This window comes from Streptomyces sp. DH24, from assembly GCF_029813775.1.
In the GTDB taxonomy this organism is placed as follows: domain Bacteria; phylum Actinomycetota; class Actinomycetes; order Streptomycetales; family Streptomycetaceae; genus Streptomyces.
This window is the reverse complement of record NZ_JARVKW010000035.1, coordinates 1-57,671: the sequence shown is the minus strand read 5'-3', so window position 1 is coordinate 57,671 and position 57,671 is coordinate 1. Positions and strand designations below refer to the sequence as shown.

Here is a 57,671-nt window from a genome sequence, read left to right as displayed (position 1 = left end):
CCCAATTGACCGGGAGCGGCTGTGTGCCGGGGCGTTCGGGCAGGCCGGTCAGGCGCTGAAGAACCCGGGCGGGCACGTGGGAGTCGGGTCGGCCGGTGATGGCCTGCTCGATCTTCTCGCTGAGGGTCATCACGACGCCTCCGGCGGTACCGGCGACCAGTCCCTGCCACAGTGCACGCTTGATCATGTCCTGGCGGGTACCCGGTACCACCGGCTTCACCCACCCTGTCACGCCGTCCGCCCGGTCGCCGCACTGGGGGCAGCAGACAGAGCCCCGCACGGCAGGCCCGCCGGGCAGAGCGGCGGCCCGGGCGTCCTGCCCAAGGTTCCGCAGAGGGCTCACTCGCCGGTGGTCTTGCCCAGCAGCGCGCCGTACGCCAGTTGCAGCGCGTCTGCCCCGGCGAGGGCGGCGAGCGCGCCCATGGCGGTGCGCGTCGCGCGCGGCCGGAGCAACTGGCCGGCGGTGAGAGTCGAGGCCACCCACACGCTCGTGCAGAACGGGCAGATCACCAGCTCGCCCACGGTCTCCTTGCCGTCTCGGGCTGCGCCTCCTCGTGTAGTTCGGCCGGCCCTTGCGGACCGACATACCTCGTGAAGGGGGCCCGCAGCGGACTGGTCACCGACGCCTTGCTCAGCAGCCTGCTCAGCCGGAAGGTGGCCACGGAGGTCAACACCACGTCCCACGGTTCGGGCCGCTCGGGCAGCGGGCGCCCGCGCAGCCGTGGCCAGGGCGCCGTGTACGCCCCGAATCCCGCCATGGCCGCCAGATAACCGCCCAACGGCCGCTCGTGCCCTGCCGAATAGCCTCGTTCGGTGCGCCTGAGTAGGCCGTGCACGCGTCGTGCGAGGCGGCCATCAGCTGCTGTGTCCAGGGGCCGTACCCGTTTCCGTCGCGCCAGGTTGTCCGCCCGCTCCCCGACCGTTCCCCGGGTGGTCGCCTCGGTCCTGCCGGCGCAAACGCACCTCAACGTGCCCGTCGACGATCCGGGTGTCGAAGGCAGGCTGGGGCGCGGTGGCGGGACCGCGGACGTTCCAACCGTCCGAGAGCCGAAAGACGCTGCCGTGCCAGGGGCACCTGACACATCCGTCGGCGACGGTGCCCTCGGACAGCGGTCCCGCGAGGTGGCTGCACCGCTCGGCCAGGGCATGGATCGTCCCGCCGAGTTCGCGCACCACCAGGACCGGCACGTCGTCCACGCTGCGCCGCACCGGCTGACCGGCCGGGAACTCGCCCACCGTCCCGATCCGGTGCCATCCCTCCGTAACCACGTGCGGAACCTCTTCGGCGTGGTTGGCGCCGGACGCCTGGCGGTAGGCCAGGTGGCCGCCCAGCATGCCGCCGAGCCCGACCGCCGTCAGGCCCAGAAAGCCGAACGCCCGGCCCGCTGCCTCGCGTCCCTTGACGCGGCAAGCGAGCGAGGCGGCGTACAGACCCACGGCTGCCGTGTTGGTTAGAGCGTGCACCAGTCCGACGCGCTGCTGCTGGCGGTGCAGCTCCGCCCAGTCGACAGCGCCCGCCAGCGCCGCGGGAGCGGCGGCGGCCAGACCGACGCCGACCAGCAGCCCCGCCTCGCGGGAGCGGCCGGGCCGCAGATCCAGTACCGCCGCGGACAGCCAGCTCCCGATCGGAACCTGCACCATCAGCGGATGCACCGGGTGCCCCAGCCACCTGCCGTGCAGCACATCCCGGCCGCGCCCCAACGGCAGGGATCGCACCCCCGCGCGGAGCGCGTCGATCACCGGATCGACCCGGGGCTCCCGCTCCAGGCTGTCCAGCAGCCACAGGACCCGGCTCTGCCGCATCCGGCGGCGGTGAGGCGTTGTGCTCATGGTCGGCCGGGTCCCCACCTGCCCGGACGGCAAACGGAGTGGCGAACGTCCGCGCACCACGGTTCAGCCGCCCGGTCGGATGACCGCGCGGACGCAGCCGTCCGTCTTCTCCTTGAACATGTCGTACGCCCGCGGCGTTTTGGTCATCGGCCCGATTTCCCGGTCGCAGCGCGGCGAGCCCTGGAACATCCCTCTGCGGATGCCTTGCTGTCGCGGGCGGGGCGGCCCCCGGGTCTGGGGTCAGTTCCAGCCGAACCGGCGGTCGACCACCGCGGTGAACTCCTCGAGGGTGAGGGCAGCGTCGCCGTTCTGGTCGGCGGCGTCGAACAGCGCGGAGGACGCGTCGGTGTCCTGCACTCCCCAGGACGGGATGACGCCCGCGGCGGCCAGCGAGGGTCCTTTTGTTCGCAGGGCGACGATCACCTCTTCACGGGTCAGCATCCCGTCGCCGTCCAGGTCAAGAGCCTCGAAGAGTCTGCGGGCCTTCTCACTCATCACGTGCCCCCGGTGGTGTGCGGCCGGCGGGCAAGCCATCCCGCTCAGGGGGAAGGACGCACACCGAACGGCCCGGGTTCCCCACCCCCCGGCGAAATCCGGAAGTCGCCGTCAGGTGATCGCCAGGACACCGCCGTCGGAGGTGCGGGTCACCGTGTGTCCGGGCTGGACCAGCAGTCCTGACACTGTTGCCTGCACGATCGTCTTCAGACCACCCAGGGCTGGCGGTATGTGGTGTCCGCGGTGCCGTTCTGCGATTCAGCCGGACTGAGCGTGCTCCTGCGGACCTGGCGGCAGGCGGACCAGGCCGGGCCCGTACCGGCACTGGCCAGTGTGCCGACACAGCTGCAACGCATGCTGGCCATCACCGGGGTGGACACCGTGCTGCGCGCGTTGGACACCGTCGCCGAGGCCGAGAGCGGGATGGCAGTCGGTGACGGGGCCTGACACCGGCACCGGACAAGGAAGGGTCATGCCGGAGCCGGCCTGACCCCTCGTTCTGAACTGGCAGTAGCGACTGCGGCGCCGGGGGCGGGGCGCCTCTTCACGCCACCCACGGCGGTTCGTCCAGGACCGCCCCGGCCGCAGTACGGCGGGCGGTGGGCTGCGGCTTCAGTGCCGGCTGTCGTGAGAGATGAACAGTGTTAGCAGTTTCCCGACGGGTACGTGTGCCTCTGCTGGATGGCGGAGGGCGCCGTCCCGGCAGAGGATGTAGCGCGTGCGCCGTCCGTCCCGTTCGCGGCGCAGACAGCCTGCCTGTTCGAGGTCGCTGACGATGCTCTGGGCGGTGCGTTCGGTGATGTCGCAGGTTGCGGCGATGTCGCGAAGGCGGGCGGCAGGGTTGCGCGCGATGGCAAGCAGTACCCGGGCGTGGTTGGTGAGGTAGGAATCCCCATTTCCTGGCCTGCTCGTTCACGGTCTGCCCGCTCCTTCAGTTCTGGCCCGGTAGCAATACCCGCAGCGGATTTCCGGAAGCGCGTCCCGCCGGTGTGCGGGTGCTACGCAGTTTTACGGGTAAGCGGGACGGACGGTTCCGGCGCTTCGGAAGTGAGGCGGGTCCATGGATGCTGCTGCCCATAACGAGGGCCAGGGGGCTCTTGTCGACCGTCCTATCGCGGTCACTGCCGCCTTCGACGACCGCGCGGAGATCGCAGATGCCCGGGCCATGGCCCGTGGCTTCCTCGCCTCGGTGCAGGCAGAGCACGGGCTGCCGGTGCCGGCCGAGGCGATGGGCATGGTGCAACTGGTGGTGAGCGAACTGGTGACCAACGCCCGTAAATATGCGCCGGGCCCGTGCCTGCTGGACCTGGAGATCACCGAGGTTGCTGTGCAGGTGAGCGTGTGGGACAGCAGCGCCACGTTGCCGTCGGTCCAGGCGGCCGACCCGGAACGGCTGGGCCGGCACGGCCTGGAAATCGTCATGGCAGTGTCCCAGAGCTTCTGCGTCCACCGGGAACCGGTGGGCAAGCGGATCACCGCATCCGTCGTACTCGCAGACGACCCCGGCGGAGACGCGAGGCGACCTCCAGGTAGCGGCCGACGACCAGGTCCGTGGGCCGGGAAACAGCGGCGGTGCGGGTGGAAACCGCGTGGCCGAGAGCAAGCGGAGCGGGCAGGACCGGCGACCAGTGCCACACCCGCGGCCAGGAGGCGAGCGGCTCATCCCGGCCATCGGCCCTCGTCTACGCCAGCGGCGGGCACGATCTGGTCGATCTCATCAGCGGCAGAGGCCGGGCCTGAGTGCCGCGCATGCCCGCTGGTCCAGGCCAGCCGCCGCACAGCGGCCTTGCCCGCCCGGTTTTCCCGGACCACCGAGAACTGCGGACGCAGCCCCGCAATACGTCATTGCTGCGCGCTGACGGCTTGGGCGTGGAGGCGTTCCAGGGCATCCCGGACGGCGGTGTGCCAGTGCCAGGACAGCCAGCGCCCCACGTTGGTTCCCGTCTGCTGCAGCGCGTGGAGCTGGGCGCTGGTGAACCCGGTCAGGGGACGTTCGTGGTGGGAGGAGACCATGCCCAGCACGCCGCCCTGGCCGTTCGTCAGAGGGACACTGTGGGCAGCCCGGCTGCCTGTCTGCATGATGGCGTAACGGGACACCTCGTCGAACACGGCTGCGGTCGCCACGTCCCGCACCGTGACCTGACGGCGTTCGGCGGCAGCCTGTGAGCAGGAGGTCGTGGGGGCGTCGACGAAGGTGAAGAAGTCGGTGAAGTACGTGTTGAGGCCGGTGTGCCGGGCCAGATGAAGTCGGCCGCTCTGCGCCAGCTGTACGTTGCCCATCGGCGTCTGCGTGATAGACAGCACCCGGTGCAGCGTCGCCTTGAGGACGGCACCCTGGCTGTCTCGCGAGCCCCGGTCCAGACTCAGGCCTGGCAGCCGGGGCGGACTGACACGCGCCCGGCCAGGAAACCACAGCGACGCGCCCTGGTCCGGTGCGGGCGTACGGACAACGGCGTCGGCGAGCGTGTGGAGCTTGATGTTCGACTGCTGCGACACCGTTCTCAGCAGTTGGAACGCCTGATCGGCCGAGCCGAGGCGGTACCGCCTGGCCAGGACGTCCTGAGCACGGGCGACACCTGCATGGCCCAGTCGCCGGTTGCGCAGATCAAGCTCCTCCTGCGCCCAGCGTGCATTCCACCGGGCAGGACGGGAGCCAGACGGTATCGACTGGGTGGTTCCTTCATCCGGGTGCCAGGGAAACTGACCCATAGAAAGGCTCCAATGCGGGACGGCAGACAGCAGCAACACCGCAACCGGCTCTTCTTCGGGCCGGCCGCGGGCAGCACCTGCTTCCCAAGCACTCCAACCGCAGCCTAACCGAGCGCCACTTGCCCAGCGCAACCCAGCCTGCGCCCCCATATGAAACACGTGGCGGCCATCCCTGCGAACCTGCGCGCGCTCACAACAACGAGGCGCTACGGCGCGGCTTGCACCGCGGGCAGACGCGGGGACCGGATCCCGACCAGAACGGCTCGCCGGCCTTACGGGCGCACTGGTGAAGAAGCGGTGGTGCTGTCTGGCTTCGCTCGGAGAGAGCGGGACCTCGGAAGTGATGTCGGCACCGCGGCTGGGCGGCGGGGTGTCACCGAAGTAGCGCTCGTTGATCTCTTCGAGGAGGTAATAGACCTCATCGGCGCTGTCCGGCCGACGGGCGGGGTCCTTGGCCAGGAGCCGGGCGACCAACCGCTCCAGTTCCGCAGGAGCGTCCGGGCGAGGAACTACTGGAGAGCGACCACGACGGGCCGAGCCGACTGCCCTCGCACGTTCAACGCCCACCTGGTGGAATCGCTTCTTCGGCATCTTCTGATGGGCATCCAGGCTTTCGGCCTGCGCATCCCGCTACCGCGGCCTTGGGAAGACCCGGTTGCAACACCACCTCACCGGCGCAGCCGTCACCCTCGCCCGCTTCGATGCCTGGTTCACCGGCAGACCGCTCGCCCGCACCCGCGTTTCGCTCTTCGCGGCACTCCGCCCCGCTGGATGAGATGTAGCGGGGAGGAATCAACCAACAGCATCCGGATCGGCGAGGGCTACTACCTCCAGCCGAAGGAACACGGTACGGACCAGCACCCTGTCGGTCCTCACGGCTTGCGGGACACCCAGGACCTGGATGGGCATCGAGATCCTTACAACTGTCGGCGCAGCATCAGGAGGGCGCTGAGGTCGGCTTCACCAACGAAGCGTTTCAGCAAGACGCATATGCGAGCATCGTCCCCTTCCCTGACGGCCGTCACGATCCCCTCGGTCACCTGCCGTAACGCGGTTGGCGGTTCTGGCACAACAACCATGTGGTGCGGCTGCCCGGCCGCCATGGCCCCAAGCATCGCTCGATCGGTGGAACGCTTACGGAGGAAGCCGGACCGCTCAGCTTGTTCTTCATCTTCCGTCCGCGTCGCAGTGCGGGGACGGAAGGTTCCAGACGGTGTCTGACCAGCTGACGATCTTTCGAAGTTCGCGGGCGCTTCGTGGTGATACAGCCTGCATCACGATGTCGAGGAGAGCTCGGGCTTCGGGAGGGTCGCAGCAAACCAGTACACGTTGCCCCAGTCGTAGTCGTGCCACAGAGCACGCTCGGGCTGGTGAACGTAGCCCTTCTACAGAGTGGCGGGAGTTTCCGCCCAGTGCTCGTGTCCCCCCGTTTCGCCGAGCGGGCAGGCGGGTGATCTTGTATGCGAGGAACTGAACGCGCCTGCTGTCCTGCAAGGGCGCACGGGGGAACCGGTGAGAAGTTGGGTGCGGGCGGTGCCCGCAGTCAAGGGCGGGACATGCGCATGGAACGCTTGGGAGGCAACGATGCCGGCTGCCCCATTCGGGCTGACTGGGCTGCTCGCCGCGGCGGAGGACGCGGCGCCGGGGGAGTCTCTGGCTGTGGTGGCGCGCAACCTGCGCGCGCGGTTCGGCGCGCGGGCGGTGTCGTTCCTGTTCGCCGATGTCGTCGGCCGGCAGATGGTACGGCTCGACGAGGGGACCGCCCCGCTGTTCGGCCGCCACGCCAGTCGGATCCAGCTGACCGGGAGCGTCTACGACCGAGTGCTGCATGCCCAGGAGCTGGTGCAGGCGCCTGACACCGGACACGGGCAGCGGGTGCTCGCCCCGGTGACCCACCGCGGCGACACCATCGGTGTCCTGGAGCTGTCCCTGCCGCAGGTCAGTCAGGAAATCCTGGAAGAGGTCCGCGAGGCCGCGCACGCGCTGGCGTACATCATCGTCACCGACCGCCGCTTCACCGACCTCTTCCGCTTGGGCCAGCGCGCCACCCCGCTCAGCCTGGCCGCCGAGATCCAGCGACAGCTCCTGCCCGACGCGCCATCCTGTGAAGCCGCACAGTTCGCGCTCGCCGCGTCCCTCATGCCTGCCGAATCAGCCGCCGGGGACACCTACGACTACACCCTCGACAACGACACCCTGCACCTGTCCGTCACCGACGCCATGGGCCACGACGTCAACGCCGCCCTCATGGCCACCCTGCTGGTCAACGCCTCCCGCGGCGCCCGCCGAGACGGCGCCGACCTGGCCGATCAGGCCCGCCGAATCCACCAGGCCCTCCTCGACCACGGCCACCACACCCTCGCCACCGGCCAGCTCCTGCGCATCGCCCTGAACGGAACCGGCGCACAGCTCGTCAATGCCGGACACCCCTGGCCGCTGCTCCTGCGCGACGGCGTCGTCAACGAGGTGCACCTGGAAGTCGACCTGCTCTTCGGCGTACCCCGAGGCGCCCCCTACCACGTACAGGACCTCGACCTGCGCCCCGGCGACCGCCTCCTGCTCTACACCGACGGCATGCAGGAGCGACAGGCCGCATCCGTTGATCTGCCGGGCCTGATCCGTGACACCGCCTCCGAACACCCCCGCGAGGTCGTGCGCGTCCTGGCAACGGCAGTCACTGACGCCTTCGACGGCCGCCTGGCCGACGACGCCACAGTCTTGTGCCTCGACTGGCACGGCCCCCGCTACGACGGCCACCACGCCGACGCGTGAACGCTGAGCGTCGGGTGTTTCCTGAAGAGCCTGTTCCAGGATCCGGTCTGAATGCGCAGGCCTTCGAATCCTCGGGTCCGGGACGCTGCGGAGGCTCGGGCAGCGGTCGGTACCGTCCGGCGGATGTCCGCGCCGGGGAGCCGCAACGCACGGTCGTGGCCGGTGTTTCAGGAGCCTGCGGTTCGGATCGGTAGCGGTTGCCGTGGCCGGTCAACGGTGGCTGCGGAAGCCGGTCGTTGCCGATGCTGGCACCGGCAGACCAGACCCCTTAGGGGGTAGCCAGACAGGGCGCTGTGCGCTCGCACCGACGCCGGGCCGCCTCGATGTCCACCAGGGCAACAGAACCGTGGCGCACCCACCAAGCCCACGGGACGGCGGCGGGATCGGGGAACGGGGGTGCTCACACGAGCCTAATCGTCGCGGAAACAGTGACGGGAAGTCCGGCTGCCGAACGGTGGGCGCGGCAGCCTGGACATGAACAAGCCCAGAAGTTGTCACCAGCGAAGCCCGCTGAGCTGGCGAACAGGAACGGTCAAAGCAGCCTGGTTGTCACCGCTGAGGCATTCGACTTGTCACAAGTACTCGTTCGGCAGCCTTTCTGTCATGAGTTGCCCAAATCGGGAATCCGGGGATCACCTGTCGGACCAGCACGGTCCAGGCGTCGGCTGAGCGTGACGTAGGCGGGGCCGTGACAGGCACGGGACCATGCGGGCCGGCCAAAGCCAGGGTGGGAGACTGGTGGGGACCGTCGTCATGTCTGCCCCCGCCGAGGGGCCAGGGTGGGCTGGTCGCGCCGGTGGTCGCTCCTTCGGGCCGGGTCCTGTGCTTTCCGGTGGCATGCGTTCGTCGGTTCGCGGGCCCTTGTGGTCTTGCGCTTGTGGGGGGATAGGTCATGGCGGATGAGTGTGATGTCGGTGAGCCGGGTCCTGGGCTGCGGAGGCGGGTATGACGGCGCAGAACTTGACGCGTGCGTTGGCCGGGCTTCTGGAGGCCAGTCACACGGCGCCCTTCGAGCAGTTGCCCTTTCTGCTCGACACCGCGGCGAAGGAGGCCGGTGCAGGCGGAGCGCGGCTGTTCGTGGCGGATGTTCAGGAGGTTGTGCTGCGAGAGGTCACCGGCATGGGCTTGAGCGCCGGCGAAGGGGGCGAGGAGTGTCGGATCGAGGGCACTGTGCCGGGCCGCGCCTACCAGCTCACAGAGATCGTGGTGTCGCCGCGCGGTGGGGCGTGCTGGGTGCCGGTGCGGGACGGCACCCAGCGGTTGGGGGTCTTGCAGGTCGAGTCCGGTCACCGCAACGGGGAGAAGCCCGATGAGGAGGTGGTGCGGGCGCTGGCGTCGATGGCCGGATTGCTGTTGGTCTCCAAGCGGGCCCACAGCGACTCGCACGCCCGGCTGATCCGGACCCGGCCGATGGGAGTGCCGGCGGAGCTGCAGTGGGCGCTGATGCCGCCGCGGACCTTCTCCGACCATCGGGTGACGATCAGCGCCTTCATGGAACCGGCCTACCAGGTGGCCGGGGATGCCTTCGAGTACGCGGTGGCCGGTGACATCCTGCATCTGGCGGTCTTCGACGCGATGGGTCACGACACTTCCGCGGGCCTGACCGCGGCCCTGTCGATGGCCACCTGCCGCAGCCACCGCCGCGCCGGCGCAACCATCCCCGAAGCCAGTGCAGCCATCGAGAACACCCTGGTCGAGCAGTTCGGGCACAGCCGCTACGCCACCGGCATCCTCGCCGACCTTGAGCTGAACACCGGCAAGTTCAGCTGGGTCAACCGAGGCCACATGCTGCCGGTACTGATCCGCGGCGGCCGCTGGGCCAGCACGCTGCGCTGCCCGCCAGCCGGGCCGATGGGCAGCGGGTTCAACCTGCCGATCAAACAGCGCACAGAGCAGTTGGAGCCAGGCGACCGGCTGCTGCTGTTCACCGACGGCATCACCGAAGCCCGCGACACAGACGGCCGTGAATTCGGCGTGGAGCGCTTCACCGACTTCATCATCCGCCACCACGCCGACGAGTTGCCTGTCGACGAGACGCTGCGCCGTCTTATGCACACCGTCATGGACTACCACCAGGGACGGCTGGAGGACGACGCCACCGTTCTGTTCTGCGAATGGCACGGTCCGGGCGCCCCGGTGGGATGAACGAGGGCGGGGCTGCCCAAGCCGTCGCCGGCCGGGCTCGCGCCAGCCGGCCCGGCGTGTGGCTTTGTTCACGCCCTCCGACAGCGCTCGTACACGACTCCGGGAGGCGGCTGGTGGCCAGCGGAGCCGATGTTCGAGAACGGGAGGCACCCGCCGGCGGTCGACAACGGCGCGGTCGTGGCTGCCGCCTATGCCCGTAGCCAGCACTTGCGCCCCGGTCTCCCGAGGAGCCGCAGACGGCGTCCCGCCGATCATTACTGAGCTGCTGCCCGTTCTCGTGGACATCCGGCGCGGGAGGTGTCTCCCGGACTGCTGTCGAAACGCTGCTCTGCGACGTGAACAGAGCCAGGCATGTGAAAGCTGGCAGGCCCGTTTACGTCCGGAGGGCGGCTTCACCGCCCCGGCCACTACCGGCATGTGATCACTCGCCGTGCGCCCGGTCGGCAGCGATCACGCCCACGCATGCCAGCAGCACGCTCAGGCTGTCCGGCACGGACACGACGGGGGGTGGCCGTATCGGAGGCGCAGGACAGCGCTGGAGTCTGTGTTCACCGCGCGGCGGCTGTCTTCCACGAGGTGCAGGCCGTGCACGGAATTCCGGTGTCGGACCGGGCGTTGGGCATGGTGCAGCTGGTGGTCAGCGAGCTGGTGACCAACGCGCACAAGTACACGCCCGGCCCTTGTCTGCTGGATCTGGAGATCAGCGACGGCGCGGTGGAGATCAGCGTGAGACGCCGATCCGACGCTGCCGGTGGCCCAAGCCGCTGATCCGGGCCGGGTCGGGCAACAGGATCTGGAGATCGTGATCGGCGTGTGCCGCAGCTCCGAGATGCGGCGGGAGCCGGTGGGCAAGCGCATCAAGGCCGCCGCCGTGCTGGCCGACGACCCCGCCGGGCACCCGGCGGGCCGCTTGATGTGACCGCCTGCTCAGTACCTGCTTTCGGTCTCTCCCTTTGGAACGCCTGTCGGCCCGTGCCATGAGGCAAATGACAAGGTCACAGTCCGTTTTGGCTGCCCGATGGACACGACGGCATAGCGCGTGATCGACGGCCCTTGTCCATGGCAGTCTGCGGACCAGCACGATGGCTGAGGCCCGGAGGTACACCGCTCATGGCGGCGAACATCAACCCCACCGTCAGGAGACGCCGTCTGGGAGCCGAGCTGCGCCGACTCCGCCTGGCCAGTGGGCTCAAGAGCACCGAAGTGGCCGAGCGGCTCATGATCTCCCAGCCCAAGATCAGCCATATGGAGAACGGCAACCGCGCCATCAGCCCCCGCGATGTGCGCGACCTGTGCAGGATTTACGGAGTGACGGACCCGCAGGTCATCGACTCACTGATGCAGATGGCCAGGGAATCCGGGCAACCGGGCTGGTGGCACGCCTACGGCGACATCCCCCAGAGCGTCTACATCGCCCTGGAGACGGACGCCACCTCCCTCCACACCTACGAATCCATGGCGATCCCCGCTCTGCTGCAGACCCCCGCCTACGCCGACGCCGTCATCGGGGAAACGATCCCCCCGCTCACCACCGAAGAGGCCGGCACGCGCCTGAAGGTGCGGCTGCGCCGTCAGCACCGGATCTACGACCCAGCCCGTCCGCTGCGCCTGTGGATTGTCCTGGACGAATCGGCACTGCGCCGCGTCGTCGGCAGCCCGGACGTCATGCGTGAACAGCTGGAGCACCTGAAAGCACTCGCCGCCGAGCCGCACATCACGGTGCAGGTCCTCCCCTACACAGCGGGCGCCCATCCGGGCCTCGCAGGACTGTTCTCCATCCTGCGGTTCGCCGACAGCTCCGCGGCGCCGGTGGTGTATCTGGAGCGGTTCACCAGCGACCTCTGTCTGGAGAAGCCATCCGACGTGCGGCATTACAGCGTGCTGCACGACCACCTACAGGCCCAGGCCCTCAGCCCCGGCAGCAGCCGCGACTTCATCACCGACGTCGCCAAGACGTACATCGACGCGACAACCACCCCCGAGCACGGCGAAGGCCAGTGAACGTTGCATCCGCTGACAGGCTTCGCCGACGGTGGGACAGTGTGCTCAGGGCCGCGATGTCGGGCCGGTGCGGGCCAAGATGAGAGTCCTGACCTTGGATGGTGCGCTGTGCGTCGTCGGGCACTCGATGGGCGGCCTGACCGCCCGCCTGCTCGCCGACAACCACCCGGTCAGGGTGGCCAGCTTCACCAACATCGAGGGCAACGTCGCACCCGAGGACTGCTTCCTCAGCCGGCAGACCATCACCCACTCTCACGACGACCCCGACGAGTTCCTCGCCCACTTCGCCGAACGCGTCGGCAACTCACGCTTCTACGGCGGCGCCCTGTACGCGTCGAGCCTTCCCCACAAGGTCCGGGCCGCAGCGGTCAGGGGCATCTTCGAGTCCATGGTCGACCTCTCCGACCACGGCAAGCTGCTCGACCGGTTCCTCGGACTCCCCGCGCCCAAGATGTTCATGTACGGGGAACAGAACAACACGCTGTCCTACCTCCCCGCCCTCGCCGCCGGCGGCGTCGAACTCGCCGAGATCGAGCACTGCGCCCACTTCCCCATGTACTCCAACCCACCGCAGATGTGGGCCCACATCGCCAGCCTCGTCTCGCAGGCCGACTCCCGTCCGTGAGAAGGAGACGCCGCGGTGGCGGACATGGCCGGGGCCCGGCCGGTTCCGGCCGGGCACCGATTCGGCGTATGCCTCGTGGCCCTTGGTCTGCGCAGAGCACAGGGCGCTGCCCTGGCGCGCGGGATGGCAGTCGCGTGGAGAACGGGCGGGCTCGCGGAGTGCAATCCCCGCGGGCCCGCCCGTCAGTGTCTCGCTGCCGTTTCCGGTGGTCAGCCGAGGCCCAGGCCGCGGCGTCCCGTGTCGTTGAGGTCGTCGAGGGTGAAGCGGCCGTTCCAGGTGCGCTCGTAGTGCTCGGCGGGGAAGTCGCTGGGGCTTGAACCTGTGACGAAAGCCTCGCGGACTTCGTCGGCGTAGCGCTCGTTGCGGGCGCACCAGGGCGCGGCGGGGATGTACATGACGTTGCCGCAGCCCTTCTGGTTGTTGACGGGGGCAACGCTGTGAATCATGTCGCAGTGCCACCACACGGAGTCGCCGGCCTTGACGTCGGGGATGGGGCTCAGTGCCCGGTACAGCACCGGGTGCCAGCGCTTGGTGACGGGGAAGACCTGGTTGGTGCGCACTCCGCACATCGAGTCCTCGGGGACGTCGGGGAGCAGGGGGCGCAGCAGCAGGTAGGCCATGATCTCGGGGATCGGGACGGTGTGGAGCACGCCTTGGTCTGCGTCCATGTCGGACAGGGCGGTCCAGCCCTGGAAGGTGCGGAAGGCCGAGCACATGGTCGAGCCGGGGTACTGGGGGCCGGTGGTGCGGTGGGCGGCGTCCCAGGGATCGTAGGACTCTACGGAGCCGTCGAACACGTGCCGGAACGCCCTCTGGTACTCCTTGGTCATCCACAGGTCGAGGGTGCCGGGGTCGCAGTGGGTGCCGAGGCCCGCGGAGTCGGTGCCCGGCGGGCGGCGGCGGATGCGGTCCGGGTAGAGCGCGTCGCGGTCAGGGTCGAACCACTGGGTGCCGTCCTCGGAGGTGTGGCGCCACAGTGAGTTCAGGAACGACTGGACGGTGGACATCCGCTCGGACTGGCGGGCCTGCATCTGGGCCTTGGACCAGTAGACGGGGTAGATCTCCGGCTTGGATCCGACGCTGCCGAAGAAGTCGTCGCCGGGGCCGGTGTAGCTCTCGAAGAACTTGTTGCGCTCGACGTAGTCCACGATGTCGGCGTCCCAGGCCAGGGCCTGCTCCCGGGGGAAGTGGCCGCGCACGACCAGGCAGCCGCGCCGGGCGAGCTTGGCGAGTTCCCCGGGCGTCACGGTGCCGGAGTGGATCGCGTCGTAGTCGATGACCGGCCAGACCTGCTCGCCGCGGGCTCGGTCGGCTTCGATCTCCTTGATACGCGCCTCGATGCGGCGTTCGGCGGCGGCGAAGACCTCTGCGACGGTGCGGCCGGAGGCTTCGATCCTGGCCCGCAGCGCGGGCTTGAGCGCGCGGATGGCGGCCCCGAGGTCCTCCGGGGTCTCCTCCCAGTGCGGCAGGGGCGGAAGGGTGTGCTGCGGCTCAGCGGCGAGCGTCATCGCCCGACTCCTTCAGTTAGGACTCCTTACTTGAATCACGTTAGAGCGATGCCAGCTTTTAGGCAAGACTCCTTACTAGAATGTGGGCATGGCACCGCCGAAACCTTCGCTGGAGATGCTGCGCAGCCTGACGGACGAGAACGTCCTGCGCGCCCTGATGACCCACCCCCGGCTGACGCGCGCCGAGATCGCGGCGCACACGGGGATCTCCAAACCCACGATCTCCGACAGCGTCCAGCGCCTCGCCGACGCCGGCCTCGTCGCCGACACGGGAGAGCGCACCGCCGGACGGGGTCGCGTGGGCACCTACTATGCCCTCGCGCCGGGCACCGGCACTGCCCTGGTGGCCGCCATCACCCCTTACGGCGTGCGGGCCGAAGCCGTCGACGCGCACGGCACCGTGCGGGAGCAGGCCCACATCCCGCTCGGGCGCAGCGACGGGCCGGAGCCGGCCGCCGCCGCTCTCGCACGCGTCGCGGCCGACCTCGGCGGCCGCGCTCCCGGGGCTCTGCGCATCGCCGTGGTCAGCGCCGCCGATCCCGTCGACCGCACCACTGGCCGGCTCGTCCAGCTTCCCGACGCACCCTTCCTCGTCGGCGAGCTCGACCCGCCCTCCCTTCTGGCCCCCCACGTCGAAGGACCCGTACTGGTCGACAACGACGTCAACTGGGCCGCCCGCGCCGAACGCGACCACGGATGCGCCGTCGGCGTCGACGACTTCGTCTACCTCCACCTCGGCCAAGGGCTCGGCTGCGCCGTCGTCAACGACGGCCACGTCCGCCGCGGCCACCACGGTCTGGCCGGCGAGATCGCCCACCTCTACACCGTCGGACCGGACGGCACCGCCATGCACTTCACCGATGTCTTCGCGGCCCTCGGCCTGCGCCATGCGCACTCGACCGCCATCGACACCGATGCGCTCATCGCCCGGCTGACCGACGGAAGCGACCAGGCGCGGCGACTGAGCACGGCCGTGGCCCGAGCCGTCAGCGGAGTCCTGGCCGCAGCCGTCTCCCTGGCCGACCCCAGCATGATCGTCATCGGTGGCGAATGGGGCACCCAGGAGTCCATCACCGCTGCCGTGGCCGAACACTTCGGCCAGACGCCGCGCCCGCTCCCGGTCAGTGCCGCCACCCTCCCCTCACCCGACCTGGACGGTGCCCGCACCAAAGCGGTGGAAGAGCTGCGCTCCCTCATCGTCCGCACCGCCGGCCCCGCGCCCCAGCAGTGACCACCGTCCCACCGCCGCAACACAACCCGCTTACGGCCTTCCGCAGAAAGCACGCTTGATGCCCTCCCGCCACCCGTACGACCTGCCCGACGCGCCCCCCGACATCCGGCTGATCGTCGCCGACATGGACGGAACACTCCTGGACGACGCGGGGAGGCCACCCGAGCAACTCCCCTGGCTGATGAAACAACTACGCGAACGCGGTGTGCTGTTCAGCCCGGCCAGCGGCCGCCAGTACGCCACCCTCGCCGGCCTCTTCCACGGCTTCGACGACGGCATGGTCTACATCGTAGAGAACGGCACTTACGTCGTCCGCGACGGCCAGGAAATCGCCTCCGACCCTCTGGACACAGCCGTCGCCGCCCGTCTTGTGAAGACGACACGCCGCCTCGCCGCCGACGGCATCGACGTCGGCGCCGTCGTCTGCGGCAAACACGCCGCCTACACCGAACGCACCGACGACGCCTTCCTGGCCGAGGTCGCCAAGTACTACGTCGCCCACCGCACCGTGGACGACGCCACCGTCATCAACGACGAGATCAACAAAGTAGCCCTGTTCGCTTTCGTGCCCGCGGCCCGCATCGTCGCCCCCGCCCTGGCCGAGTTCACTGCCACTCACCAGGTCGTCGTCTCCAGCGAGCACTGGATCGACGTCATGAACCCCACCGCCAACAAGGGCGCCGCCCTGCACCGACTCCAGCATGACCTGCACATCACCCCCGCGCAGACGCTCGCCTTCGGCGACTACCTCAACGACCTGGAGATGCTGGACACCGCCGAATGGTCCTTCGCCACGGCCAACGCCCACCCCGACGTCCTCCGGCGTGCCCGCTACACAGCACCCTCCAACAACGACAACGGCGTAGTACGCACCATCGAGCGACTGCTCCGATTGCCCGCCTCCTAGCTGCCGGCTGCCCGTTGGCGGTCACGCCCCATTCGAAGACCTGCGACTCGCCGCACGAATCAAGTGGTCCAATCCCTGTCGTGCGAGGCCTTTCATGGCTGGGTGACGCGCCCCCGCGGGGCGCTCCACCTACCGCGCCGGCCGGTTCCGCCCGCGGGCGCTCGACAATGGGTGGATTCACTCAGGGTGCACCGAGTCAGGACAGCCGGATCCGCAGCGGGAGCAGGGCCGGGCGGCTGTTCATCTTCGTCCCGCTCGGGGTGGAGTTGGGCGAGTTCTTCGTCGCTGACGTTGTCGAGGCTGCCGTCGACGTTGCCGACGCGGCAGAAGGAGCCGTCAGGGCGCACGACGTAGCGCCAGGTGAACGACATGCAGGGCCCCCTTCCGGGGTGGAACGTGACGCGAACCGTCACGGTCCGCCCCGCCTGCTGATCAGCGTCAAGGGGTCTGCGTGGCGGAAGCGGCGGCGCTCTGAGGCTGTGCCGTAGCGGGCAGGAGCCGCTACCAGCGAGGATGTCCGTCGTGACCACGGACCAGAAGCTCGCTCCCCGCCGCTCGACACACTCAGCACCCGTGGTGTTCGGGGCGGGAGCGGCCATCGGCGCTCTCGGCGGGATGATCGGGTTGGGCGGCGCGGAGTTCCGCCTCCCGCTGCTGATCGGCCTCTTCGGGTTCGCCGCACTCTCGGCCGTCATCCTGAACAAGGCGATGAGCCTGGTCGTGGTCCTGGTCGCACTGCCTGCCCGTCTGGCCGCGGTCCCGGCCGCCGAAGTGGTTACACGCTGGCCGGTAGCGGTCAACCTGCTGTCAGGCAGCCTGCTCGGCGCGTGGGCCGGAGCGTCCTGGGCGGTGCGCATGCGCTCGGCCACCCTCTACAAGGTGCTCGCGGCCCTGATGGTGCTCATGGCGGCCGCACTGCTGGTCACCCACACCACGACCCTGGGCACGCTCGATCTGCCGTTGTGGGCACAGGTGCCGTCCGGCGTGGTGGCCGGCTTCGGCATCGGGGTGGTCGCGGCGATCATGGGCGTCGCCGGCGGCGAGCTCCTGATCCCGACGATCGTCTTGCTCTTCGGCGAGGGCATCAAGACCGCAGGCAGCCTCTCCCTGTTGGTGTCGCTGCCGACCATGCTTGTGGCGTTCGCCCGCTACAGCCGCGACGGCAGCTTCGCTGTCCTAGGCGCGAACCTCCGCTTCACCACGATCATGGCCGCAGGCTCCGTGGCCGGAGCGGTACTGGGCGGGCTGCTCCTCGGTGTCTTCCCGGACCTGGCACTCATCCCCGCGCTGGCTGTGATCCTGCTCGTCTCCGCGGTCAAGCTCGCCCGTCACGACTGAGCCCGGACAGCGGCCCGGCAAGGATGCCGAGGGCCCGCGCCGGCATCCACCCTGCTGCCGAGACGGGACTCATCCGCTTGACCTTGGAGTCGGGTTGAAGGTTTACGGTCGGTGGCGTGAGAACCTACCGCATCTCGCAGTTGGCCGAGCGCTCCGGCGTTCCGGCCACGACGCTGCGCTTCTACGAGGACGCCGGGCTGCTGCCCGCCGACCGGACCCCGGCCGGGTACCGGGTGTACGGCGAGGACGCGGTGGAGCGTCTGTTCGTGCCGTAATGGAGACGGGCCGCGACGACAGCCTTGCCCGCGAGGTTACCGATACCGACGGCAGTGGTCGGGTCCTCCGACTCGTCGTCGGGGGTTCAGGCCGATAGCGGCCATGGCCATCCGCATCACCGGCGCACGCTCTGTGAAAGCGACCTTCACAACCTGATACGAAGCATGCAGACCGGGCTTCCCGTCTACGGCGGCAACCGGCGTGTGAAGGGAGTGCGCCGAGGCGAAGTCGCCCTCCTCGCCGGCGTCAGGGTGTCGCGAAGTTCGTCGTCGCGAAGGACGCCTGATCGCGGGGCGTGGTGCTGTCGGTGATCCACCAGTGCGTGGGGTACTCGCCGTAGTTGCCGAACAGTGCGCCGGACGCCCAGTTGAGGATCAGTTCGTCCTTGCCGTCGTCGTCGAAGTCCGCGGCGCCCACGGGCCGGGCGTGCCGCCATCTCGCGGGCGTCTTCTTGCCGCCCGTCTTCGCCGGCCCTTCGCGCAGAACGGGGGTACGCCGGTCGCCGTCGATGAGCGTGGCTCCTTCATAGGTGGCGACCAGGATGCCGTCGCGGCCGTCGCCGTCCGGGTCGGCGGCCACGAATCCGCCCGGCCCGTAGGAGGTGTTCACGTCCTTCGGCGCCTTGGGCAGTCGGTACGTGACGGGTTCCGCACCGCTACCGGGGTACACCGTGAGCGAACCGTCCACCTCGGGTTTCTCGGTCTCGAAGCCCGGCTCGTCGTTGCGGCCGCCGTCGTCTCCGACGGCCACGTCACGCCGTCCGTCGCCGTCGAAGTCGCCGTACGCGTGGGCGTTGCCGTCGCGCAACCGCCTTTGCTCGGCGAGGGCGTTGCCGCGACGGGCCGGGTAGAGGGTGTTGCCGGACTGCTCACCGTCGCTCGTGGCGTGGAGCAGCAGGGACGTCGCGCGTGCGCTGCCGGACGGGTCGATGTCGTCGGCCACGAGGGTGCCGTCCTGCCACGGCAGGTCGGTGTCAGTGCGCGCCGGTACACCGGCTCGTGTGAAGGGGCCGTACAGCAGCACCAGGGACGTGTGGTTCCGCGCCCGCGCCGCGAGGTCGTGGTGCCCGTCCCCGTCGAAGTCGCCGCGTACGACGGACTCCAGGCCCAGTTTCGACTCGCTCTGCGGCAACCGCACTTCACTCGCCGCGCCCTTCGCCTCGGGCCCGTCGGGGCCGCCCCAGGTCACGTAGGGGACGGTGCGGGACGCGGATACCTGGTTGTCCTGCGCGACCCCCAGGGCGACGGACGTGACGAAGTCCGGGAAGCCGTCGCCGTCCATGTCGGCCGTGACCACTGCCCCAGCGCTGACGCTGTCGGCTCCCGCAGGGTCCTGCGAGGGCTCGGGCAGGCCCAGGTCGCGGCGGCCGTGGACCGTGCGCGTCGAGGGATCGAGCCCTTTCGCCGATCCGTAGACGACGGCGACGCGTTGGCCGGCGCCCGGATTGTTGGGGTCGGTGCCGACGGTGACCGGCACGACGAGGTCGCGGAACCCGTCTCCGTTGATGTCGTCGGGGTCCTTCGATCCCTTCCCGGGCACCGGCCGCCGGCTCTCCGTCGGCGCGCTGGGTACTTCCGAGGGTGAGGCGGCGCCACCGGAAGGTGGCGTGTCCTGGCCTGTGGTGCCGCTGCCGCACCCGGTGAGCGAGGCGGCGAGCACCACACCGGCTGCGCAGACAGCGAAGGCGGACAGCACGGTGCGAGACTTCATGCGCTCCAGCCACACATCTCCCGGCGCCCCAGCCCCAGCCCCAGCCCCGGCCCCGGCTCCGGCTCCGGCTCCGGCTCCGGCTCCAACTTCAGCGGGAACGACGGTTGTTGACCGTTTGCCGTCCATGCACATACCGCCCTCTCGATTCGTGCCGGCCTTGCCCACCCTGCCGCCGCCCTGACTCGCGCACCCCGGATGGATGCGTCGACGGCCGTTCCCGTCTATCAGCCATGGGCACGCCGCGGGTGCGGCACGGTCGAGGCCGTAACGTGGGCCCATGCCGGAACGCACGCACATCCTCCACATCACCGAACGCTCCCGGTGGGAAGCGGCCCGCGAGCACGGCGCGTACACGATGTCGACACGCGGGCGCACCCTTGCGGAGGTGGGCTTCATCCACTGCTCGACGCGAGCCCAACTTCCCTCCGTGGCGGCCTTTGTGTACGGATGTTACGAGAGCTCCGACGAGCTGGTGGTGCTCGTCGTGGATCCCGCGCGGCTGGGTGTGCCGGTGACGTACGAGGCGCCGGAGCCCGGGGCCGAGGAGTTCCCGCATGTCTACGGGCCGATTCCGGTGAACGCGGTGGTGGAGGTGGAGCCGTGGCGGTGACGGGGCGCCGCAGGTCATGGCGGTGGGTGGTGACGGTGTGGCTGATCCTCGTGGCCGTCGCGGGCGGGCTGACCCTGTGGGTGCGGGACTCGGCGGAGCCGCGTCGGCACGGCGGGGAGGAGGCTGGTGCGACGCCGTCGCTTCCGGAAGGGTGGGAGTCGGCATGCGCGGGCGCCACGCCCGACGGGAACGGCCAGGCGCTCTGCTTCTTCAGGAACCGTTAGCCGGCCCACTCCCCCAACGGTCCCGCGCCTGATCGCGCCCGGCCCTGCCGACCTGTGACTCACGCCACATGCCGTTCCTGTCAGCAATCGGAGAGCCATCTCGCTCAAGTCACCGAGAGCGAGCGAACCGACAGGAGCAGCACATGAAGCACCGCATCGTCGTCCTCGGCGCCGGTTATGCCGGGGCCTTCGCGGCCGGGAACCTGGCCCGTCGGCTGTCCCCGCAGGACACCGAGATCACCGTGGTCAACGCGGAGCCGGACTTCGTCGAGCGGCTGCGGCTGCACCAGCTCGCGGCCGGCCAGGAGATCGGGGCCCCAAGGCTCGCCGACGTCTTCGCGCGCACGGGAATCCGGCTGCGCCTGGCCCGTGTCACGGCCCTCGACCCCGAGCGCCAGGCCGTCGCCGTGGCCGATGCGAAGGGCGGGGGCGAGCTCGGCTACGACACGCTTCTCTACGCGCTCGGCAGCCATGTCGCCGACTGGGGCGTCCCGGGCGTGGCCGAGCACGCCTTCGACGTCACCGGCCGGCCCGCGGCGCTGCGGCTGCGCGCGCGACTGGACGGTCTGGGCAGGCGGGCCGGGGGCGGGAGGGTGCTGGTCGTCGGCGACGGGTTGACCGGCATCGAGACCGCCACGGAGATCGCCGAGTCCCGGCCCGGTCTGTCGGTGACCCTGATCGCCCGCGGCGAGCTGGGCGCCCGGCTCTCCGCCGGAGCCCGCGCCCACCTGCGCCAGGCCTGCGACCGGCTGGGCATCACCGTCCTGGAGCACACACGCGTCCAGGCCGTCGAAACGACACGGGTGCTGTGCGCCGACGGCACCGCCCTGGCGTCCGACGCCACCGTGTGGACGGCCGGGTTCGCAGTCGGCCCCATCGCCGCCGCCAGTGGGCTGGAGGTCACCGACAGCGGCCGGGTCGTCGTCGATCGCACCATGCGGTCGGTCTCACACCCGAACGTCTACGCCGCCGGTGACAGCGCCTACGCCATCGGCGACAACGGCCGTCCGCTGCCGATGTCCTGCGCTTCGGCCGGCTACACCGGCCGGCAGGCCACGGACGCGATCGTGGGACGCCTGACCGGCCGCGAGATCGCGCACACCGAACTGGCGTACCCGGGCAACCACATCAGCCTCGGGCGGCTGGACGGGATCCTGCAGATGGTCGACGGCCAGGCGCAGGCAAAGCCGGCGTATGTGGGCGGCCGGAAGGCAGCGCGGATCAAGCCGGGCATCCTCAAGGTCTCGCTGTGGGGCATCTCGCACCCGACGTTCGGCATGCCAAGGCGCAGGCGCCGCCTGGTCGTCGCGGCGGACGCGTCCGCCGCGAAGACGGTCGCGGCCTAGGGTGATCCGCGTGGACAGCACCGCCGTTGTCGGCTTCGACACCAGCCGGTTCGAGGCCAGCCGGGACCGGCTGGCCTCGCTGGCGTACCGGCTGCTGGGCTCCGCCGCCGACGCCGAGGACGCCGTGCAGGACGCGTTCCTGCACTGGCAGGGCGCCGACCGGCGGCGGATCGGGGTGCCGGAGGCATGGCTGACCAAGGTCGTCACCAATCTGTGCCTCGACCGGCTCCGCTCGGCGCGGGCCCGTCGCGAGCGCACCGTCGGCGCCTGGCTGCCCGAACCGCTCCTCGACGGCGACCCGATGCTCGGCCCGGCAGACACTTTCGAGCAGCGCGAGTCGGTCTCCCTGGCGGTGCTGACTCTCATGGAGCGCCTGTCGCCCCTTGAGCGGGCCGTCTACGTCCTGCGTGAGGCGTTCTCCTACAGCCACGCCGAGATCGCCGGGATACTCGACATCAGTGAGTCCGGGAGCCAGCAGCACCTGCACCGGGCCCGGCGCCGCATCACCGCCGCGCGCCGCGGCGGCGGCCAGGTCGATCCCGCGTCCGCCCGCAGGATCGTCGAGGAATTCCTCGCCGCCGCCTCGTCGGGCAGTACCGAACGGCTGGTGGCGCTGCTCACCGACGACGCGATCGCGATCTCCGACGGCGCCGGCCTGACCGAGAAGCTGCTGCGGTTCGACACCGCGCAGCGCATCGCCTCCGTGGCCCGGGCGGGCTTCAGGCCCACACCCGCGAAACGACGCTTCGCCGGCGGCACGCCCGCCATCCACTACGCGCTCGTCAACGGCGCCCCCGCCATCCTGGCCGTGGTCGGCGACCAGGTCGTCGGCGCCGTGACGTTCGACCTCGCCGACGGCGGGATCGCAACCGTGCGCGGCATCGCCTCCCCCGCCCGTCTCACCCGCCTCGCCGGGGCCTGGCGGCGGCGCGAGCCGGACACGCCGCTCATCGGCCAGTGGTGATCCGGCGCCGGCCGGGTCGCGTCAGCCGTGGTCGGCGATGGGCGTCGGCTCCGTCGCGGTGGCGGTCGCGCAGGAGAGCCCGGATCAACGCCGCCGTGGTCTCGATCTCGGTGTGGGTCGTGCGGAGCGACCCAGGCTTCTCAGGCTTCCGGTCCGCCGCACGTCTCATGGGACACCGTCCAGTCCGGGGAACGACTGATTCCGGGCGCTGCGGCCAGGTGGTGATGCCATGTACAGCGCGGGCGCTGGAACGTCGGCACGCCCGGCGATGAGTTCGGGGTCCCGGATCGGTCTACCCCGGTGAAGAAGGATTCCGGCGGCTTACCGCGACGGCGACCTGAGGTCGCCATCAGGAGGACAGTACCGTGGCCACACGTTTGGGCAGGGTGACCTGCGATCTCTCGATCTCCGTCGACGGGTACTCGGCCGGGCTCAACCAGACCGAGGAACGCCCCTTCGGCGACGACGCCGGCGACGGCTGGGGCGACAGGCTGCACGCCTGGATGTTCGAAACGCAGGAGCAGCGGCAGGCGCAGCTCGACCGGTTGACGGCGGTCGGCGCCTTCATCATGGGGCGCAACATGTTCGGCCCCGTACGCGGTGCGTGGGACCGGCAGTGGAAGGGGTGGTGGGGCGAGAACCCGCCGTACCACACACCGGTCTTCGTGCTCACCCACCACCCGCGCGACCCTCAGCCGATGGACGGCGGCACCACGTTCCACTTCGTCACCGACGGCATCGAATCCGCGCTGCGGCAGGCTCGCGAGGCGGCCGGGGACCGTGACGTGTCGATCCACGGGGGCGCGACCACCATCAACCAGTACCTCGCCGCGGGCCTCGTCGACGAACTGCGGCTGACCATCGTGCCGTTCACGATGGGCGCCGGCACACGGCTGTTCGACGGCGTGCCGTCACTGAACCTTGAGCAGGTGGAGTCGCCAGCAGCGAACTCGGTCACACACGTGACGTATCGCGTGCTGTCCTGAGGGAAGGACGGGTGTCGTCTCAGGGCCGCTGGATGCGGACGTGGTGGAACTGCGCCGTCGCGCCCGCGCCGCCCATCGCACCCAGCGCGATCCGGATCCGGCTGTCCGCGGGCAACGTCCAGGTGCCGCCGGCGATCCAGGTGCGGCCGTCGCGGCTGGTGTAGGCGCGTATCAGGTGTTCACCGGTGCGCGGGTCGGTGCGGTGACGCAGCCTCAGCCAGGTGGTCTCGGCGGGCGGGCCGACCGTCATCGACCCGTAGGCCGGACGTCCGGCATACGGTTCCTCCTTGCCGAACTCGGTCTGCCGCGTGTTCCAGATGGCTGTGTGCGCCAGACGCAGGTAGCGGTCGTCGTCGGCATACGCGAGGAGTCCCGCCTGCTGGTAATTGCGCACCGTGTCGACACCCACGTCGAGCGTCACTCTCGTCTCGACGGTCCACGCCCCCTCGGGAGCGTCCCGCAGCAGCAGGGAGGCGGTGTTGTTGTCCTTGTGCAGGTCCGCGTCCTGTGTGGGCCACACCAGCCGGCCTTCCTCGACCCGGGCGGCGGGCGAGCGCACCCAGGACCAGCCCGGACCGGGCCGGAGTCCGTCGAACCGCTCGTCCACCAGGACGGTGGGCTTGCCGTCGCGCGGTGCGGCAGGGCCGGCGGGAACCGGTTCCCGGGGCGCCTGTGACGGATGCCGGGTGACCGGCGCACGCTGCGGTGTGTCGGAGGCGCCCCGCCCGCCGCGGACCACCGGCCAGCCGTCCGCCCAGTCCAGACGGTCCATCAGCATCGGGCGGCGGTTGATCCCGTAGGGCTCGTCGAGGTACGGGTTCGCGCGGTCGATCGCGTGGTAGACGATCCAGTCCTGGCCGGCGAGGTCCGTGACGACCGCGTTGTGCCCGGTGCCCACCCACCGGTTGCCGTTCGGGCTGAGGACGACGGTGCCACCTGTGCGCGACGCGGTCAGCGACACGCCTTCGTGGTCGGTGAACGGACCGCGTACCGAACGGGAGCGCCCCGCGAAGACCGAGTAGCCCGTGGTGGGACCCGCGCAGCAGTCTCCCGACGAGGCGAAGAGGTACCACCAGCCGCCGCGCCGGACGACGAAGGCGCCCTCGAACCGGTTGTCGGTGGCGACCATGGTCGGCTCGCCCAGGGCGCGGGTGCCGTCGGCGGACAACTCCGTCACCCAGATCCCGCCGTAGTAGGAGCCGTAGTACAAGTAGCGTCTGCCGTCGGTGTCGACGACGTGGGCGGGGTCGAAGGTCCACTTGAAGTCGTCGCCGCCGCCCGCACCGGGGCGCGGTTGCACGACCGGCTCGTCGGACGTCGTCCAGGGGCCGGCCGGCGTCGGTGCCGTGGCGACGGCGATCGCGGAGTCGCCGCGCGCCGGTGTGAGCGTCGTCTGCGTCACGACGTAGTACAGCCAGTAGCGGCCGTCGTGGTAGGTGATGTCGGGAGCCCAGTAGGAGGCGTCGGGGGCGGCCCAGCGGGGCTGGTTGCCGTCGTCGAGCGCGTCGGCGACGTGCGTCCAGTGGACGAGGTCCGTCGAGCGGGCGACCGGCAGCCGGTGTGCTGTGCCCTCTCCGCTGTGCAGCGGGTCCGAGGTGCCGAAGGCGTACCAGTAGCCGTCGTCTCCTCGGACGACCGACGGGTCCGCGAAGGTGTCGGCCATTCCCCGGGAGACGGGGTTGACGAAGGTGCCGGGCACGGGCTGTCCGGCACCGGCCGCAGTGCCGGGCACCGCGCCGAGGACCGCGACCATGCCCGCGATGGCCGCTCCGGCGAGCAGCAGGTGAGTGCCCCTGCCGGTGGATGCGCGCTGACCGGCCATGTGGCCTCCTGCGAAACGTGGGAGCGAGGGAGAGCGAGAGCCCTCTTTTACAACGATGTATCAACGTTGCACAAGAGGGGGAGCGGATCCTGACGGTCAGCACGCACCGGCGTCCCGCGCATCTCGGTCCCACGGCCCGGAACTTCCCGGCGCCGGGGGGCGTTTCAGGAGAGACGTGCGAGATGTGCGTGCAGGGAATCGACGGGCTGAAGCCGAGGGTGCGCGAATGGCGATGTGGGACCGGATCAAGGACCAGGCCAAGGGTCTGCAGCAGCAGGCGCAGGGCGCGCGGGGCTCGGGCGGGCCGGGGCACCCGGGAGCGGTGGCTCACGGGCGCCCGGCGGCGGGGGCGTCGGGAGGGTCCAAGGCCCAGCTGGTGAGTGCCCTGAAATCACAGCTCACCTCCCTGAAAACGGAGTTGAAGAGCGGCACCTACCGGGACGCCAGCATGGCCATGTGCGCCCTGGTCGCCGCTGCCGACGGACAGGTCGACCCGGCCGAGCGGCAGCACGTGGAGTCGTTGCTCCTGAACAACGACGTCCTTCAGAACTTCCCGCCGGACCAGCTGCGGCAGCGCTTCAACAAGCACGTCGACCAACTGGCGCTCAACTTCCAGCAGGGCAAGGCGGAGGCGCTGCAGGAGATCGCCAAGGCCGCGAAGAAGCCCACCGAGGCCCGGGCGGTCGTGCAGACGGGCTTCGTCGTCGCGGGCGCCGACGGTTACGTCGCGCCCGCCGAGGAACAGGTCCTTCGCGAGGCGTGTTCGGTTCTGGGCCTGTCCGCCCAGGAGTTCGGCCTCTGACGCCCCGGCCCGTGTCTTCCGTGCGGGCCGTGGATCCGCCTGCGCGGGGACCGGGTTTGTCCCCCGGCCGTTCGGCGGGTGGGCCCCGGTTCTGAGGGCCGGGGCCCCCGGGTACACCGGCTTGTGTCGCCGGGTTCACCGGGCCGGGGTCGCCTGGGCGCGCGGCGGTGCCGGGACGGCCGGCGTCGCCGAGGACCTGCCTGCCCGGACGGCGCAGGTGAGGGTGGCCCTTGGCACGGCCGACGCGGCGGGATGTCACCGAACGGGCAGGACGCCTGGGCGCCCTCTCGACGGGCGCGGTCGGCGTGCCTGCTCGGGGGTCGACCGTGGCCCACCGGCCGACCATGCTGAGGCCACGCACCAGCTGACCAGTTGAAGCCACGGTCCATCCGCGTGGAGGGGAACCGGATGTCCAAGCAGTGCAGGCCCTCGGGGGTCGGAGTTCTCGGCGCCGGCGGCGAAGGCCTGGCCCTTGCCGCCCATCTGGCCGCACGTGGCGAGGCAGTGTACTTATGCACCAGAAACCCCGGCAGAGTCGCAGGCATCGCTCGAAGCCGCCGCATCCACGCTCGTGGGGTCCTCGAAGGAGAGCTGCCGCTCGCCGCGGTGGGCAGCGATCCCCGTGAACTGGCCCGGCGCTGCCCGGTGATCTTCGTCGCCACGGTGACCACCGCGTACCCGGCCGTCGCAGCCCGGCTCGCCCCGTACCTGGGCTCCGGACACACCGTGGTGCTCTTCTCCGGCAAACTCTGCGGCAGCATCGAGTTCGCCCATGTCCTCGAACGACACGGGACGTTCGACGTCGACGTGCTGGAGACCGACGCCCTGTTCGCCGCGCGGCCCTGGGAGGACCACGGGGTCACCGTCCACGGCGTGAAGCAGTGGAACCTCTTCGCCGGCACACGCAGCGCCGTCACCAAGCGGCACGCCGACCGCCTCCAGAGCCTGTTCCCCGGCCTGCAGCCCGGGGCGGAACGTCGTCCAGCGCGGGCTCACCGACTTCGGTGCCGTCGCCCACGCTTCCATCACGCTGGCCAACATCAGCCGGATCGACCGCGGCGAGGAACTGTTGTTCTACCGTGAAGGGCTCTCGGAGCGGACCGTGGTCCTGCTGGAGCAGGCCGCGAGGGAATTCCAGCAGGTCGGTGAGGCGTACGACGCGCCGGTGCCACCTGTCGCCGAGTTGCTGGACATGTACTACGGATGCGAAGGCGAGACGGTTCTCGACGCCATGCGCAGCGTCGCTCCGTACAGCAGCATCACCGCGCCGACCTCACTCGACCACCGGTTCCTGCACGAGGACGTGTCCTCGACGCTGGTGCCGATGACGGAGCTCGCCCGCAGGGCCGGCTGTCCCACACCCATGACGGACGCGGTGATCGGCCTGGCCTCGACGCTCTCTCACGTGGACTACCGCACCAGCGGACGCACCCTCGCCGGCATCGGCTGGGGAGGGCTGACGCAGGCGCAGATCCGTGACGTCCTCAACCGCTGACCGTCCCGGCGCGGTTCGGGCGCTCCCGGCGGCGCGGAATCACGGTGAGCCGTCCGCGCCGGCGAGAGCAGGCCGAACCGGCCCCGTCCGCCCGCCGGCGCAGTGGCGAATGAGGTGAAGTCCGGCTCGTGTCCCGTTTGCCTGCCGGCACGGCCGGTCTGGTGCGTCCGCGGCGCCTTTCGAGGCATTTCGAAAAGCTGGAGTGGTGGGCGTCGGCCTGCAACGGTGGACGACGTGGGGGCGAGCCCGTTCGGGTGCAGCCCGAAACGTCATGCGGAGGGGAACACATGCGCATCAAGCGTCAGCGGGCCATGACAAGGTTGGCGACGGCGATCGGGGCGGGAGTGCTGGCGGTCACGGGCACGACGGCCTCCGCCGTGGCCGCGGACTCCGGACCGGCCGCCGCGCCGCAGGCCCGGAGCGTGGGCATCCAGAGCGGCTGGGTGGAGACGTGGATCAACGGGAACGTCAGGTACGGACCGTCCACGGAGTACGGGATCAACTACACCGTGGGCGCGGGATTCGTTTCGTACGGCCTCTGCTGGAAGCACGGCGGCTGGGTCAACGCCAACGGCGTCGCCCACGACAAGTGGGTCAAGCTCTCCAGCAACGCCTGGATCTGGGGCGGCCTGCTCAAGGGTGACGAGACCGGCGGCGTCGACAACTACTGCTGACGGCAGCCGAGCCGCTGAAGTCCGGTGCCGGGCGTTGAGCGCCCACGGTGCCGGAGAGGGCCCAGGTCCCGCCGGACGAGGACTCCGGCGGGACCTGGGCCCTCTGCGGCGTACGGACTGCCCGCCCGCGACCGCGTCTGCGAATGAGGGCCGTCGCGTCTGCCCCCGCGTGCCGCATGGACGGGCAGTCCGCGAGAGCCCGAAAAAAACATCCTCGGTGGTGTCGAGAACCCGTGCCCCGCTCCGTCCCAGCAGTGAACGCGACCACAATGGGCCGCACCCGCACCGAGGAGACACACCATGGCCAAGTACCTGCTGCTCAAGCACTACCGTGGCGCCCCCGCACCGGTCAACGACGTGCCCATGGACCAGTGGAAGCCGGAGGAGATCTCGGCCCACATGCAGTACATGCACGACTTCGCGACCCGGCTCGAAGGGACCGGCGAGTTCGTCGACGGGCAGGCGCTCGCCCCCGAGGGCGCGTGGGTCCGGTACGACGGTGAGGGCCGCCCGCCGGTGACCGACGGCCCGTTCGCCGAGACCAAGGACCTCATCGCCGGCTGGATGGTGATCGACGTCGACAGCTACGAGCGTGCCGTCGAGCTGGCCGGGGAACTGTCCGCCGCCCCCGGCGCGGGCGGCAAGCCGATCCACGAGTGGCTCGAGGTGCGCCCGTTCCTGGCCGCGCCGCCCACCATCACCGAATGACCCCTCACGTGATCCCTGAGATGAACGAGGCCCTGCTCCGCAGCCTCACACCCAGCGTGCTCGCCATCCTCGTCCGCCGCGGAGCCGACTTCGCGGCGGCCGAGGACGCCGTGCAGGACGCGCTGGTCGAGGCCGTCCGCGGCTGGCCCGCCGACCCGCCACGGGACCCGAAGGGCTGGCTGGTCACCGTGGCCTGGCGCAAGTTCCTCGACCAGGCCCGCGCGGACACCGCCCGCCGCCGGCGCGAGGACCTCGTCGACGAGGAGCCGGCGCCCGGGCCCGCACCCGCCGTGGACGACACCCTCCAGCTCTACTTCCTGTGCGCCCACCCGTCACTGACGCCGTCGTCCGCGGTCGCGCTCACGCTGCGCGCCGTCGGCGGGCTCACCACCCGCCAGATCGCCCAGGCCTACCTGGTGCCCGAGGCGACCATGGCGCAGCGCATCAGCCGCGCCAAGCGCACCGTCTCCGGCGTCCGCTTCGACCACAGCGGCGACGTCACCACGGTGCTGCGCGTCCTCTACCTCGTCTTCAACGAGGGCTACACGGGCGACGTCGACCTCGCCGCCGAGGCCATCCGCCTCACCCGGCAGCTCGCCGCCCGGATCGACCATCCCGAAGTGGCGGGGCTGCTCGCCCTCATGCTGCTGCACCACGCCCGGCAGCCCGCGCGCACCGCGCCCGACGGCAGTCTCGTACCGCTCGCCGAACAGGACCGCGGCCGGTGGGACACCAGGGCCATCGCCGAGGGCGTCGCCATCCTGCAGGCGGCCCTCGCCCGCGACCGGCTCGGCGAGTACCAGGCCCAGGCCGCCATCGCCGCGCTCCACGCCGACGCGCCCACCGCCGAAGAGACCGACTGGGTGCAGATCGTGGAGTGGTACGACGAGCTCGTGCGCCTGACCGGCAGCCCCGTCCACCGGCTCAATCGCGTCGTGGCCGTCGGTCACGCCGACGGGCCGCGCGCCGGTCTGGCCGCACTCGCAGCCCTGGACGACACCCTGCCCCGCCACACCGCCGTGGCGGCGTACCTCCACGAACGCGACGGCGACCTCGCCACGGCGGCACGCCTGTACTCCGAAGCGGCCCGCGAAGCACCCAACCACGCCGAACGCGACCACCTCACGCGCCAGGCCGCCCGGCTCAACACCCGACGCAACGACCAACCCCCGCCCGGCCACTGACAAAACCACTCGCACCGCACCGGACAGCGAGGGTGCGCCGGCTCCGCGTCCGGCAGCTCAGCCAGGCCCCGGAAAAGGGCTCAGCGGCACACGGCCGCGCAAGGCACAGTGGTCCCATGGACGAGCGAGGGCTGGACGTCGACGGCACGATCGCGCGCGAGGGTGCACTGGACCGCGTGGCCGCGGCGTTCGTCCCCGTCGTCGATGCCGCCCGTGCCCGGATCACCGAGACGTTCGGCGGAACGCGTCTGCACAGCGCCTACCTCTACGGCAGCGTTCCCCGTGGCACCGCCGTCCCCGGCGTCTCCGACCTCGACCTTCAGCTCGCCCTCCACGGCGAGCCCACCGAAGCCGACCGCACCGACGCAAGAATCATCGAGGACGAACTCGACCGCGCGTTCCCGCAGATCGACGGCGTCGGGATCCTGCTGACCGGTGCGCGCGTTCTGCTCAGCGACGCCGAGCGTCATGACGGCGGGTTCTTCATCGCCTGCCTCTGCACTCCGTTGCTGGGCCCCGACCTCGCGGACCAGCTCCCCCGCTACCGGCCCACGACGCTGCTCGCGCGGGAGACCAACGGTGACCTCGCCCGTGTGCTTCCACTCCGGCGCGCCCAGGCGGCCGAAGCCACCACGGACGCGGAACGCCGGGCCCTCTGCCGTCTCGTCGGGCGTCGCATCGTTCGTACGGGGTTCACCCTGATCATGCCCCGCTGGGGCGGCTGGACCAGCGACCTCGACCAGTCCGCCGGACTCTTCGGCCGCTACTATCCCGAGCGCGTCGAGCAGATGCGTGTCGCCGCGTCCGTCGGCCGTGCCCCGTCGGCCGACCCGGCGGTGCTCGGGATGCTCCTCAACGACCTCGGCCCTTGGCTCGCAGCCGAATACACCGCCGTGCACGGCGAGAAGACGCCGCGGTCCTGACGGGCGGCCCACGCCGTGACCCGACGTGTCCGCACCCTTGTCGCTGCGGGTGCGGATTTCCTTCCCCGGACGCGGTTGCGCCCCGCTCACGCCGGTGAGCGGGGCGCGTCAGGCGACGGTCGGCGGGCTCACCGTCGGGGGTCCGTCAGGGCAGGGTCCATTTCTGGTTGGGGCCGGTGTGGCAGGCCCACAGGTGAACGGGCGTGCCGTCGCTCCAGGTGCCGCCCGACGCGTCAAGGCACTTGCCGGACTGCGGATTGCGCACCGTGCCGTCGGACCGGGCCGCCCACGCCTGAGCACCCGAACCATTGCACGTCCACAACTGGACCCGGGTACCGTCCGCGCTCCCGCCACCCGACACGTCCAGGCACTTGCCCAGCGCCCGCAACGTGCCGTCACCCGGCACCGACCACCGCTGCGCCGCAGTCCCGTTGCACGTCCAGATCTGCACCTCCGTACCGTCCGCCGTCACCCCGCCGTCGACGTCCAGGCACTTGCCGCCGACCCCCTTCACCTCGCCCGTGCGCGGGCCGGGGTCCTGGCCGCCGCTCTTCTTGACGCGGATGTCGCGGAAGGCGACCTCGTCGCCGTCGCCGTGGTTCTGGAGGCCGATGTGGCCCTGTCGCAGGCTTCGTGCCGGGTCGGTGTTGGTGAAGTCGTTGATCCTGCGGCCGTTGAGGAAGATCTCCAACCGCTCGCCGGTCACGCGCAGTTCGTAGGTGTTCCACTCCCCCGGCGGGTTCAGCGCGGCGTCCCGTGCGGGGATGTCGGCGGACTGGAAGCCGTAGACGGCTCCCGTGGTGCGGTCGGCCGTGTCGGTGGCGTCGATCTGGATCTCGTAGCCGTTGTTCACCGCCGACCACGGGTCGTCGGAGGCGGGGAAGCCGATGAAGACCCCGGAGTTGTCGTCCCCGGCCGCCTTCCAGTCGAGCTTGAGGGAGTAGTCGCCGGTGAACTCCTCGGCGGAGTACCAGAGCATGCCGAGCCCGCCCCGGGAGGTGAGGGTGCCGTCGGCGAGGGTGAAACCGCCCGGCCCGGCCTGCCGCCAGCCGGTGGTGGACGAGCCGTCGAACAGGGCGGTGTAACCGGTTTCGGGACGGCAGTCGGCATTGGTCCTTCCGGCGGCCCAGCGGATGCCGCCGAGGAGGTGCCGGCGGAAGGCCGGCTCGGCGTACGACTCGTCGGTGTGGCCGCCGCCGGTGTAGAAGGCCCGCCCGCCCCGGTAGTCGCTGCACCAGGCGATCGGATGGTCGCCGGACATGTTGCCGCCCGAGTAGCTGGACTCGTCCAGCGAGGCCAGGACGTGGGCGGTGGTGCGCGGGTTGGTGCGGTAGTTGTACCACTCGTCGGTGCGCTGCCAGGTCTCGCCGAGGTGGGCGGTGGCGTCGTGGGCCCGGTCCTCCACCTTGACGGTGGCGGACTGGACGGCCGGGTGCGAGTGGAAGAGGGCACCGGCCAGTCCCGCGTAGAAGGGCCAGTCGTACTCCGTGTCGGCCGCGGCGTGGATGCCGACGTATCCGCCGCCGCCCTGGATGTACCCCTCGAAGGCGGTCTGCTGGGCTCCGTCGAGCACGTCGCCCGTGGTCGACAGGAAGACGACCGCCTGGTACTGGGCGAGGTTGCCGGAGGTGAAGGACCGGGCGTCCTCGGTGGCGTCGACGGTGAAGTTGTTCGCCGAGCCGAGGTCGCGCAGCGCGGCGATGCCGTCGTCGATCGAGGAGTGCCGGAAGCCGGCCGTCTTGGAGAAGACGAGGATCTTGTACGCCGGGTCGGCCACCGCTCGCGGCTGACCGCTCTTGGCCGGGGACTGCTCCGGTGCCGCGGGCTGGGCCGCGGCCTGCGGGGCCAGGCAGAGCACGGCCGCGGTGAACAGGCCGAGGGCCGCTTTCAGTTGGGTGCGCATGTACGGTCGCCTCCTTTCTACGGCAGGGTCCACTTCTGGTTGGGGCCGGTGTGACAGGTCCACAGGTGAACGGGCGTGCCGTCGTTCCACGTGCCGCCCGAGGCGTCGAGGCACTTGCCGGACTGCGGGTTGCGGACCGTGCCGTCGGTCTGGGCCGCCCACTGCTGCGCCCCCGAACCGTTGCACGTCCACAGCTGGATCTTCGTGCCGTCCGCGCTGCCGCCGCCCGACACGTCCAGGCACTTGCCCAGCGCCCGCAGCGTCCCGTCGCCCGGCACCGACCAGCGCTGCGCGGCCGTCCCGTTGCACGTCCAGATCTGCGCCTTCGTACCGTCCGCCGACAGCCCGCCGTCGACGTCCAGGCACTTGCCGCCGACCCCCTTCACCTCGCCGGAGCCGTTTCCGGCGCCGGTGGTCGTGAAGGAGAACTCGTCGACGTCGAACAGTGAGCCGCTGCCGCCCTTGAAGACGAGGTGGAGAGAGGTGGACCCGGCCGGCTGGTTGCCGAGCGTGGCGGTCACGTCCTGGAAGGTCTCCCAGCCGCCGGTCACCGGCACGGTCGCCGTGCCGAGCAGGGTGCCGGTCGGGGAGCCCGCGCGCACCTCGATCGTGCCGCCCGCGCCCGCTGAGGAGACGCGTGCGGTGAACGTGGTGGCGTTGGCCAAGGCGTAGGGCTTGAAGGAGATCCAGTCGCCGTTGTCGATGTGCCCGACGGTCTTTCCGCCGTGCGCGGGGCCGTGGCTGACGACCTGGACGCCGGCGGAGTCGCCGTAGTGCTCGGCCTGGCGGTGGCTGGGCTGTGTGACGTGCTGGTCGTGTGTGGTGAGCGCGGGCTGGCCGTTGGCGCCCTTGTCGGTGTACTCGGCGTCGACGACCCCGAAGATGTTGGCGTTGGGATCGTGTTCTCCGTCCGCCAGGGTCCGCAGGGTGCCGGTGCAGCCGGTGGCCGAGGTCTGCGGGTGGCCGTGGCTGTCGTGCCCGACGATGAAGGTGACCTTCACCTTGGAGCAGTCGACGGTGCCGTCCTCGGGGTCGGTCACCGTCACCTTGAACGGGATCGTGGCGCCGAAGTCGTGGATGCTGCCGTCCAGGGGCAGGTCGAGCCGCACCTCGGGTGCCGTGTTCCCGACCGTGATCCGCACGGACGCGGTGGCCGACTTGCCGGTCGTGTCCGTGACCTTGAGCGTGGCGGTGTACTGGCCGTTGGTGGTGTACGTGTGGGAGGGGTTGGCGGCGGTGGAGGTGGCGCCGTCGCCGAAGGTCCAGGCATGAGTGAGGGCGTCGCCGTCGGCGTCGGAACTGCCCGCCGAGGAGAACGAGACGGCCAGCGGCGCCTTGCCGGAGGTGACGCTCGCCCTGGCCTGGGCCACCGGGGCGTGGCCGCCCGTGACGTGCTCGATGCGGTACAGGGCGGAGTTCTCGTCGCCGTTGAAGTACCCGGTGCCGTAGTCCAGGACGTACAGGGCGCCGTCCGGTCCGAAGGCCATGTCCATCACCTGGGTGCCGCTCCAGGGGAAGGAGTTGATGGACTGCACGGTGCCGTCGCCGGCGGACTCGATGCGTTTGATCCACCGGCGGCCGAACTCCCCGGCGAAGAAGTCGCCGTCGTAGGCCTGCGGAAACTTCACCTCGGAGGTGGAGGAGGCGTCGTAGCGGTAGACGGGGCCGCCCATGGGTGACTCCGAGCCGCTGCCGAACTCGGGGACCGAGCCGCCGTTGTACGGGATCCAGGCCGGCTGGGCGGGCGGCAGGTCGGTGAGGCCGGTGTTGTTGGGCGAGGTGTTCTTCGGCGCCGCGCAGTTGAACTTGGCGCCCGTGGCGCCGGTGGCGAAGTCGTGGTCGGTGTAGGCGTCGTTGTTGCCGGTGCAGTACGGCCAGCCGAAGTTGCCCGCCTTGGTGATCCGGTTGAACTCGACCTGGCCCTCGGGGCCCCGCTGGGGGTTCGCCGTTCCCGAGTCCGGGCCGTAGTCGCCGAGGAGGACGGTGCCGGTGGCCTTGTCGACGCTCATCCGGAACGGGTTGCGGAAGCCCATCGCGTAGATCTCGGGCCGCGTTCTGGCCGTGCCGGGCGGGAAGAGGTTGCCGCCGGGGATCGAGTACGAGCCGTCGGCGTTCACCTTGATCCGCAGGACCTTGCCGCGCAGGTCGTTGGTGTTGCCCGAGGAACGCTGGGCGTCGTAGGCGGGGTTGCGGGACGGCCGTTCGTCGATCGGGGTGAAGCCGTCCGAGGCGAAGGGGTTGCTGTCGTCGCCGGTGGACAGGTACAGGTTGCCCGCCGCGTCGAAGTCGATGTCACCGCCGACGTGGCAGCAGATGCCGCGGGAGGCCGGCACGTCGAGGATCTTCTTCTCGCTGGCGAGGTCCAGGGTGCCGTCCGTCCTGAGGACGAACCGGGACAGCCGGTTGACGCCGTCGAACGGGGCGAAGTCGGCGGCCGTGCCGTCCGCCGGGGCGTCACCGCCCGGTGTGCTGAGCTTGGGTGCGTAGTAGAGGAAGACGTGCCGGTTGGACGCGAAGCCCGGATCCACGGCGACGCCCTGCAGGCCCTCCTCGTCGTGGCTGTAGACGTCCAGCTTGCCGGCCACGGTGGTGTTTCCCGCGGCGTTGGTCAGCCGCAGGGTGCCGTCGCGGGAGGTGTGCAGGACCGAGCGGTCCGGCAGCACCGCGAGCGTCATGGGCTCGCCCGTCTCGGCCACGCCCTTGGCGAGCGTGACCTGTTGGAACTCGGGGTCGGCGAGTGCCTCGGCCCTGCCGCCCGGGTCGTCGGGCGCGGCGGTGGCCGGGGACACCGGCAGCAGACAGCCGGCGGCGCAGGCCACGGCGGTCAGTAAGAGACGGGCACGTCTGTGTCTGAGCGGTCTCGTGCGCACAGAGGTCTCCCAGATGTGGGGTGGGATGACGGCAGACCGCACCGGCCTGCCGGGGTTGCGGGCGCGCGCCGTCGCGCCGTCGAGACCGGTCGGCCAGCTCTATGACCGGTTCATTTCAAGGAAGTTAGCGGGCTTTGTTGAGCTCCGTAACCCGTTCGACACAAGATCTCGTCACTTTCTCTTCACTCAGGACAAAGTGGCTGGACCGCCGCCCGGTCGCGGCGGGCCTTCGGGTGCCGACGGCACTGAGGGCGCAGAGGGTGCCGAGAGCGCAGAGGGTTCCGCCGGCGCGGCGAGGGCGGCGAGCAGGGCGTCCGCCGGGAGGGCCACTGCCGTCCGGCCGCGGATGCCAGTGGTCGTCGTCGCGGCCAGAAGGGAGTTGAGCACCGCCTCCTCGACCCCGTCCAGGACCGCTTCGAAGAGCGGCCCCAGTTCGGCGTCGGGCACAGGTGTGCCGCCCGGTCGGGTACCGAAGGCCACGGCGTAGTCACCGCTGCCGTGACTGTAGGCCGCGCCCGTGCGGGCCAGGGCGAACACCGCGCGCCGCGCGAGACGGGTCAACTGCCGGGCGTCCAGCGGAGCGTCGGTGGCCACCGCGATCATGCAGGAGCCGGTCTCCGCGGCCGGCGCCGGATCATCGGCGCCGAGGCCCACGGACCCCGGCGTGACAGTACGGCCCAGCACGCGCAGGACGCCACCGAAGTTCGCCTGCACCAGGACGCCCGCCGTACGGTGCGTCCCTCCCAGGTCCAGGGTGCGTGAGGCGGTACCGATGCCGGCCTTGAAGCCCAGGGCAACGGTGCCGGTTCCCGCGCCGACGCAGCCCTCGGCCACCGGGCCGCCCGCGGCTCCGTCGAGGGCGGCCCGGACGTGCTCCTCGTGGACGGGCCGTGCCCGGATGTCGGACAGGTAGCCGTCGTTGCACTCCCCCACGACGGGGTTGAGGCTCAACACCTCGTCGCACCCGGGCCGTTCGAGCATCCAGCCGACGAGGGCGTCGGCGACGCGGAAGGCGGACAGGGTGGAGGTGAGCAGCAACGGGGTTTCCAGCGCGCCGAGTTCGGTGAGCTGGGTCGTGCCGATGAGTTTGCCGTAGCCGTTGCCCGTGAAAACGCCCGCGGGCAGCGGTGCGTCGGGGCCGACGCCGTCGGGCACGACGGCGGTGACTCCGCTGTGCACGCCGGGCGGCCGGCGGACGGTGGCGTGGCCGACGCGGACGCCCGGCACGTCGGTGATCGCGTTGCAGGGCCCGGTGGCGCCGCGCCCGACGACGATGCCGAGGTCACGGGCCCGGCGTCCGGTGCCCGATGTCGACGGTGCACAAGCCAGTGGTTCCATGGGGCGGGACCCTACGCCTTCCGCCCGCGCGGGCGCGGTGGTGCGGGCAGGCGTGCGACGGCGGGCACCGCGTGCGGAAACGCCATGTCGCCCGGGACACGCGAACGTCGGCTCCCGCGAACGCCGGCACGGTGGCTACCCATGTCCGGCCCTGTGGTCGACGGGACGGGACCCGCGTCGCGGTCGCCCGCGTCTCCCGGACCACACGGCGAGGACGCCCCAGGCGGCCAGGCATCCCAGTGCGGTGAGGTGCAGTGCCTGGTCGGAGGCCCCATCCGCGCCGACGCCGCGGGACCGGTCCGCGACCGCCCCGGCCAGGGCGACACCGAGACCGGCCGCCACGGTGATGACCGTCTTGGTGACCCCGGACGCCTCCCCGGCCCGCTCCGCCCTGATCACCCCCTGGGTCGCGATGAGGGTCAGCGAGTTGGCCATGCCGAGGACCACCCCGCCCGCGGTGGCCACGACCAGGTACACCGCGAGCGAGGGGGCGTGGGCGAGGCAGGCCAGGACGACGGCGCCCACACCGAGGCAGCCGGTCATCACGCGCACCGCGGCCCGCTGGGTCACACGGCCGGCGAGCGGACCGGCGAGCGCCATGGTCAGCGCGGGGGCGAGGAAGGCGGTGCCGGCCACGGCGACCGGCAGGTCCCACTGCCCCTGGAGGGTCAGGGGAACGACGAACAGGAACATGACGGTCGCGGTGTTGGCCACCGCTCCGGCGAGCGTCAGTGCCACGTAGGGCCTGTTGCGGAACAGGGTGAGCTCGACCAGCGGGCTCGCCGCCACCCGTTCGTGGCGTACGAACCAGGTCAGCAGCACCGCCACGACACCAAGCCCCGCCAGGCCGACGGGCCACTGCCAGTACCGGCCGCGGTCGACGACGACAGCGAGGACCGCGAGCGCGGCCGTGATGGTGAACAGTCCGCGCCAGTCGACCCTGCGGTGCGCGCTGGTGTCACGGCTCTCGGCGGTCCACGAGGCCCATACCGCGCCGAGCGCGGCAAGGGGGACGTTGAGCCAGAACACCGCCCGCCAGGACACCGCCTCGGTGAGGGCGCCCCCGATGAACGGGCCGCAGGCGGTGGCGATGCCCCCGATGCCCAGCACCCAGCCGGTGGCGCGGCCCCGCAGTTCGCCCGGGTAGGCGTTGGTCAGCAGGGACAGGCCCACCGGCATGATCATCGCGGCGCCCGCCCCCTGGGCCACCCGGGCGCCGACCAGGACGGGCAGTGCCGGGGCCAGGGCGCACAGCAGGGACGACGCACCGAACAGGGCGAAGCCCATGACCAGCAGCCGGCGCCGCCCGAACAGGTCGCCGAGGCGCCCCGCGCCCAGCATCAGCGTCCCCGTGGACAGCAGGTACGCGCTGACCACCCACTGCAGGCCGTCGCCTCCGGCGTGGAGGTCGCGACCGATCCGCGGCAGGGCCAGGTTCAGGGCGAACGAGTCGAGCTGGATGCAGAACACGCCCACGGACATCGCCGGCAGGACCCACTGTCGGGGGGTGAGTGTCGGTGTCACTACGGCCCCGGACTCCTTCCTCGCGCTGCGACGGCAGCATCGTCGGGAACACCGCCGCACGGCTGTGCGACGGTCGAGGTGCTGATGACGGAGGGGGAAGGTGCGGCCGAAGGGCAGCCCTGGCGCAGGGCTGCCGCCGCTCGAAGAGAGGTGAGGGCACGGGGTTCACAAGGAGCGGAGCTGTCCGCAGAACCGCCGGGGAACGCCGCATCGTGGGGACCGAATGCACAGGTCCGCTGTCTGCCGAGCGGCTGCGCCAGCCTAACGGAGGCAGAACCGCTTGCCAAGCCCCGCCCCGGCGGCCGCGGAAGTCAATGCGGACGCCCCGTTCCATAAAAGTGAATCCGGCCATTACCTGATGTGTGCCGGCCTGCTCGCGCTCCGCGCTCCGGGTGCACCCAGCGGCTCGGAGGGGTGGCGCCGCGTGTCCGGCGCCCGGACGGCAAAAGCCCAGTACAGAGGCCGTCACATGCACCTGGCACTGGACAGCGTCGCCTGCCCGCGCGGCCCGTGGGGCAAGCGGGCCGAACCCTGACCACCCGCCCCACCGCGTCCGGGTCCCGGTACCCGTCGTGACCTGCGCGTCCTGCGGGAAAAGGACGGCCACTCCCCCGTCGGGCCGAATTCAGTGCCCCTGCCATTGGCTGCTCCATCGTCCTGCTGCTACCTATTCGACGTGACCTTCGAGGACGACCTTCGAAGGTTTTCAAGTCATGCCTTCTCGGAGCCGTATTGGGCTGCGCGTCACGCCCCGCAAGGAGCCGAGAACACATAATTCCCTGCACTTCGCGACGAACTCAGGGGGATGCAATGGCGTTGGACGCGCAAGCGGTGTCTTCTCCCCGTCGGCAACTGGAGCCGACTCGCAGGACCCGCTACAAGGCGGAAATAGCTTCGGTCTCTCCGGCAACGAGCAGGACCACGTTCGAGCAACATGACACCTGCTTCCTCGGCGTCAGTCTGGAAAACAGCAACTTCACCACCGCGAAACTCACGAGCATGGTCAAGTGGATCTCCAGAAGGTTCGCTCGCTGCACCGTGCTCGTCGGCGACAGCATCCACCGGCTCACGCTGGAATCGACACGCGGGATGGCAGCCGAGGAAGCCCGGGAACGAGCCCTCGAGCTCGGCCGGCAGTTCCTGGAGAACGAGCGAACGGTGTTCGACGAGTACGGCGACGCCACCGCGTTCACCTTTCTGAACTGCAGTGACGTCCAGGAAGGTGACGAGTGCGCCGCGTTCTACGACGAGTTGCGGACCTTCTTCGTGAAGGACGAGGTGTTCCGCTCGTCGGTCGAGTCGTTCGGCCGCGCCTATCACCGAAAACATTCCCACGGGATCAGTGAAACCGAATGGGAAAGGCGCATCAGGATGTCCAGCGAGTACTTCCTGGAGGAGTTCGCCGTCTTCGCCTGCCTCAAACGGCAAGGGCTTCCGGTCATGGTGTATCCCGGGTCCTTCAGCACCCTGTCCGAGATAGCCAGAGGAGAACATCCGGGCGCACCCGAAGAGTTACGTGACCTCATCGTCGTCTCCCTCCACCTGAAAGGCCGGTGAGCATGGAATCCACGCCTCGCACCCTGACCCCCGAGATACGTCGGGGACAGATATACCGGGACGTCTACGCCAAGCGCTCCCCTGACCAGCCCGCTCTCGGTGAAGCACACCTCGAAAAGGCCCGGATTTCGGCCGGTGAGCTGTCCTTCATGGATTCCGGTGCACGTGACCGGGCCCTGCGTGACGGGGTCTTCTTCCTGGAGATCCCCGCCGAGCTGGACCTGTCGGCGGGTGACGCGTTCGCCCGGCAGTTCTACCGCGGGCCGTCCGCCGCCCCGTACGGCCGGTTCCGCGACATCGGCAGCGACCACTTCGGCGACCCGCTGCTCGGCTTCCACCAGCGGATCAACCAGATCGAGCAGTTCCTCCTGGAACGGCGTTTCTGGGCCACCGACTATCCGCCGGAGATCGCCGCGCTCGGCGAGGCGCTCACCCGGCTCTCGCAGCAGGTGCTGTGCTCCGTCCTCGCTCATGTGGGGATACCCGAACAGGACTGGGCGCGGGCCACCGGCGGCTGCTTCAGGTCTGCGGGCTCCTACCACCTGACGTTCAACCACTACCGGCCCACGCACGAGGACATCGGCCTCAGCTCCCACAAGGACGACGGCTTCCTCACCGTCCTGCGGACCACCGCACCGGGCCTGGAGGTCGCCCGCGGCGACCACTGGGAGGTCGTGCCGGCGGACCCGGACTGCTTCATCGTCAACTTCGGGCTCTCCATGGAAATCCTCACCGCCGACAGCGGCACGCCCGTCGCGGCGATCATGCACCGCGTCGCGCGTCAGCGGGAAGACCGCTCCAGCTACGGGCACTTCAGCTCCAGCGGCTGCCTGCCCGGCCAGGACCAGGGCATCTACCGCTACGTCCGGGGCGTCGGCCTGGAACGCGTCTGCGGCTCACGGGAACTCATCGACGAGAACGACCACGAGATCTACGCCGGCACCGAGGCCCCGCACGCACCGGCTCCGGCCGGCCCCCCGGCGGAAGGCCGTCGCCCATGAGCACGGGGACCATGACCCTCCAGCGCGCGTCCGTGCAGCACGGGGGCCTCGCGTTCGACACCGACGGCGGCCTGCCCAGGGCGTTGCAGGACGGCTGCTTCCTGCTCGCCCTACCCGACGGATTCGACCCCGGGCCCGGCATCACCCTGTGCCGCGAGTTCTACCGCGCCCCCGACGACGGCCCCGAGGCGACCCGGCCCTACCGCGGTTTCCGGGCGCTGGAGGGCGTCTACTTCGACCGGGAGCACTTCCAGACCGAGCACGTACTCATCGACGGCCCCGGACGGCTCCGGCACTTTTCTCCGGAGCTCATGGCCATGACCGAGCGGATGAGCGAGCTGACGCTGCTGGTGCTGCGCTGCGCCATGGCCGAGCTGGGCATCGCCCCGGCGCTGTGGAGCGAGATCACCGGCGGAGCCGTCGAGGGGCGGGGCACCCACTGGTTCGCGGCGAACCACTACCGCTCCGAGCGGGCCCAACTGGGCTGCGCGCCGCACAAGGACACCGGCTTCGTGACCGTCCTCTACAACGAGGAGCCGGGCCTGGAAGCGTCGGTCGACGGCGCCTGGGTGCCCGTCGACCCCGTGCCCGGCCACTTCGTGGTGAACTTCGGCGGCGCCTTCGAACTGCTCACCGCGGAGCTGGCCCGACCGGTGCGCGCCATCCTCCATCAGGTCCGGCGGTGTACGCCCGCGCCCGGCGCGGCCGACCGCTTCTCCTTCGCGGCCTTCGCCAACCCGCCGGCCACCGGGGACCTCTACCAGGTCCGTCCGGACGGCACCGCGGCAGCGGTGCGCAGCTCGGCGGATTTCCTGCGGGAGTTCAACGCACAGACCTGGTCCGACCGGCACACCGATTTCGGAATCGCCCGGTCCGTCGGCGCGGGCAGGGGGGAGCCGTCGTGACGACCTCGGCCGACGGCCGCCGTGCCGTGCTCCGGGACACGGCGGTGGCCCTGCCGCAGTGGCCCCGGGCGCCCTTCCCGGGAGTGATCGCGCACCATCCGGGCCCGAGCCGGCGTCACGGCCACGCCCCGGCGTTCCACGAGGCGACCGTGGTGCGCGGCGAATCCGCCTCGCACTACTTCCGTGCCTCCGGCATCAGCGCCCTCGCCGAGGAGAACGGCGGTCTGTGCACGTTCTGGATGGGGCCCCGGCTCGGCCTGTACCAGATCACCAACGCACCCCTGGTCGGCGAGGACGTCCTCGCACCCTCCACCGACGCCAACCGCGCGCTGTTCGGCGACTTCATGGGATCCATGCCCCACGACCACCCGGACCGCCCGTCGAAACGGGCCGCGGTCGAACGCTCCCTGGGCAGCGCCAAGTTCGTCGCACGCCTGGAGCCGGACGTCCGCCGGCACACGGCGGACCACCTGCGGCTTGTCGCGGGGCGGGAAGTCCCGCTCGACGACTTCACGCTGACCCTGACCGCGTACGTGGACAGCGTGATCCCCGGCGTCCTCGACCTCACGCAACGGCCTCTGCCGGAATACCTCGACTCCGCGGAGTACGGCCGTGTGGTCCGCGGCTTCTTCGACCTCGCCTCGGACGTCATCAGCAACGACAACCCGGGGGCCATGCGGGAGTTCGACGTCATCGTGCCGTTCGTCCGCGACCTGTTGACGGCCAACTTCGAGGCCCTGGCCGAGGCACCCGCCGCCAACCTGATCCGCCGCTACTTCGCGCTGTGGGAACTGCCGTTCACGCGCCGCAGTGTCGCCGCACTGGACACGGCGCGGATCAAGGAACTCGGCACGATCATCGTGGCGACGTACGACACCACGGCACTGAGCCTGATGTGGGCGCTGGGTTACGTGGAGAGCGACCCGCAGGTCAAGGCAGCACTCACGGCGGAGGCACGGGCCGGCGGGAAGGACGGCCGGTGTCCGCGCGCGGGCTCCCCCACCGTCGCCGACCTCGCGGTCCTGGAGGCCGTACGACTGGGCGGCAGCAACCCCAGCGCCCTGTGGCGCCGCACGACCGAGGCCTTCACCCTGAACCACCGAGGGGTTGCGGTGACCGTCCCGCCGGGCACCATGCTGTGGCTGGACCGGCGGCAGGCCAACCGTGACCCGGCGGTCTTCCCGGAGCCGTGCCGCTTCGCGCCGGCCAACATCGAGGCCATCGTCCGCTCCGAGCGCGAAACCGTCTCGTCCCTGCTGTCGCGTGGCCGCTACGAGATCAACTCGTTCAGCATGATCAACGCCGAGCGGAATCCGCGTAAGTGTCCCGGCCGCCTGTTCTCCGTGCGGATGCAGTCAATCGTCCTGTCGGAGCTGTACGGCCACTACACCGTCAGCACGCGGGGCGTCGACCTCCGGCTGCGGCGTCACGCGTCCATGCCCCGTCCCGCCTGCCCCGGAACGATCACGATCCACCGCGACACCGGCACACCGAGGGAGCCGAAGCGATGACGACCTTCAACCCCGTGACCGCCAGGGCACCGGTCGCCCTGCCCCCGATGCCCCGCGAGCGGGAGGCCCTCGCCGCGCATCCGCCGGTCGAGCTGGAACGCTCACGGCTCGACGGCGAGCGCCTGGTCTTCGACCGCGAGGGCGGGTTCGAGCGGGCCCTGACTCAGGGCTTCTTCCTGCTGCGCGTCCCCGACGGCCTCGACACCGAGCCCGGCGACCGGTTCGCCGCGCACTTCCACGAGGACCCGGTCGGCGACCGCCTCGACCGCTACCGGGGTTTCCGCGACGTCGACGTACCCGGCGCCTACCAGGGCTACTTCGACCGCGAGCACGACCAGTGGGAGAACTTCTACGTCGAGAAGGCGAACTGGGGACTCCTGCCCGCCGAGGTCGCCGAACTCGGGCGCGGCATGACCGGCCTCGGTGTCGCCGTCCTGCGGGCGGTCTTCCGCCACCTGGACATCCCCCCGCGGCTGTGGGGCACGATCTCGGGCGGGCTCACCGACCACCACGGCCACCAGATGCTCGCGTTCAACCACTTCCGTTCGCACAAGGCCACCCGAGGCTGCAAGTTCCACCGCGACTCGGGGTGGGTGACCGTGCTCCGGTCCGTCGAACCCGGTCTGCTGGCGCTCGTCGAGGGGCGGCTGGGTGCCATCAATCCCGTGCCGGGGCACTTCATCGTGAACTTCGGCAGCTCCCTCGAGGTACTGACGGCGGCCCTGCCCACGCCCGTGCGCGCCAACGTGCACGGCGTGGTCGCCACCGAGCGGGACGCCGGCCGGTCGGACCGGACCTCGTACGTGGCCTTCCTGGACTCCGATCTCGACGGCACCGTCTACCGCCTGGAGAACGGCACGGCGCGCCCCGTGCAGTCGGTCGCGGAGTTCGCCGCGCAGGAGGTGAGCCGGACGTACGACAACAACGGTGCGCTGTGAGCGCGCCCGGCCGGAGCAGCAGTGACCAACCACGACGGGAGAGTCCCACCATGACGACACGTGTCGTTGAGGAAGAAGCCCACCTCACCCTCCCCGCGGCGGCGGTGGAGACCGGCGGACTGCGGTTCGCCTCGGCCGACGACGCCGACCGGGCGCTCGCCCTCGGCGCGTTCAACCTGGCCGTTCCCGATGACCTCGACGTGAGCGCGGGCCTGGCCTTCTGCCGGAGTTTCTACCGGCCCGCCGGTGACGATCCGACCGACCGTCACCGCGGTCACCGCGAGCACGGTCATCCCGAGTCCAAGCTGGGCTACGAGGACCGGCCGGACCAGGTGGAACAGCTGCAGCTGGAGAGCCACCTGTGGCAGCGGTACCTGCCCGACGAGGTGACGGCCGTGCTCGAGCGGATGAAGAAGCTGACGCTGGAGACCCTCTACGGCGTCTTCGACGCGGCCGGCGTACCCGAGAAGGACCGTGACCTCGTCACCGGCGGCGCCCGCCAGGACACGGGCCTGTGCTACACCACGGTCAACCACTACCGGGCGGGCCTGAGCGACCGCGCCGGGATCGTCGAGCACTCCGACAGCGGGTTCATCACCACGATCTGCACCGACCAGCCCGGCTACGAGATCCTGCACGAGGGCCGCTGGCTGCCCGTCCGCGAGCGCGCGGGGCACTTCACCGTCAACCTCGGCGACGCCTTCCGCGTCCTGACCAGGAAGCTGCCGCGCCCGGTGACCGCCGTCTACCACCGCGTGCCCGAACTGCGGCCCGACGCCGGCGCTCCGGACCGTTCCTCGTTCACGATCTACATGGGCCCTCGGTACGACATGCCGCTCTACCAGTACGACACCGAAGGGCGGCTGCGGGAGTTCCAGGGCTTCCGGGAGTTCTCGGTGGAGAAGGCCGGCAAGCTCGGCTACGAGTTCCACTCCCGCGTATGAGTACGGCGTGGGAGCACACGCGGACCGCTGCGCGACAGGGGTGGCAACTGGCGGAGCTGCGAGACGGCGGCCTCGTCTTCACGGCCGAGGACGGTCTGCGACGCGCGCTGGAGGACGGCTTCTTCTACGTGAGGCAGCCCGATGGCATGGACCTGTCCGCCGGCGACCGGTTCGCCCGCGCTTTCTACCTTCCCGGCGGGAGTGAGGACGCGGACCCGTACCTGGGCTACCGGCGGTGGACGGCGGAAGAGCTGGGCCCGCATCAGGGCTACTTCTGTCGCGACGCCGACCAGACAGAGCAGTTCTTCCTGGAAAGCGCCTGGTGGGAGCGGGTGTACCCGGCCGCGCTTGTGCGGCAGGCCGAGGCCATGCGCGACTTCGCGCTGGACATCCAGCGAGCGGTGCTCACGCATCTCGACCTGCCGCGTGACCTGTGGGACGAGGCGACCGGGCACAGCCTCACGCCGCAGGGCACCCACACGCTCACGTTCAACCACTTCCGGCCCGAGGTGGCCGCGCGCGGGCTGAACATCCACAAGGACTCGGGCTGGGTGACGGTCCTGCGCTCGACCGAGCCGGGCCTGGAGGTGGACCGGCACGGCGACTGGTATCCCATCGACCCGATCCCCGGCACGTTCATCGTCAACTTCGGCTGCGCGATGGAGATCCTGACGCGGTCGACCACGACGCCGGTGGCCGCGGTCGCCCATCGCGTGGTGCGGCAGACGTGCCACGACAGGACGAAGCCGGACCGTTTCTCCTACGCGCTGTTCGTCGACAGCAGCCTCGACAGCGGCGTCTGCCCCGGCCTGTTCACCTACGAGCCGGGACAGGGCCTCCACCTGGAGACCGGCTTCGGGACGTTCCTGAGCGAGATCCTCGACAACACCTACCAGGAGAACTCGACCGGACTGTACTGAGTCCGGGGCTCACCCACCCGCGATCGGTGCGGCGTACCCCTGGCACTCCCACCCGGAGGCCGGGTGGCCCGCCGTGCCGACCGCGGCCCGGGCCCGCTGCACGAATGCGTCGAAACATCAACATTCGGCATGAATATTGATATGCATGTCGATATCGGGGGACCGGGTGTGTACGGCGCGGCTGCTGCGCATGGCTGCCGCCATCATGAGGGGATTCGCCGTCATGACCACACACTCCCGTTCCACGGCCCGCACCTCCATCCAGCAGGCCGCCATGCTGGTGGGGGCCGTTTTCCTCCTCGTGGGAATTCTGGGCTTCATCCCGGGCATCACGACGGACTACTCCACGATGGAGTTCGCCTCGCACGAATCGAACGCGAAACTCCTGGGCATCTTCCAGGTCTCCGTGCTGCACAACCTCGTGCACCTCGCCTTCGGCATCGCCGGCCTGGCGATGGCACGTACCGTCTCGGGCGCGTACGCCTTCCTGCTGGGCGGCGGCGCGATCTACCTGGTGCTCTGGATCTACGGACTGATCGTCGGACACGACAGCGACGCCAACTTCGTGCCGGTGAACACCGCCGACGACTGGCTGCACTTCTTCCTCGGCCTCGGCATGATCGCACTGGCCCTCGCCCTGGGCCGCCGCCGCACTCCCCGGACCGGCCCGTAGCCGGTTCCGGCACGCACCGGGCAGGAAAGCAGCCGGCACCGAGCGCCGCCCCCCGCGGCCGGGGCTCCGGCAGGAACCGGACGCCCCGGCCACAGGGCTACGGCGGCTACGACTTCCGCGACGCCTGCTTCCGCCCTCGCGCGGCGGCGTCGTCGCAAGGCTCCGGCGCGGCGGACGTGACGGTGTCCCAGTGGACGATCCGGTCGCACCAGCGCCGCAGGAGGGTGCTGTCGTGGCCGATGGCCAGGAGGCCGGCCCCGGTCGCGGTGCGGTAGTCCTCCACGACGGCGACCAGGGCGGCGGTCGTGGAGGCGTCGAGCATCGCCGTCATCTCGTCGCAGATCAGCCAGCGGGGGCGCAGCACGAGGGCGCGGGCGAGGCAGGCGCGCTGCAGCTGGCCGTCGCTGACCTCGTGCGGGCGGCGGCCCAGCAACTCGGGGGTGAGACCGACCGTTTCGGCGAGTTCGGCGACCCGGTCGGCCGCCTCGTCGCGGCGGCCGGTCGCACGCAGCGGTTCGGCGATCAGGTCCGTGAGCCGCAGCCGGGGGTCCGCGGCCAGTCTCGGCTGCTGGAACACGACACCGAAGGACGTCCGCAGCGCGCGTGGGGCGCGGTGGCGCCAGTGCCGCACGGGGGTGCCGTCGAGGAGCAGGCTGCCGGAGTCCGGGCGGTGCAGCAGGGCGGCGACGCGGGCCAGGGTGGACTTACCGCAGCCGCTGGGGCCCAGCAGGCCGACCGCTTCGCCGGGCGGGACCGCCAGTGAGGCGTTGCGCACCGCGGGGGCGCGCCGGTCGTAGCCGGCCGTGATGGCGCGCAGTTCAAGCACGGACGTCCTCCTGGGCTGTCGCGTCGCAACCGTTCTCCCGTGACGTGTGCGGATGGTGGCAGGCGGCTCCCCCGGCCGTCCGTGGCGGTGTGGCGCAGACGCCGGTGGCCCGGTCGCAGCGGGCGGCGAAGGCGCAGCCGTCGGGCAGGTCGCCGAGTTCGGGCGGCATGCCGGGGATGGGCAGGAACTCCCGGTCGGGCAGGGCGCGGATCAGGCCGCGGCTGTACGGGTGGCGGGGTCCGGGCGTGCCGAAGAAGTCGGTGGCGTCGGCCACTTCGACGATGCGGCCCGCGTACATGACGGCGACGCGGTCGGCGATGCGTTCGGCGGCGGCCAGGTCGTGGGTGATCACCAGCAGGGCTCGTGCGGTGCCGTTCCCGGGGTCGCCGGTGCCGTGTGCGCGGTGTCCGCCGGCGCTCGCGCGGTCGCCGGCGCCCAGGTGGCGTCGCAGTTCGTCGACCGTGCGGTCCACCAGATCCCGGTCGAGTCCCGTGGTGGGTTCGTCGGCGAGCAGCAGCGGCGCGTCACCGACCAGGGCCAGTGCGGTCGCCGCGCGCTGGGCGAGGCCGCCGGAGAGCTCGTGCGGATGCCGGTCGAGGTGGTCGGCGGGGAAGGCGGCTCGTTCGGCTGCCGCCTCGGCGGCGCGACGCAGGGCCGTGCGTCCCCGGACCCCGGCCAGTTGGGCGACCGTCTCCTCCAGCTGGGAGCGGATGGTGCGCACGGGTGTGAGGTGCGCGGCCGGGCTCTGCGGTATCAGGCCGATGCGTCGCCCGCGCACCGTGCGGGCCAGGGTGCGCTCGTCGGCCGCGAGGAGGTCGAGGTCGCCGAGGCGGGCCTGTCCGGCGACCCGGGCGTTGGCGGGCAGGAGGCCCAGCAGAGCGGAGGCGAGGACGGACTTGCCGCAGCCGCTCTCGCCGATCAGGGCCAGGCACTCGCCGGGCGCCACGTCGAAGTGCGCGTCGGTGACGGCGGCGATGCGGCGCCCGCCCGGCATGAGGAAGCGCACCGACAGTCCGCGCACCGACAGCACGGGGTCTCGCCGGGTCACAGCATCAGCTCCGATCGTCGGCGCGGGTTGATCCGCTCCCGCCAGGCCCCGGCGAGACCGGCGATGGCCAGGGTCGGGACGATGATGAACAGGCCGGGGAACAGGGTCGGCCACCACTGGCCGGCGAGCAGCGAGCCCCGGGCCGTCTGGATGAGGGTGCCGAGGCTCGCCGTGTGCGTGGGCAGGCCGAGCCCGAGGAAGGACAGCGCCGACTCGTGCCACATGGCGTGCGGCACCATCAGCACGGCGGCGAGCGCGGCCTGGGGCAGCACGCCGGGGAGCAGATGCCGCATCACCACCCGCCACCGGGAGGCGCCGCCGGAGACGGCCGCGTCGATGTAGGGGCGCGAGCGCAGGGAGAGGACCTCCGCGCGGACGATCCGTGCCGTCGACAGCCAGTGGGTGAGGGCGACCGAGATCACCACGGGCCAGACGCCGGGCCGGAACATGGCGACGACGAAGATGCCGAGCAGCAGGTGCGGCACGGACGAGAACATGTCGACCAGCCGCATGACGGCGCGGTCGACCCCGCCGCCCAGGGCCCCGGCGGCGCCGCCGACGGCGGTGCCGATCACGGTTGCCGTGAGGGCCGCCGCGACGCCGACGAGCAGGGAGACCCGCAGCCCGTAGACGCAGCGCAGCAGCAGGTCGCGGCCGACGTCGTCGGTGCCGAAGGGGTGCTCCCAGGAGGGGGGTCGCAGCTTGGCGGCCAGGTCGACGGCCTGCTGGTCGAGCTGGACGAGCGGCGGGACGAGCAGGACGGCGAGGACGGTCGCGGTCAGCAGTGCGGCGGACACGCGCACCCGGACGGTGCGGGTCGTGCGGCGGGCGGTGCCGTACGACCGCCACCGGGGCGCGGCTTCGGCCTCAGCCATGACAGTCACATTTCACTGAGGTTCACTCTCGGGTCGATCAGGCCGTACAGGAGGTCGGCGAGCAGGTTTCCGGCGAGGACGGCGGCGGTGGCGAGGGTGGTCAGGGCGGCGAGCAGCGGGAAGTCCACGGCGGTGGCCGCCTCCACGGTGGCCGCGGCGATGCCGGGCCAGCTGAAGACGCTCTCCACCAGCAGGGCTCCGGTGATGAGCTCGGGGACGCGCGAGCCGATCAGTGTGAGGACGGGCAGCAGTCCGGAGCGCAGCGCGTGACCGAGCAGCACGGTGCGTTCGTCCAGTCCTCGGGCACGTGCCCCGCGCACCGGGTCCTCGGCCAGCGCGTCGGCGACGCCCTGGCGCACGTACAGCGCGAACCAGGGCACCTGGGACAGGGCGAGAACGCCCGCGGGCAGGACGAGGTGGCTCGCGACCTGCCCGGCGGTGACGTGCTCACTGCCCGTGTCGGTGAGTCCGCCGGCCGGGAGTACGCCCCACTGGAGGGCGAACAGCCAGACGGCGAGCAGGGCGATCCAGAAGACCGGCGCGGCCTCCAGCACGTACGCGAGCGAGGTGACGGCCCGGTCGGTCCAGGAGCCCGGGCGGCGGGCCGCGAGCACGCCGAGCAGTGTGCCGACGAGGACGGCGGCGGCGAACGCGATCGCGCACAGCAGCGTCGACCACACCAGGCGTTCGCCGATCACCTCTGCCACCGGCTGCCGCATCACGCTGGACTGGCCGAGGTCGCCGGTGAGCGCGGAGGTCAGCCAGTGCCACCAGCGCTCGGCGAACGGTTCCCCGGCGCCCAGGTTGGCCCGCAGCCGTTCCAGGGTCTCCTGGTCGGCGCCGAGGGCGGCGCTGCCGGCGTACGCCTTGACGGGGTCGAAGGGGGATGCGGCGGCGATCGCGAACACGCCGAAGGTGACGACGAGGAGCACGGGGACGGCGGTCACGGCCCGCCGTCCCGCCAGGCGTGCCATCGCTCCCCAGGGCAGTGGCGTCATGTCGCCGGCTGCCAGTCCTCGACGTTCCACCACGGTCCGCTGGCGAAGCCGTGCTCGTGCGGCTCGACCTGGGTGGTCAGTCCGTCCCAGCGGTCGGCGAGCACGTACAGATGGTCGATGTGGGTGAGGAAGGTGTATCCGGGGTCCTTCACCAGCTCCCGCTGGAGCGTGTCGTACGCGGCCCTGCGCGCGGCCGGGTCCTGGCTGCGGCGGCCGGTGTCGAGCGCGCGGTCCACCGCCGGGTTGTCGTAGTGGCTCATGTTGTTGAAGCCGTCGCCGGCGAGTGAGGAGTGCAGCAGGGTGTAGAGGCCGAAGTCGGGGTCTCCGGTGCTGCCGAAGCCGGCGAGGACGGCGTCGTTCTTCATGCGCGGCTCGATGACCTCCCACGTGGCGCTCTCCGCCGTCACGTCGATGCCGACCTTCTTGGCGTCGGAGGCGTAGGCGAGGGCGTGGTCCTGACGGACCTTGTCGCCCGAGGGGTAGAGCAGGGTGAACGCGGCGCGGCGGCCGTCCTTGGTCCGGACGCCGTCCTTGCCGGGCTTCCACCCCGCCGCGTCCAGGATGCGCCGCGCCCCGGCGGGGTCGTGTGCGCGTTCGACGCCCTTGGCGAACCACGGGTCGTCGCTGGGCACCGGCCCGTACGCCGGGCGGCCCGCCCCGTCGAGAATCCTGTCGACCATGGCCCGGCGGTCCACGGCGGCGTCGAGGGCCCGGCGGATCGCGCGGTCGCCGGTGACCTGACCCGCGGTGGGGAGGGTGACGGCGCGATAGTCGTAGGACCTCGACCGGTGGGTCCGCATGCCGCTGTCGTTCTTGAACGTGGCGGCCAGGTTGGGCGGCAGTACGGCGCCGTCGAGGTCGCCGGAGCGCAGCCGGGTGGCGCGTACGTCGTCGTCCTCGACGATCGCCATGGTGACCTTCTTGACCTTCGGCGCGCCGCCCCAGTAGGTGGGGTTCGCCTTGAAGGTCAGCTTCTCGCCCTTGCGCCAGTCGGCCAGGACGTACGGGCCGGTGCCCACCGGCTCGGTGTTGAAGGCGCCCGTGTTGGGGTCCTGCTTCCCCGCGACGTGCTCCGGGACGATCGGCAGCACCGTGCGCGCGGCGAAGGGCGCGTAGGGATACTTCAGGGTGAAGACGACCTTGTCGTCGCCCGCGGCCCGGACGTCCTTGACGGCTGCCAGCTCACTGCGCGCGGTGTTGTTGGTCCTGGCGTCGAGGACGGTGCGGTAGGTGAACACCACGTCGGCGGACGTGAGCGGCTCGCCGTCACTGAACTCCACACCCTCGCGCAGGGTGTAGGTGTACGTGCGGCCGCCGTCGCCGATCTCGGGGAGCGCCCTGGCGAGCGCGGGCCTGAGCCGCAGGTCGGCGTCCCGCGTGAGGAGGCCGTCGAAGATCTTGGAGTTCCCGTCCTTGCCGTAGCCGAGCAGCGGGCTGAGGGTGTCCGGCTCGGACGCCACTCCGATCACCACGGAGTCGGCGGTCTCCCCGCCGCCGGTCCCGCCGCCGGGCGCCGAACAGGCGGCGGCTCCGATGGCCGTCGCCGCCACGACGGCGGCACCGCGTATCCCTCTGGTCGTCATAAGCCCCTCACGCCTTATTGCAGCCACAATGCTGTTGCATGATAGTCGCAACAAGACTGCTGATCGAGACCGGCGTTCACCGGGCGGCCGAGGGGTCCGGGGCCGGACACATCCGGCCCCTTCCGCAGGCCGGTGCACGTGCCCGCCATCGGCCTGACGAGCCGTCATGGTGACGGTCCGCTCGTCGACACCGGCATCGACAGGTCTCCCCCACGCGATCGCCCCGGCGGCGCCGACGTCCGTCCCTGCGTGGCAGCCGACGCCGACGTCCGTCCCGGCGTGGAGGCCTGCGCGGGCGGACGGTTCTCCGCGTGCGGGGAATCCGCTATGCCTGGCCCGCCCCAGCCCGGGTACGCGGTTCGTGCCTTTGCCGAGCGAGACCGCGCAGGAGGACGAGTGGTTCACCCGCTCGATACACGTGCCGTGTGCAGACCCCTGCCCTGTGCGAGGTTGACAGGGCAGCCCGCCCATTGACGGCACCGGCGCGCCTCTCGCACCCCGGCTGCGCGGCGACCCCCCGGGCGTCGCGCTCGCCGTGACCGCCGCGCACGGCGCGGGCCCGGGCAGGACCGACGCGCCGGGCGGCGGCCGGCCGCAGGTGAGAGCAAGGCAGCGGCAATCCGACCCCCACCGGAGGAACGGCATCCATGGACTCCAAGCCCTTGAAGCAGGCAGCGCAGAAGGTCGCCGAGACGATCCAGGGCGACGGCACCGGACCGGAGGAGGGCATCCCCGGGAAACCGGGGGCCGAGACCCCGTCCGTCGCGGAACCGACCGAACCCCGCGAACCGCTGCCGCCGAAGCCCGACCAGAGCGGCCCGGCCACCATGTCGCCCACCGGTCAGGAGACCGGCGCGGACCAGGCGCGGATGGCTCAGGCGGGCAGTTATCTGACGACGGCGCAGGGCGCACGCCTGTACGACACGGACCACTCGCTGAAGGCCGGTCCGCGCGGCCCGGTGCTGCTGCAGGACCATCACCTGCGTGAGAAGGTCATGCACTTCGACCACGAGCGCATCCCGGAGCGCGTGGTCCACGCCCGCGGCGCGGCGGCCCACGGGATCTTCAAGAGCTACGGCACGGCGGAGAGCGTCACGAAGGCGGCGTTCCTCGCCAAGGACGTCGAGACGCCGGTGTTCGTCCGCTTCTCCACCGTGCTGGGCTCGCGCGGCTCGTCCGACACCGTGCGGGACACGCGCGGATTCGCGACCAAGTTCTACACCGGCGAGGGCGTCTTCGACCTCGTCGGGAACAACATCCCGGTCTTCTTCATCCAGGACGCCATCAAGTTCCCCGACATCATCCACGCGGGCAAGCCGCACCCGGACCGGGAGATCCCGCAGGCCCAGAGCGCCCACGACACCTTCTGGGACTTCGTCACCCTGCACACCGAGGCCACCCACCACACGCTGTGGAACATGTCCGACAGGGGTATCCCGCGCTCCTACCGGATGATGGAGGGCTTCGGCGTCCACACCTTCCGCCTGGTCGACGCGGAGGGCGGCACGACCCTCGTGAAGTTCCACTGGAAGCCGAAGCTGGGCGTGCACTCCCTGGTGTGGGAGGAGGCGCAGCTCATCAACGGCATCGACCCGGACTTCCACCGCCGGGACCTCGCCGACGCGATCGAGGCCGGCGCCCACCCGCAGTGGGAACTGGGTATCCAGGCCTTCCCGGACACCCCGGAGCAGACCTTCGAGGGCATCGACCTGCTCGACCCGACGAACATCGTGCCCGAGGAGCTCGCGCCGGTGCAGCCGGTCGGGCTGCTCACCCTCAACCGCAACCCGTCGAACTTCTTCGCCGAGACCGAGCAGGTCGCCTTCCACGTCGGGCATCTCGTGCCCGGCATCGACATCACCGACGACCCGCTGCTCGCCGGGCGGCTGTTCTCGTACCTGGACACCCAGATCACCCGCCTCGGCGGCCCCAACTTCCCCCAGCTGCCCATCAACCGCCCGCACGCGCCGGTCAACGACATGCTGCGCGACGGCATGCACCAGACGGCCGTGCATCGCGGGGTGGCGCCCTACCGGCCCAACTCCCTCGACGGCGGCTGCCCCTTCACCGCCGGCGCGGACACCGGGGCGTACATCGAGACGCCGGTACGGATCCCGGAGGCCACGAAGGTGCGGGAGGCGCCCGAGTCGTTCGCCGACCACTTCAGCCAGCCGCGCCGGTTCTGGCTCAGCATGAGTCCCGTGGAGCGCGAGCACATCATCGGCGCGTACACCTTCGAGCTCGGCAAGTGCCACGAGCAGGCGATCAAGGAGCGCGGGCTGCAGGTGCTCGCCAACATCGACGCGGAGCTGTGCGCGCAGGTCGCCGCCGGTCTCGGCCTGCCGGTGCCCGCGCCGACCGTACCGCAGGCGGACGTCGAGCCGAGCCCCGCGCTGTCCCAGGTCGGCCACACCTGGCCCACGGACGGCCGCATCGTCGGCATCGTCACCGACGCGGACGGCGACCTGGACGGCGTACGCGCCGTGCGGGAGGCCGTTCTGAACGGGGGCATGGTTCCGCTGGTCGTCGCGCCGACGGGTGGCACCCTCGGATCGGGCGACTCCGCGCTGACCGTCCAGCGCACGTATGTGACCGCGCGGAGCGTGGAGTTCGACGCCGTGCTGATCGCGGGGGCGCCCGGCGTGGGCGGCGACGCGCAGGGCGCCCGGGACGCCAAGGTGCCGCCGGGCGCGCCGGGGCTGACGACGTGCGACCCGCGCGTGACCCTGCTGCTGGCCGAGGCGTTCCGGCACGGCAAGGCCATCGGCGCCTGGGCGGGCGGCGATGCCGCGCTCCGGACGGCGGGGGTGCCGGTCGACGCCCCGGGGGTTGTCGTCGGCGAGAGTGCCACGGCCGTTCTGGACGGGATCACCGGCCTCCTCGGCGCGCACCGCGTCTGGGAGCGTTTCACGGGCGGCGCCTGAGGTCCTGCCCCCGCCGCGACGACCCGCTGCCGGAGTCGGCGGCTCGGGCGTCTGCGTGGTCTGCTCCCTGTGGCTCGGACGACGGCGGGGGCGTGTGAACAGGCACGGCACGCTGGGGCGAGGCGTGCGGGTCGGGCTGCTGATGGCCTGTGTGCCGGGCGTTCCGTGGGCCGCTCTGGCCCTGGGCGTGGCCCTGGTGGAGTCCCTGCGGGGCGGGGACGTGGAGCCCGCCGTACGCAACATGCGGTACGGCGGGCTGCTCGTCGCGGGGAGCCTCGTGGCCGGGGTGCTGATGGGCCTGGTGCTCTGCGCGGGCCGGCCCTGGCGTCCCGTGCCGTCACCCGCGCGCGGGGGCTCGCCCTGGCGGGGCACTGCTCGGCGCGCCGGTCTTCCCCGTCGAGTTCCTCGTCGGCACGGGGTCGTCTCGAACTGCGAGATGGATCAACCAGCTCCTGAGATGAATGAGATGGTTGTACGGCCCACTCGGTTTGCGCCGCCCCTCCCCCGAGGACGCGTGCGCCGCCGTCCGGGCCGTCGGCGCGCGGCGTCGGCGACCGTTCCCGCGCACGCCCGAAAGACCCTCACCATGCCCACACCGGATACCGGCCCTGTCACGGCACCCGTCAACCCGCGGTCCCGTGTCCTCATCGCGAGCCTCATCGGCACGACGGTCGAGTTCTACGACTTCTACATCTACGCGACCGCCGCCGTTCTGGTCTTCCCCCGGCTCTTCTTCCCGAGCAGCGACCCGACCACGGCACTGCTGTCGTCGTTCGCCGTGTTCGGTGCCGCGATGGTCGCCCGCCCGATCGGCGCCGTGTTCTTCGGGCACCTCGGCGATCGCCTCGGGCGCAAGAGCACGCTGGTGGCCTCGCTGCTCACCATGGGCATCGCCACGTTCCTCATCGGTGTCCTGCCGACCTACGCACAGGCCGGCTGGGTCGCCACCACGCTGCTGGTGCTCATGCGGCTCGCGCAGGGCTTCGCGCTCGGCGGCGAGTGGAGCGGCGCCGCGCTCGTCGCGACGGAGAACGCCCCGAGCGGCAAGCGCGCCCTGTACGGCACCTTCCCGCAACTGGGCGCCCCGCTCGGCTTCATCATCGGCAACGGCCTGTTCCTGATCATCGGCGTGCTGCTGCCGTCGGCGAGCGCCGACCCGTCGCAGCCCTCCGACGCCTTCCTCGACTGGGGTTGGCGCGTGCCGTTCCTGTTCTCGGCCGTGATGGTCGCCGTCGGCATGTGGGTGCGGATGCGGCTGGTCGAGTCGGCGGTCTTCGCCAGGACCCGCGAGGCCGGCAAGGTGCAGCGGCTTCCGCTGGCCACCGTGTTCCGCGACCACTGGAGGCAGCTCGTCCTCGGCACCTTCGCCATGCTGGCGACGTACGTGCTCTTCTACCTGATGACGACGTTCTCCCTCAGCTACGGGCGCACCGCGAAGGACGCCGCCGTGCCGGGGCTGGGCTACAGCTACACCACGTTCGTCCTGATGATGATCTTCGGGGTGCTGTTCTTCGCCGCGTTCACCCTGGTGTCCGGGCCGCTCGCCGACAAGTACGGCCGACGCGCCACCCTGATGTGGGTCACCGCCGGGATCGTGGTCTTCGGGCTTGTCTGGGTGCCCCTGCTCGGTCTGGGCACGCTCGGCGTGGTGCTGTGGCTGGTGCTCGGCTTCACGCTGATGGGCATGACCTTCGGACCGATGGGCGCGCTGCTGCCGGAACTCTTCCCGACCAGCGTCCGCTACACCGGCTCCGGCGTCTCGTACAACGTCAGCTCGATCCTCGGCGCCGCCGTCGCCCCGTTCATCGCCGTGGCCCTGTGGGAGGCCGGTGACGGCTCCCCCTGGCTGGTGGGCGTCTACCTCTCCGCGATGGCGCTGCTCACCCTGGCCGCGCTCGCGATCGGCAGGGAGACGAAGGACGACTCCCTCGACGACGGCGGGGCCCCCGCCACCGGCCGTGACGAGTCCTCGGCCGCCCTCACCTCCCCGGTCTCCTGACGCGACCGGTTCTGCCGCCGCGGCCCCCGTCACCTTCGCAGGTGGCGGG

At 70.9% G+C, this 57,671-nt stretch carries 46 protein-coding genes and 5 pseudogenes (1 of these 51 running past the window's edge); 33 read left to right on the top strand and 18 right to left on the bottom strand.

The features are described 5' to 3' along the window. The 4 genes and pseudogenes from QC282_RS24820 to QC282_RS24805 all read right to left on the bottom strand — a co-directional run. Positions 1-187, bottom strand: partial view of a hypothetical protein gene (locus QC282_RS24820; protein ID WP_279551771.1) — the 5' end (the start) only. The gene continues 347 nt to the left of window position 1, outside the view; the window shows 187 of its 534 coding nt (coding positions 1-187); it begins with the start codon at positions 185-187; the stop codon falls past the left edge of the window. A gap of 152 nt (positions 188-339) precedes the next feature. Beyond that, positions 340-758, bottom strand: a pseudogene (locus tag QC282_RS24815) (DUF1360 domain-containing protein). 97 nt (positions 759-855) lie between these two features. Further along, positions 856-1,803, bottom strand: a complete 948-nt coding sequence (locus QC282_RS24810; protein ID WP_279551786.1) for a Rieske (2Fe-2S) protein — start codon at positions 1,801-1,803, stop codon at positions 856-858. A gap of 267 nt (positions 1,804-2,070) precedes the next feature. Next, positions 2,071-2,325, bottom strand: a complete 255-nt coding sequence (locus QC282_RS24805) for an EF-hand domain-containing protein (RefSeq protein WP_279551770.1) — start codon at positions 2,323-2,325, stop codon at positions 2,071-2,073. A gap of 231 nt (positions 2,326-2,556) precedes the next feature. Here QC282_RS24805 and QC282_RS24800 point away from each other — a divergent pair, with 231 nt between their 5' ends. After that, positions 2,557-2,772 carry an STAS domain-containing protein gene (locus tag QC282_RS24800; RefSeq protein ID WP_336621086.1) on the top strand — a complete coding sequence of 72 codons (216 nt, stop codon included), beginning with the start codon at positions 2,557-2,559 and terminating at the stop codon, positions 2,770-2,772. A 165-nt stretch (positions 2,773-2,937) separates the two neighbouring features. Here QC282_RS24800 and QC282_RS24795 read toward each other — a convergent pair. Beyond that, a pseudogene (locus QC282_RS24795) lies at positions 2,938-3,189 on the bottom strand (MarR family transcriptional regulator); the annotation flags it as partial. Positions 3,190-3,385: 196 nt separating this feature from the next. On the opposite strand from QC282_RS24795, the pseudogene QC282_RS24790 reads away from it, so the two are divergent. Further along, positions 3,386-3,835, top strand: a pseudogene (locus QC282_RS24790) (ATP-binding protein); the annotation flags it as partial. A gap of 332 nt (positions 3,836-4,167) precedes the next feature. On the opposite strand, the gene QC282_RS24785 reads toward QC282_RS24790, so the two are convergent. Then, complete coding sequence (locus QC282_RS24785; protein WP_279551768.1) at positions 4,168-5,073, bottom strand: ANTAR domain-containing protein; 906 nt, start codon at positions 5,071-5,073, stop codon at positions 4,168-4,170. A 1,545-nt stretch (positions 5,074-6,618) separates the two neighbouring features. Between QC282_RS24785 and QC282_RS24780 the strand changes: the two genes are divergently transcribed. From QC282_RS24780 to QC282_RS24760, 5 genes and pseudogenes are all read left to right on the top strand, one after another. Next, positions 6,619-7,806: a PP2C family protein-serine/threonine phosphatase gene (locus QC282_RS24780; RefSeq protein WP_279551767.1), complete on the top strand. Its 1,188-nt coding sequence runs from the start codon at positions 6,619-6,621 to the stop codon at positions 7,804-7,806. Positions 7,807-8,751: 945 nt separating this feature from the next. Beyond that, the gene (locus tag QC282_RS24775) at positions 8,752-9,951 is read left to right on the top strand and encodes a PP2C family protein-serine/threonine phosphatase (RefSeq protein ID WP_279551766.1); all 1,200 of its coding nucleotides are present in this window, start codon (positions 8,752-8,754) and stop codon (positions 9,949-9,951) included. Between the two features lie 576 nt (positions 9,952-10,527). Continuing rightward, positions 10,528-10,870, top strand: a pseudogene (locus QC282_RS24770) (ATP-binding protein); the annotation flags it as partial. Between the two features lie 191 nt (positions 10,871-11,061). Beyond that, positions 11,062-11,952 carry a helix-turn-helix transcriptional regulator gene (locus QC282_RS24765; RefSeq protein ID WP_279551765.1) on the top strand — a complete coding sequence of 297 codons (891 nt, stop codon included), beginning with the start codon at positions 11,062-11,064 and terminating at the stop codon, positions 11,950-11,952. Positions 11,953-12,031: 79 nt separating this feature from the next. Next, positions 12,032-12,577, top strand: coding sequence for an alpha/beta hydrolase (locus tag QC282_RS24760; RefSeq protein ID WP_279551764.1), 546 nt, complete (start codon positions 12,032-12,034; stop codon positions 12,575-12,577). 209 nt (positions 12,578-12,786) lie between these two features. Here the strand turns inward: QC282_RS24760 and QC282_RS24755 are convergent, their stop codons facing one another. Continuing rightward, on the bottom strand, positions 12,787-14,085 hold the full coding sequence (locus QC282_RS24755; RefSeq protein ID WP_279551763.1) for a DUF1479 domain-containing protein: 1,299 nt from the start codon (positions 14,083-14,085) through the stop codon (positions 12,787-12,789). An 88-nt stretch (positions 14,086-14,173) separates the two neighbouring features. Here QC282_RS24755 and QC282_RS24750 point away from each other — a divergent pair, with 88 nt between their 5' ends. The 5 genes and pseudogenes from QC282_RS24750 to QC282_RS24730 form a co-directional block, all read left to right on the top strand. Continuing rightward, positions 14,174-15,316: an ROK family transcriptional regulator gene (locus QC282_RS24750; protein WP_279551762.1), complete on the top strand. Its 1,143-nt coding sequence runs from the start codon at positions 14,174-14,176 to the stop codon at positions 15,314-15,316. 58 nt (positions 15,317-15,374) lie between these two features. Then, positions 15,375-16,223, top strand: coding sequence for a Cof-type HAD-IIB family hydrolase (locus QC282_RS24745; RefSeq protein ID WP_279551761.1), 849 nt, complete (start codon positions 15,375-15,377; stop codon positions 16,221-16,223). Positions 16,224-16,745: 522 nt separating this feature from the next. Further along, entirely contained in the window at positions 16,746-17,561 is an 816-nt protein-coding gene (locus QC282_RS24740) for a sulfite exporter TauE/SafE family protein (RefSeq protein WP_279551760.1), read from the top strand. Positions 17,562-17,677: 116 nt separating this feature from the next. Continuing rightward, on the top strand, positions 17,678-17,836 hold the full coding sequence (locus QC282_RS24735; RefSeq protein ID WP_279551759.1) for a MerR family DNA-binding transcriptional regulator: 159 nt from the start codon (positions 17,678-17,680) through the stop codon (positions 17,834-17,836). Positions 17,837-18,001: 165 nt separating this feature from the next. Then, positions 18,002-18,091, top strand: a pseudogene (locus QC282_RS24730) (transcriptional regulator); the annotation flags it as partial. Here QC282_RS24730 and QC282_RS24725 read toward each other — a convergent pair. Further along, on the bottom strand, positions 18,084-19,547 hold the full coding sequence (locus tag QC282_RS24725) for a hypothetical protein (RefSeq protein WP_279551758.1): 1,464 nt from the start codon (positions 19,545-19,547) through the stop codon (positions 18,084-18,086). The pseudogene QC282_RS24730 and the gene QC282_RS24725 overlap by 8 nt on opposite strands. A gap of 277 nt (positions 19,548-19,824) precedes the next feature. On the opposite strand from QC282_RS24725, the gene QC282_RS24720 reads away from it, so the two are divergent. From QC282_RS24720 to QC282_RS24705, 4 genes are all read left to right on the top strand, one after another. Beyond that, entirely contained in the window at positions 19,825-20,157 is a 333-nt protein-coding gene (locus QC282_RS24720; protein WP_279551757.1) for a DUF952 domain-containing protein, read from the top strand. Positions 20,158-20,524: 367 nt separating this feature from the next. Continuing rightward, the gene (locus tag QC282_RS24715) at positions 20,525-21,727 is read left to right on the top strand and encodes an NAD(P)/FAD-dependent oxidoreductase (RefSeq protein WP_279551756.1); all 1,203 of its coding nucleotides are present in this window, start codon (positions 20,525-20,527) and stop codon (positions 21,725-21,727) included. A 10-nt stretch (positions 21,728-21,737) separates the two neighbouring features. Beyond that, a complete protein-coding gene (locus QC282_RS24710) occupies positions 21,738-22,691 on the top strand; it encodes a sigma-70 family RNA polymerase sigma factor (protein WP_279551755.1) in 954 nt (317 codons plus the stop codon). A gap of 365 nt (positions 22,692-23,056) precedes the next feature. After that, entirely contained in the window at positions 23,057-23,677 is a 621-nt protein-coding gene (locus QC282_RS24705; RefSeq protein ID WP_279551754.1) for a dihydrofolate reductase family protein, read from the top strand. Positions 23,678-23,696: 19 nt separating this feature from the next. Here QC282_RS24705 and QC282_RS24700 read toward each other — a convergent pair whose 3' ends face one another. Then, positions 23,697-25,499, bottom strand: coding sequence for a family 43 glycosylhydrolase (locus QC282_RS24700; protein WP_279551753.1), 1,803 nt, complete (start codon positions 25,497-25,499; stop codon positions 23,697-23,699). 226 nt (positions 25,500-25,725) lie between these two features. Here QC282_RS24700 and QC282_RS24695 point away from each other — a divergent pair, with 226 nt between their 5' ends. The 7 genes from QC282_RS24695 to QC282_RS24665 all read left to right on the top strand — a co-directional run bounded on the left by QC282_RS24695 (position 25,726) and on the right by QC282_RS24665 (position 31,285). Further along, positions 25,726-26,301 (top strand): tellurite resistance TerB family protein, encoded by a 576-nt coding sequence (locus QC282_RS24695; protein ID WP_279551752.1) that lies wholly within the window; start codon positions 25,726-25,728, stop codon positions 26,299-26,301. 408 nt (positions 26,302-26,709) lie between these two features. Next, the gene (locus tag QC282_RS24690; RefSeq protein WP_279551751.1) at positions 26,710-27,384 is read left to right on the top strand and encodes an NAD(P)-binding domain-containing protein; all 675 of its coding nucleotides are present in this window, start codon (positions 26,710-26,712) and stop codon (positions 27,382-27,384) included. Next, positions 27,326-27,796, top strand: coding sequence for an NAD/NADP octopine/nopaline dehydrogenase family protein (locus QC282_RS24685; RefSeq protein ID WP_336621087.1), 471 nt, complete (start codon positions 27,326-27,328; stop codon positions 27,794-27,796). The genes QC282_RS24690 and QC282_RS24685 overlap by 59 nt, the downstream gene beginning before the upstream one ends. A gap of 287 nt (positions 27,797-28,083) precedes the next feature. After that, positions 28,084-28,470: a hypothetical protein gene (locus QC282_RS24680; RefSeq protein WP_279551750.1), complete on the top strand. Its 387-nt coding sequence runs from the start codon at positions 28,084-28,086 to the stop codon at positions 28,468-28,470. A 300-nt stretch (positions 28,471-28,770) separates the two neighbouring features. After that, the gene (locus QC282_RS24675) at positions 28,771-29,178 is read left to right on the top strand and encodes a YciI family protein (protein WP_279551749.1); all 408 of its coding nucleotides are present in this window, start codon (positions 28,771-28,773) and stop codon (positions 29,176-29,178) included. A gap of 20 nt (positions 29,179-29,198) precedes the next feature. Continuing rightward, positions 29,199-30,362: an RNA polymerase sigma factor gene (locus tag QC282_RS24670; RefSeq protein WP_279551783.1), complete on the top strand. Its 1,164-nt coding sequence runs from the start codon at positions 29,199-29,201 to the stop codon at positions 30,360-30,362. Between the two features lie 116 nt (positions 30,363-30,478). Then, positions 30,479-31,285, top strand: coding sequence for a nucleotidyltransferase domain-containing protein (locus QC282_RS24665; protein WP_279551748.1), 807 nt, complete (start codon positions 30,479-30,481; stop codon positions 31,283-31,285). Positions 31,286-31,430: 145 nt separating this feature from the next. Here the strand turns inward: QC282_RS24665 and QC282_RS24660 are convergent, their stop codons facing one another. The 4 genes from QC282_RS24660 to QC282_RS24645 all read right to left on the bottom strand — a co-directional run bounded on the left by QC282_RS24660 (position 31,431) and on the right by QC282_RS24645 (position 38,920). After that, positions 31,431-33,188 carry a lectin gene (locus QC282_RS24660; RefSeq protein ID WP_279551747.1) on the bottom strand — a complete coding sequence of 586 codons (1,758 nt, stop codon included), beginning with the start codon at positions 33,186-33,188 and terminating at the stop codon, positions 31,431-31,433. Between the two features lie 17 nt (positions 33,189-33,205). After that, a complete protein-coding gene (locus QC282_RS24655) occupies positions 33,206-36,058 on the bottom strand; it encodes a lectin (protein ID WP_279551746.1) in 2,853 nt (950 codons plus the stop codon). A gap of 186 nt (positions 36,059-36,244) precedes the next feature. Continuing rightward, entirely contained in the window at positions 36,245-37,396 is a 1,152-nt protein-coding gene (locus tag QC282_RS24650) for a P1 family peptidase (protein WP_279551745.1), read from the bottom strand. Between the two features lie 135 nt (positions 37,397-37,531). After that, entirely contained in the window at positions 37,532-38,920 is a 1,389-nt protein-coding gene (locus tag QC282_RS24645; protein WP_279551744.1) for an MFS transporter, read from the bottom strand. An 810-nt stretch (positions 38,921-39,730) separates the two neighbouring features. On the opposite strand from QC282_RS24645, the gene QC282_RS24640 reads away from it, so the two are divergent. The 8 genes from QC282_RS24640 (at position 39,731) to QC282_RS24605 (ending at position 47,369) form a co-directional block, all read left to right on the top strand. After that, positions 39,731-40,477 (top strand): tRNA-dependent cyclodipeptide synthase, encoded by a 747-nt coding sequence (locus QC282_RS24640; RefSeq protein WP_279551743.1) that lies wholly within the window; start codon positions 39,731-39,733, stop codon positions 40,475-40,477. Positions 40,478-40,626: 149 nt separating this feature from the next. Continuing rightward, positions 40,627-41,478 carry a 2OG-Fe(II) oxygenase family protein gene (locus QC282_RS24635; protein ID WP_279551742.1) on the top strand — a complete coding sequence of 284 codons (852 nt, stop codon included), beginning with the start codon at positions 40,627-40,629 and terminating at the stop codon, positions 41,476-41,478. Continuing rightward, entirely contained in the window at positions 41,475-42,383 is a 909-nt protein-coding gene (locus tag QC282_RS24630; protein WP_279551741.1) for a 2OG-Fe(II) oxygenase family protein, read from the top strand. The genes QC282_RS24635 and QC282_RS24630 overlap by 4 nt, the downstream gene beginning before the upstream one ends. Continuing rightward, the gene (locus QC282_RS24625) at positions 42,380-43,894 is read left to right on the top strand and encodes a cytochrome P450 (RefSeq protein WP_279551740.1); all 1,515 of its coding nucleotides are present in this window, start codon (positions 42,380-42,382) and stop codon (positions 43,892-43,894) included. The genes QC282_RS24630 and QC282_RS24625 overlap by 4 nt, the downstream gene beginning before the upstream one ends. Further along, a complete protein-coding gene (locus QC282_RS24620) occupies positions 43,891-44,832 on the top strand; it encodes a 2OG-Fe(II) oxygenase family protein (protein WP_279551739.1) in 942 nt (313 codons plus the stop codon). The genes QC282_RS24625 and QC282_RS24620 overlap by 4 nt, the downstream gene beginning before the upstream one ends. 50 nt (positions 44,833-44,882) lie before the next feature. Beyond that, positions 44,883-45,776: a 2OG-Fe(II) oxygenase family protein gene (locus QC282_RS24615; protein WP_279551738.1), complete on the top strand. Its 894-nt coding sequence runs from the start codon at positions 44,883-44,885 to the stop codon at positions 45,774-45,776. Next, positions 45,773-46,696 (top strand): 2OG-Fe(II) oxygenase family protein, encoded by a 924-nt coding sequence (locus QC282_RS24610; RefSeq protein ID WP_279551737.1) that lies wholly within the window; start codon positions 45,773-45,775, stop codon positions 46,694-46,696. The genes QC282_RS24615 and QC282_RS24610 overlap by 4 nt, the downstream gene beginning before the upstream one ends. A gap of 223 nt (positions 46,697-46,919) precedes the next feature. After that, complete coding sequence (locus QC282_RS24605) at positions 46,920-47,369, top strand: DUF4383 domain-containing protein (RefSeq protein WP_279551736.1); 450 nt, start codon at positions 46,920-46,922, stop codon at positions 47,367-47,369. A 106-nt stretch (positions 47,370-47,475) separates the two neighbouring features. Here the strand turns inward: QC282_RS24605 and QC282_RS24600 are convergent, their stop codons facing one another. Genes QC282_RS24600 through QC282_RS24580 form a run of 5 tightly spaced genes read right to left on the bottom strand, consistent with a single transcriptional unit; the run spans position 47,476 to position 52,699 of the window. Next, complete coding sequence (locus QC282_RS24600; RefSeq protein ID WP_279551735.1) at positions 47,476-48,195, bottom strand: ABC transporter ATP-binding protein; 720 nt, start codon at positions 48,193-48,195, stop codon at positions 47,476-47,478. Continuing rightward, positions 48,188-49,189: an ABC transporter ATP-binding protein gene (locus QC282_RS24595; protein ID WP_279551782.1), complete on the bottom strand. Its 1,002-nt coding sequence runs from the start codon at positions 49,187-49,189 to the stop codon at positions 48,188-48,190. Before QC282_RS24595 ends, QC282_RS24600 begins: the two co-directional genes overlap by 8 nt. Before the next feature lie 50 nt (positions 49,190-49,239). Then, a complete protein-coding gene (locus QC282_RS24590; RefSeq protein ID WP_279551734.1) occupies positions 49,240-50,118 on the bottom strand; it encodes an ABC transporter permease in 879 nt (292 codons plus the stop codon). Positions 50,119-50,123: 5 nt separating this feature from the next. Further along, the gene (locus tag QC282_RS24585) at positions 50,124-51,092 is read right to left on the bottom strand and encodes an ABC transporter permease (protein ID WP_279551781.1); all 969 of its coding nucleotides are present in this window, start codon (positions 51,090-51,092) and stop codon (positions 50,124-50,126) included. A 20-nt stretch (positions 51,093-51,112) separates the two neighbouring features. Then, a complete protein-coding gene (locus QC282_RS24580) occupies positions 51,113-52,699 on the bottom strand; it encodes an ABC transporter substrate-binding protein (RefSeq protein ID WP_279551733.1) in 1,587 nt (528 codons plus the stop codon). Between the two features lie 647 nt (positions 52,700-53,346). Here QC282_RS24580 and QC282_RS24575 point away from each other — a divergent pair. After that, positions 53,347-55,623, top strand: coding sequence for a catalase (locus tag QC282_RS24575; protein WP_279551732.1), 2,277 nt, complete (start codon positions 53,347-53,349; stop codon positions 55,621-55,623). 586 nt (positions 55,624-56,209) lie between these two features. Beyond that, positions 56,210-57,622, top strand: coding sequence for an MFS transporter (locus QC282_RS24570; protein ID WP_279551731.1), 1,413 nt, complete (start codon positions 56,210-56,212; stop codon positions 57,620-57,622). The last annotated feature ends 49 nt before the right edge of the window (positions 57,623-57,671 follow it).

Excerpts from the sequence above, each read along its gene's own strand:
- QC282_RS24810 (WP_279551786.1), bottom strand. The coding sequence starts at position 1,803 with ATGCGGCAGAGCCGGGTCCTGTGGCTGCTGGACAGCCTGGAGCGGGAG.
- QC282_RS24805 (WP_279551770.1), bottom strand. The coding sequence starts at position 2,325 with ATGAGTGAGAAGGCCCGCAGACTCTTCGAGGCTCTTGACCTGGACGGC.
- QC282_RS24780 (WP_279551767.1), top strand. The coding sequence starts at position 6,619 with ATGCCGGCTGCCCCATTCGGGCTGACTGGGCTGCTCGCCGCGGCGGAG.
- QC282_RS24775 (WP_279551766.1), top strand. The coding sequence starts at position 8,752 with ATGACGGCGCAGAACTTGACGCGTGCGTTGGCCGGGCTTCTGGAGGCC.
- QC282_RS24765 (WP_279551765.1), top strand. The coding sequence starts at position 11,062 with ATGGCGGCGAACATCAACCCCACCGTCAGGAGACGCCGTCTGGGAGCC.
- QC282_RS24760 (WP_279551764.1), top strand. The coding sequence starts at position 12,032 with ATGAGAGTCCTGACCTTGGATGGTGCGCTGTGCGTCGTCGGGCACTCG.
- QC282_RS24755 (WP_279551763.1), bottom strand. The coding sequence starts at position 14,085 with ATGACGCTCGCCGCTGAGCCGCAGCACACCCTTCCGCCCCTGCCGCAC.
- QC282_RS24750 (WP_279551762.1), top strand. The coding sequence starts at position 14,174 with ATGGCACCGCCGAAACCTTCGCTGGAGATGCTGCGCAGCCTGACGGAC.
- QC282_RS24745 (WP_279551761.1), top strand. The coding sequence starts at position 15,375 with ATGCCCTCCCGCCACCCGTACGACCTGCCCGACGCGCCCCCCGACATC.
- QC282_RS24725 (WP_279551758.1), bottom strand. The coding sequence starts at position 19,547 with ATGAAGTCTCGCACCGTGCTGTCCGCCTTCGCTGTCTGCGCAGCCGGT.
- QC282_RS24720 (WP_279551757.1), top strand. The coding sequence starts at position 19,825 with ATGCCGGAACGCACGCACATCCTCCACATCACCGAACGCTCCCGGTGG.
- QC282_RS24715 (WP_279551756.1), top strand. The coding sequence starts at position 20,525 with ATGAAGCACCGCATCGTCGTCCTCGGCGCCGGTTATGCCGGGGCCTTC.
- QC282_RS24700 (WP_279551753.1), bottom strand. The coding sequence starts at position 25,499 with ATGGCCGGTCAGCGCGCATCCACCGGCAGGGGCACTCACCTGCTGCTC.
- QC282_RS24695 (WP_279551752.1), top strand. The coding sequence starts at position 25,726 with ATGGCGATGTGGGACCGGATCAAGGACCAGGCCAAGGGTCTGCAGCAG.
- QC282_RS24690 (WP_279551751.1), top strand. The coding sequence starts at position 26,710 with ATGTCCAAGCAGTGCAGGCCCTCGGGGGTCGGAGTTCTCGGCGCCGGC.
- QC282_RS24680 (WP_279551750.1), top strand. The coding sequence starts at position 28,084 with ATGCGCATCAAGCGTCAGCGGGCCATGACAAGGTTGGCGACGGCGATC.
- QC282_RS24675 (WP_279551749.1), top strand. The coding sequence starts at position 28,771 with ATGGCCAAGTACCTGCTGCTCAAGCACTACCGTGGCGCCCCCGCACCG.
- QC282_RS24670 (WP_279551783.1), top strand. The coding sequence starts at position 29,199 with ATGAACGAGGCCCTGCTCCGCAGCCTCACACCCAGCGTGCTCGCCATC.
- QC282_RS24665 (WP_279551748.1), top strand. The coding sequence starts at position 30,479 with ATGGACGAGCGAGGGCTGGACGTCGACGGCACGATCGCGCGCGAGGGT.
- QC282_RS24660 (WP_279551747.1), bottom strand. The coding sequence starts at position 33,188 with ATGCGCACCCAACTGAAAGCGGCCCTCGGCCTGTTCACCGCGGCCGTG.
- QC282_RS24650 (WP_279551745.1), bottom strand. The coding sequence starts at position 37,396 with ATGGAACCACTGGCTTGTGCACCGTCGACATCGGGCACCGGACGCCGG.
- QC282_RS24640 (WP_279551743.1), top strand. The coding sequence starts at position 39,731 with ATGGCGTTGGACGCGCAAGCGGTGTCTTCTCCCCGTCGGCAACTGGAG.
- QC282_RS24635 (WP_279551742.1), top strand. The coding sequence starts at position 40,627 with ATGGATTCCGGTGCACGTGACCGGGCCCTGCGTGACGGGGTCTTCTTC.
- QC282_RS24630 (WP_279551741.1), top strand. The coding sequence starts at position 41,475 with ATGAGCACGGGGACCATGACCCTCCAGCGCGCGTCCGTGCAGCACGGG.
- QC282_RS24620 (WP_279551739.1), top strand. The coding sequence starts at position 43,891 with ATGACGACCTTCAACCCCGTGACCGCCAGGGCACCGGTCGCCCTGCCC.
- QC282_RS24615 (WP_279551738.1), top strand. The coding sequence starts at position 44,883 with ATGACGACACGTGTCGTTGAGGAAGAAGCCCACCTCACCCTCCCCGCG.
- QC282_RS24610 (WP_279551737.1), top strand. The coding sequence starts at position 45,773 with ATGAGTACGGCGTGGGAGCACACGCGGACCGCTGCGCGACAGGGGTGG.
- QC282_RS24605 (WP_279551736.1), top strand. The coding sequence starts at position 46,920 with ATGACCACACACTCCCGTTCCACGGCCCGCACCTCCATCCAGCAGGCC.
- QC282_RS24595 (WP_279551782.1), bottom strand. The coding sequence starts at position 49,189 with ATGCCGGGCGGGCGCCGCATCGCCGCCGTCACCGACGCGCACTTCGAC.
- QC282_RS24590 (WP_279551734.1), bottom strand. The coding sequence starts at position 50,118 with ATGGCTGAGGCCGAAGCCGCGCCCCGGTGGCGGTCGTACGGCACCGCC.
- QC282_RS24585 (WP_279551781.1), bottom strand. The coding sequence starts at position 51,092 with ATGGCACGCCTGGCGGGACGGCGGGCCGTGACCGCCGTCCCCGTGCTC.
- QC282_RS24580 (WP_279551733.1), bottom strand. The coding sequence starts at position 52,699 with ATGACGACCAGAGGGATACGCGGTGCCGCCGTCGTGGCGGCGACGGCC.
- QC282_RS24575 (WP_279551732.1), top strand. The coding sequence starts at position 53,347 with ATGGACTCCAAGCCCTTGAAGCAGGCAGCGCAGAAGGTCGCCGAGACG.
- QC282_RS24570 (WP_279551731.1), top strand. The coding sequence starts at position 56,210 with ATGCCCACACCGGATACCGGCCCTGTCACGGCACCCGTCAACCCGCGG.